The sequence below is a fragment of the Cyanobacterium sp. HL-69 genome (assembly GCA_002813895.1).
Classification (GTDB): Bacteria; Cyanobacteriota; Cyanobacteriia; order Cyanobacteriales; family Cyanobacteriaceae; genus Cyanobacterium.
Window position 1 is genome coordinate 3,112,763 of the sequence record CP024912.1, and the last position, 42,485, is coordinate 3,155,247.

At 37.1% G+C, this 42,485-nt stretch carries 30 protein-coding genes, 1 tRNA gene and 1 pseudogene (1 of these 32 cut by a window edge); 17 read left to right on the plus strand and 15 right to left on the minus strand.

Going from position 1 to position 42,485, the window contains the following annotated elements; all coding sequences use genetic code 11:
- A protein-coding gene (locus tag AA637_RS14550; RefSeq protein WP_446683353.1) for a hypothetical protein crosses the window boundary here: on the plus strand, positions 1 to 109 show its end. It extends 410 nt beyond the left edge of the window; only the last 109 of its 519 coding nucleotides appear in the window; its start codon lies off the left edge, out of view; its stop codon occupies positions 107 to 109.
- 44 nt (positions 110 to 153) lie between these two features.
- Positions 154 to 705: a hypothetical protein gene (locus AA637_RS14555; RefSeq protein WP_446683354.1), complete on the plus strand. Its 552-nt coding sequence runs from the start codon at positions 154 to 156 to the stop codon at positions 703 to 705.
- 14 nt (positions 706 to 719) lie between these two features.
- Here the strand turns inward: AA637_RS14555 and AA637_RS14560 are convergent, their stop codons facing one another.
- The 4 genes from AA637_RS14560 to acnB form a co-directional block, all read right to left on the minus strand.
- Entirely contained in the window at positions 720 to 971 is a 252-nt protein-coding gene (locus AA637_RS14560; RefSeq protein ID WP_446683355.1) for a hypothetical protein, read from the minus strand.
- A 194-nt stretch (positions 972 to 1,165) separates the two neighbouring features.
- Positions 1,166 to 1,492 carry an element excision factor XisI family protein gene (locus AA637_RS14565; protein ID WP_446683356.1) on the minus strand — a complete coding sequence of 109 codons (327 nt, stop codon included), beginning with the start codon at positions 1,490 to 1,492 and terminating at the stop codon, positions 1,166 to 1,168.
- Positions 1,477 to 1,896: a XisH family protein gene (locus AA637_RS14570; RefSeq protein WP_446683357.1), complete on the minus strand. Its 420-nt coding sequence runs from the start codon at positions 1,894 to 1,896 to the stop codon at positions 1,477 to 1,479. Before AA637_RS14570 ends, AA637_RS14565 begins: the two co-directional genes overlap by 16 nt.
- Positions 1,897 to 1,947: 51 nt before the next feature.
- Positions 1,948 to 4,551, minus strand: coding sequence for a bifunctional aconitate hydratase 2/2-methylisocitrate dehydratase (acnB, locus tag AA637_RS14575; protein ID WP_446683358.1), 2,604 nt, complete (start codon positions 4,549 to 4,551; stop codon positions 1,948 to 1,950).
- Positions 4,552 to 4,735: 184 nt separating this feature from the next.
- Here acnB and AA637_RS14580 point away from each other — a divergent pair, with 184 nt between their 5' ends.
- Positions 4,736 to 6,505 (plus strand): DUF262 domain-containing protein, encoded by a 1,770-nt coding sequence (locus AA637_RS14580; RefSeq protein ID WP_446683359.1) that lies wholly within the window; start codon positions 4,736 to 4,738, stop codon positions 6,503 to 6,505.
- A gap of 499 nt (positions 6,506 to 7,004) precedes the next feature.
- Here AA637_RS14580 and AA637_RS14585 read toward each other — a convergent pair whose 3' ends face one another.
- Both AA637_RS14585 and sixA read right to left on the minus strand, forming a co-directional pair.
- Positions 7,005 to 8,147 (minus strand): citrate synthase, encoded by a 1,143-nt coding sequence (locus AA637_RS14585; protein WP_446683360.1) that lies wholly within the window; start codon positions 8,145 to 8,147, stop codon positions 7,005 to 7,007.
- 133 nt (positions 8,148 to 8,280) lie between these two features.
- Complete coding sequence (gene sixA / locus AA637_RS14590; RefSeq protein ID WP_446683361.1) at positions 8,281 to 8,787, minus strand: phosphohistidine phosphatase SixA; 507 nt, start codon at positions 8,785 to 8,787, stop codon at positions 8,281 to 8,283.
- Positions 8,788 to 8,993: 206 nt separating this feature from the next.
- Between sixA and secA the strand changes: the two genes are divergently transcribed.
- Together secA and wecB are read left to right on the plus strand one after the other, a co-directional pair.
- Entirely contained in the window at positions 8,994 to 11,813 is a 2,820-nt protein-coding gene (secA, locus tag AA637_RS14595) for a preprotein translocase subunit SecA (protein WP_446683362.1), read from the plus strand.
- A gap of 118 nt (positions 11,814 to 11,931) precedes the next feature.
- Positions 11,932 to 13,041 carry a non-hydrolyzing UDP-N-acetylglucosamine 2-epimerase gene (gene wecB / locus AA637_RS14600; protein WP_446683363.1) on the plus strand — a complete coding sequence of 370 codons (1,110 nt, stop codon included), beginning with the start codon at positions 11,932 to 11,934 and terminating at the stop codon, positions 13,039 to 13,041.
- Between the two features lie 37 nt (positions 13,042 to 13,078).
- On the opposite strand, the gene AA637_RS14605 is transcribed toward wecB, so the two are convergent.
- Complete coding sequence (locus tag AA637_RS14605) at positions 13,079 to 14,353, minus strand: serpin family protein (RefSeq protein ID WP_446683364.1); 1,275 nt, start codon at positions 14,351 to 14,353, stop codon at positions 13,079 to 13,081.
- A gap of 167 nt (positions 14,354 to 14,520) precedes the next feature.
- On the opposite strand from AA637_RS14605, the gene AA637_RS14610 reads away from it, so the two are divergent.
- A tRNA-Ser gene (locus tag AA637_RS14610) sits at positions 14,521 to 14,607 on the plus strand.
- 92 nt (positions 14,608 to 14,699) lie between these two features.
- Entirely contained in the window at positions 14,700 to 14,936 is a 237-nt protein-coding gene (locus tag AA637_RS14615) for a NifU family protein (protein WP_069791904.1), read from the plus strand.
- 101 nt (positions 14,937 to 15,037) lie between these two features.
- On the opposite strand, the gene AA637_RS14620 is transcribed toward AA637_RS14615, so the two are convergent.
- Positions 15,038 to 16,258, minus strand: coding sequence for an NAD(P)/FAD-dependent oxidoreductase (locus AA637_RS14620; protein WP_446683365.1), 1,221 nt, complete (start codon positions 16,256 to 16,258; stop codon positions 15,038 to 15,040).
- A gap of 228 nt (positions 16,259 to 16,486) precedes the next feature.
- Between AA637_RS14620 and AA637_RS14625 the strand changes: the two are divergent.
- The 5 genes and pseudogenes from AA637_RS14625 (at position 16,487) to AA637_RS14645 (ending at position 25,670) form a co-directional block, all read left to right on the plus strand.
- Positions 16,487 to 18,683, plus strand: a pseudogene (locus tag AA637_RS14625) (amino acid permease).
- A gap of 127 nt (positions 18,684 to 18,810) precedes the next feature.
- Positions 18,811 to 19,935: a VWA domain-containing protein gene (locus AA637_RS14630; protein WP_446683366.1), complete on the plus strand. Its 1,125-nt coding sequence runs from the start codon at positions 18,811 to 18,813 to the stop codon at positions 19,933 to 19,935.
- 101 nt (positions 19,936 to 20,036) lie between these two features.
- Positions 20,037 to 23,180, plus strand: coding sequence for a tubulin-like doman-containing protein (locus tag AA637_RS14635; RefSeq protein WP_446683367.1), 3,144 nt, complete (start codon positions 20,037 to 20,039; stop codon positions 23,178 to 23,180).
- 226 nt (positions 23,181 to 23,406) lie between these two features.
- On the plus strand, positions 23,407 to 24,915 hold the full coding sequence (locus AA637_RS14640; protein ID WP_446683368.1) for a hypothetical protein: 1,509 nt from the start codon (positions 23,407 to 23,409) through the stop codon (positions 24,913 to 24,915).
- 8 nt (positions 24,916 to 24,923) lie between these two features.
- Positions 24,924 to 25,670, plus strand: a complete 747-nt coding sequence (locus AA637_RS14645; protein ID WP_446683369.1) for a hypothetical protein — start codon at positions 24,924 to 24,926, stop codon at positions 25,668 to 25,670.
- Positions 25,671 to 25,679: 9 nt separating this feature from the next.
- Here AA637_RS14645 and hrcA read toward each other — a convergent pair whose 3' ends face one another.
- The 3 genes from hrcA to AA637_RS14660 all read right to left on the minus strand — a co-directional run bounded on the left by hrcA (position 25,680) and on the right by AA637_RS14660 (position 32,137).
- Positions 25,680 to 26,777 carry a heat-inducible transcriptional repressor HrcA gene (gene hrcA / locus AA637_RS14650; RefSeq protein WP_446683370.1) on the minus strand — a complete coding sequence of 366 codons (1,098 nt, stop codon included), beginning with the start codon at positions 26,775 to 26,777 and terminating at the stop codon, positions 25,680 to 25,682.
- Between the two features lie 113 nt (positions 26,778 to 26,890).
- Positions 26,891 to 31,138, minus strand: coding sequence for a CHAT domain-containing protein (locus tag AA637_RS14655; protein WP_446683371.1), 4,248 nt, complete (start codon positions 31,136 to 31,138; stop codon positions 26,891 to 26,893).
- A 234-nt stretch (positions 31,139 to 31,372) separates the two neighbouring features.
- Positions 31,373 to 32,137 (minus strand): metallophosphoesterase, encoded by a 765-nt coding sequence (locus AA637_RS14660; RefSeq protein WP_446683372.1) that lies wholly within the window; start codon positions 32,135 to 32,137, stop codon positions 31,373 to 31,375.
- A 67-nt stretch (positions 32,138 to 32,204) separates the two neighbouring features.
- On the opposite strand from AA637_RS14660, the gene AA637_RS14665 reads away from it, so the two are divergent.
- The 3 genes from AA637_RS14665 (at position 32,205) to pgsA (ending at position 35,585) form a co-directional block, all read left to right on the plus strand.
- The gene (locus tag AA637_RS14665) at positions 32,205 to 33,782 is read left to right on the plus strand and encodes a cation:proton antiporter (protein WP_446683373.1); all 1,578 of its coding nucleotides are present in this window, start codon (positions 32,205 to 32,207) and stop codon (positions 33,780 to 33,782) included.
- 557 nt (positions 33,783 to 34,339) lie between these two features.
- Positions 34,340 to 35,059 (plus strand): sugar transferase, encoded by a 720-nt coding sequence (locus AA637_RS14670; protein WP_446683374.1) that lies wholly within the window; start codon positions 34,340 to 34,342, stop codon positions 35,057 to 35,059.
- A 7-nt stretch (positions 35,060 to 35,066) separates the two neighbouring features.
- The gene (pgsA, locus tag AA637_RS14675; protein WP_446683375.1) at positions 35,067 to 35,585 is read left to right on the plus strand and encodes a CDP-diacylglycerol--glycerol-3-phosphate 3-phosphatidyltransferase; all 519 of its coding nucleotides are present in this window, start codon (positions 35,067 to 35,069) and stop codon (positions 35,583 to 35,585) included.
- Here the strand turns inward: pgsA and arsB are convergent.
- Both arsB and AA637_RS14685 read right to left on the minus strand, forming a co-directional pair.
- Positions 35,582 to 36,742 carry an ACR3 family arsenite efflux transporter gene (gene arsB / locus AA637_RS14680; protein WP_446683376.1) on the minus strand — a complete coding sequence of 387 codons (1,161 nt, stop codon included), beginning with the start codon at positions 36,740 to 36,742 and terminating at the stop codon, positions 35,582 to 35,584. The genes pgsA and arsB overlap by 4 nt on opposite strands.
- A 197-nt stretch (positions 36,743 to 36,939) precedes the next feature.
- Positions 36,940 to 37,263 (minus strand): ArsR/SmtB family transcription factor, encoded by a 324-nt coding sequence (locus AA637_RS14685; protein ID WP_069791915.1) that lies wholly within the window; start codon positions 37,261 to 37,263, stop codon positions 36,940 to 36,942.
- 743 nt (positions 37,264 to 38,006) lie between these two features.
- On the opposite strand from AA637_RS14685, the gene ggpS reads away from it, so the two are divergent.
- Positions 38,007 to 39,488, plus strand: coding sequence for a glucosylglycerol-phosphate synthase (gene ggpS, locus AA637_RS14690; RefSeq protein ID WP_446683377.1), 1,482 nt, complete (start codon positions 38,007 to 38,009; stop codon positions 39,486 to 39,488).
- Between the two features lie 191 nt (positions 39,489 to 39,679).
- Here ggpS and AA637_RS14695 read toward each other — a convergent pair whose 3' ends face one another.
- On the minus strand, positions 39,680 to 39,850 hold the full coding sequence (locus AA637_RS14695) for a hypothetical protein (RefSeq protein WP_446683378.1): 171 nt from the start codon (positions 39,848 to 39,850) through the stop codon (positions 39,680 to 39,682).
- A 166-nt stretch (positions 39,851 to 40,016) separates the two neighbouring features.
- Here AA637_RS14695 and nadA point away from each other — a divergent pair, with 166 nt between their 5' ends.
- A complete protein-coding gene (nadA, locus tag AA637_RS14700; RefSeq protein ID WP_446683379.1) occupies positions 40,017 to 40,982 on the plus strand; it encodes a quinolinate synthase NadA in 966 nt (321 codons plus the stop codon).
- Positions 40,983 to 40,996: 14 nt separating this feature from the next.
- Here nadA and AA637_RS14705 read toward each other — a convergent pair whose 3' ends face one another.
- Positions 40,997 to 42,112, minus strand: a complete 1,116-nt coding sequence (locus AA637_RS14705) for an NAD(P)/FAD-dependent oxidoreductase (RefSeq protein WP_446684616.1) — start codon at positions 42,110 to 42,112, stop codon at positions 40,997 to 40,999.
- Positions 42,113 to 42,485 lie beyond the last annotated feature (373 nt).

Consider the following 42,485-nt stretch of genomic DNA (forward strand, 5'->3'; position numbering starts at 1 on the left):
CACTATCGAAATAACTCAAGAAGTCATTGAAATTTGTAAAGAGTTTTTTGCTTTAGTAATAGAAGTATGTCGTTTAATCTTTAGAGAAACACCAGAAATAAACGTATAATCTATTTTTTTCTTCACTCATCTTAAATATAGGGTTTTATCACGATGTCAGAAGCTCAAATGCCAAATAAAAAAGAATTACTAAAGGCATTAAAAAAATTAGAAAAAAACCCAAAGGATAGCATTACTATACTGGGTGAAATAGGAATAACCGTTCTCGGTGCTGGTGTAGTTGGTTTCGCTGTGGCTTCCATGGGAGTTGCATCTTCTATACCCATCATTACAGCTGTTACGGGGATTGTATTAGTACAAGCGACTCCTATTGGTTGGGTTGCAACGGCTGCAGTAGCGGGGGGAACTGTTGCTTATGGGTTAACACAAGCTGTTAAACATGGTTCTAAAATGGAGGCAAAGAAAGCACAATTAAGAATAGATATAGAAAAACGTCTGGAAGATATTGAACAAAAAGAAAAAATATCCAAGGAAAAACCAAACACAAAAGACTTGAGTAGTTTTTATAACGTATTATATAGAGCTTTAGAGAATGATCTTATCAACAAAAAAGATGCCTTTGATTTATTGCAGGCTATTGCTAATAAAAAAATGCTTTTAAGTGAGGCTTATAAATTAATCAATAATATATTAAATGATGGTTGAATTATTCATACGTTTTAAATATCATCCCTTAAAGTCTGTAACTCATCAGAAATTAAATTTTGCCACTCCTCATCACAATGGGAATGTACATGAATCGAACTCGCTAATAAATTAGCTAGAATTTCTCCCTTTTGAGTATCACTCAAATCTGATAATTGTAATTGATTAATTAAAGAAATCATATTTTGACATTCTTTTTTTAATTCCATAATCAGAATATTTAAAGTAGAGTTTTTAACGTTAATTTTTCTATCAGTTACTTGCATTATTTTTTCCCTAACCTTTTTAATGCTTATTCAATTCCTTTTTCAAATGCTTTTACCAATGTTTCATTAATCCTTGATCAAAATAATCTTTATCTAATTATAGGTTGATTTTTTCTTTGTGTTCATCGATTCTAGCGTTTAAAGATGAAATTGCTTTTTTAAAATGACTTTTTTCGATAAACTCAGGCGAAAGATCATACAGGCGTACTTAAAATGTCTTTATTTTTTTCTATTTGTGTGACTATATCTTTATCATCAATTCCCTCTTGAACGAGAATATTTGTTAATCCTTCCTCAAAATTATCATCTTCTATCACAATTTTATCGTCTATTAAACGAGCGTGAAATAGAATTTGATCTCGCCAAGATTCTTTTTGCCAACCTGTCATAATAATCAAAAAATGTCCTGTATCTCGATCGCACACAGAACTAATTGTCAAATTTTGTAATCGAGGTTGAATAGTAGATTGTTGTCTTAAAACTTCAGTTAAAATATCAGCGTATTTTATTGATTTATCCATTGTAAAATATCCTCATTTTGTGAATCAAAAATAATTAAATTTATTTTATTTCGTTTAATAGCTAATTTGAAAATCGGTTTTTGAAAGTGTTTTAAGTATACAGATTGGCTAATTGCTAGAAAAAGTATTCTTTCAGGTTCTTGTTCTTCTAAAGCCCATTGATAAAACTGAATTTGTCCGATAGTTTTTTCTAACTCACTAATCACTGAACGAGAATCAAAATCTTTAACTTCAACAGCAATCTTTTGATTATTTTTTTCTGCTGTAAAAAATTTTTCTGCACCTAAATCAGCTTTAAGTAAGGTATTTTCTAGTATTAAAATTAAAGGATCATCCGTAATGCTCCAACCATCTTTTTCTAAAGCATGACACAAGGATAAATGTAAACTATCTCTTTTTGACATTATTTTTTATCAAAATAAATCCTAAAAGGTGGGCAATGCCCACCCTACAAATTATACAGGCATACCTAAAATGTCCTCAATTTTCGGCATATCTTCTAAAGCAATAACGCGCCCTTCGTCTTCAAAACCATCAATTTCATTGAAGTTCAAATAGCGGTATAAATCATCCTTGAATGGATCAATTTTCTCAGAAACGATCGCACTGTACTCCTCCACAGTGGGAATCTTGCCGAGTAAAGCACATACCGCCGCCAACTCCGCACTACCGAGATAAACCCGAGCGCCCTTACCCATACGATTATTAAAATTACGAGTAGAAGTAGAAAACACCGTCGCATTATCTTCCACACGGGCTTGATTACCCATACATAGAGAACAACCCGGCATTTCCGTACGAGCACCAGCTGCCGCAAACACACCGTAAACCCCCTCATTGCGCAACTGTTGTTCATCCATACGGGTAGGAGGACATATCCATAAACGCCCTTTCACAGTACCTGCACCCTCAAGGATTTTCGCCGCTGCTCGGTAATGTCCTATATTGGTCATACAAGAACCGATAAACACCTCATCCACCTTATCCCCTGCGCACTCACTCATGAGCTTAACATTATCAGGGTCATTGGGGGCGGCTACAATAGGCTCTTTAATTTCATCAAGATTAACAACGATAGTATCAGCATATTCCGCATCAGGATCTCCCGACATCAAAGAAGGATTTGCCAACCATTCCTCCATCTTGGCAATACGGCGTAACATAGTACGTGGATCTTGATAACCACGGGCAATCATATTTTTTAATAAACTAACATTAGAGCGCAGATATTCTGCCACAGTCTCCTCACTTAGTTTAATTGTACTACCAGAACAAGAACGCTCGGCGGTGGCATCGGTTAACTCGAAAGCCTGTTCTACTTTCAAATCGGGTAAACCTTCCATCTCCATGATACGACCATTGAAGACATTGATTTTATCCCCTTTACCAGCGGTTAACTTACCTTCTTGCATAGCTACCCAAGGAATGGCATTAACGATGTCCCTTAAAGTAACACCTGGTTGTAATTCTCCCGTAAACTTGACCAATACCGACTCAGGCATATCCAAAGGCATAGCACCCAAAGCCGCCGCAAAAGCGACTAAACCAGAACCTGCGGGGAAAGAAATGCCCAAGGGGAAACGGGTGTGAGAATCGCCCCCAGTACCCACGGTATCGGGTAATAACATACGGTTTAACCAAGAGTGAATGATGCCATCCCCCGGTTTGAGAGCTACACCGCCACGGGTAGCGAAAAAGTCTGGTAAATCTTTATGAGTTTTGATGTCCACGGGTTTAGGGTAGGCGGCGGTATGGCAGAAGGTTTGTAAAGTCAAGTCTGCGTTGAAGCCTAAACAAGCCAATTCTTTTAATTCATCCCGTGTCATGGGGCCTGTGGTATCCTGAGAACCTACGGTAGTCATAATGGGTTCACAAGAGGTACCGGGGCGGATGCCTTCTACGCCACAGGCTTTGCCAACCATTTTCTGCGCGAGGGTGAACCCTTTACCACTATCTTCGGGGGGGGTAGGACGTACAAACAGGGTACTAGGTTCTAATCCTAATGCCTGACGGGTTTTATCGGTCAAAGCCCTACCAATGAGTAAGGGAATACGTCCCCCTGCTCTCACTTCGTCTAAAATGGTTTCGGGCTTCATGGTGAAGGTGGTGAGGGTTTCACCGTTTTCATTGGTGATTTTTCCTTCGTAGGGGTAAATGGTGATGACATCCCCTGTGTTGAATTGGTTAACGTCACATTCGATGGGCAATGCCCCAGAGTCTTCGGCGGTGTTGAAGAAAATAGGGGCGATTTTACCTCCAAGGATATAACCCCCTGCTTTTTTGTTGGGTACGAAGGGTATTTCGTCCCCTAGGTGCCACAATACGGAGTTGATGGCGGATTTACGGGATGAACCTGTACCGACTACGTCACCGACATAGGCTACGGGATGTCCTTTTTCTTTGAGTTTGGCAATGGTTTCTAATCCCTCTGGCATCCTTGATTCGAGCATAGCCAAGGCATGAAGGGGAATATCTGGGCGAGTGGTGGCATGGGGGGCAGGGGATAAGTCATCGGTGTTGGTTTCACCCGGCACTTTAAAGACTGTTACGGTAATGGTTTCGGGTACTTTGGGTTTACTGATAAACCATGATGCTTCTGCCCATGCGTCAATTACTTGTTTAGCGTAGGGGTTGGTTTCTGACAGTTCTAATACGTCGTTGAAGGCATCGAATACCAACAGGGTTTTACTAAGGGCGATCGCAGCTTCGGAGGCGATGTCACTGTCAGGGGATTTAAGTAAACTAACAAGGGATTGCACGTTATAACCGCCCATCATAGTACCTAATAGGCTTACGGCTCCTTGTTTGGAGATGATTGGGGAGGTTAATTCACCCTTGGCGATCGCCGTTAAAAATCCAGCTTTGACATAGGATGCTTCGTCAACTCCGGGGGGGATGCGATCGCGCAGTAACATCATTAATTCTTCTTTCAATTCCTCGGGAGGATTTTGCAACATTTCGCATAGGTGCGATGTTTGTTCGGCGGTGAGGGGTAAGGGAGGAATGCCTTGTTTTGCTCTTTCTTCTGCGTGTTGATGATATTCTTCTAACCAAGTCATAGTATTTATGCTTATTTTTTTCTATAATTTACTATTTTAAGCATATCAAGGTCATGGACTCTGATTTTGTATTTAATGTATCGAGTTGATTGAAGCTATTGGTTTGAATTTTGGAAAAACTAGATGGACTAAAGCATTTACAATGGAAAAGTTATAAAAACTTGTTAAGATATTAATCTATAATATGGCAACGATTGAGTCACAAGATTTAAGTATTAGTAAACTATTTAATGACTTTTATATTGTACCTAGCTATCAAAGAGAATATGTATGGACTAAATCAGAAGTAGAAGATTTTTTTAAAGATATTTATGATGAATTTAACACAAATGAAAATAGTAAAAATTCTGAATATTTTATTGGTAGTATTATTGTCTGTTCGACATCTAACGGTTTATATGAGGTTATTGATGGGCAACAAAGAATTACAACATCTTATCTATTACTTTGTGCAATTAAATTTTATTTAAAAACATTTAATCAAGATATAGATAAATTAAATAGTCAAATTTCTGCTACTGACATTGATGAAGATGGAAACAATATTTTCCGCTATAGGGTTACGTTACAATATGAGGATAGTAGAGGAATTCTAGAGAAAATTGCACAACAGCGGGATTTTAGTGAAATTATAGAAACATCTTCTACACAAAATATTAAAAATGCTTATCTAAAGTTAATTTCATTACTAAAAGAAGAGTTTGATAGCTTAGAAACAAAAGATAGAACTGCACACCTTAGAAAATTTTATGCTTACTTTACGGGAAAAGTATTACTGGTACGAGTCAAAACTGCAACACTTGCAGACGCTTTACGAGTATTTGCAACCATTAATTATAGAGGTGTTAATTTAGACTCTATAGATTTAATTAAAAATTTAATGTTTATGGAGGCAAAAAAACAAGAGTATGAAATAATAAAAAAAGAGTGGAAAAGAATGAATGACATTCTTTTTAAAGCGAAAGAAAATCCTATTAGATTTATTCGTTATTATTTAATAGCATACTATATAGAGTCAAATACCATCAAAGAAAAAGAATTATATGACTGGTTTTTAAATTCCAAAAATAAAGCAATTTATCAAAACGGTGCTGTTAGTTTTGTTAAAAATTTATTGTCAACTAGCGAATTTTATCTGAATTTACTGAATTGCAAAAATATAGATAATACCTACAACAAGTATATTGATAATCTCCGATGTTTAAGTGATAAAGCTAGAACACCATTTATGGTTCTATTATCTGCTCGACATTTGACAGTAGATCTTTTTATGGAGCTTTCTCGACATATAGAAAATTTATTTTTCATTTATTTGATTACTAAAGAATCTACAAGAAATTTTGAGAATATCTTTTGTAGTTGGTGTATAAAACTAAGAAAAGTTAAAACAGAATCAGATTTTTATAGCTTTTTAAATGAAAATATTATTAGTCATAAAAATAAATTTAAACAAAGGTTTGAATCATCTTTTTTAAATCTATCATCGGATATTCCGAAAACCCAACTGAAATACATATTAGCTAAGTTGACTAAGTATATTGACGAAGTAGCTTATGGAGAAAATATGAATAATTCACTTGATACATATATTAATCGTAATGTAGAAATAGAACATATACTACCCCAAAAACCTTCTGAAAGTTTTCTCAATGTATTTTCACAGGAATATGATATAGAAAGTTATATCAATAAATTAGGTAATATTACTTTATTAGAAAAACCTTTAAATAGTTCTATTTCTAATAAATCTTTTTATGAAAAAAAAGAAGCCTATATGCAATCAAAGTTTTTACTAACAAAAACTATAGCAACTAAACCTAAGATAGGTAAAAATACGGCTATAGATAGAGCAGTTGCTAATTTATCAACTTTTGAAGAATGGAATGCTGAATCTATCGACAAAAGACAATTAATGTTAACGGATATAGCGAAAACTATCTGGGATATTTCTTAAAACACCTTTAGTATAGTCTTCTACGAGAACGGTTGACAATACAATAAATCCTTTAAAATGTTCTATTTTCTCGTTTGTAGTGATGGCTTTAGCCGTCATTAATAAGCTTCAAAGAGCTATTGAATTTTTGTCAGAATTAACAGCGCAATAGGTGTTTTAAGGTGCGATCGCCCTTAGCCTTTTCCCCAGAGGAATCTTATTAGAAAAACTTGACACTTTGAAAATGATTATGTTAAATTATTATCAATTAAACATTAACGTTTAACCGTTCAGGAAGAAAGGAGGTGATGCCCATGGTTGATAGTAGTAAAACTTTGGGTTCCCTAGCTGGACAAAGTGAACTGAGTTCTGGAGCTATTCTTTAAATCATAATTCTGATTTGGTCATTGGTACGTTCTGAGAGTTATTTAAAAGTTTCATCCAGCAGTTACACCTAAACCTTTTAGGGAATCCTTAAAAAAAAGCCCTTGGAATGTCCAAGGGTTTTTTTATGTTTCAATTAACGATTTTCTATGGGAATATAAATCCCATCTTTCTCACCCACATAAATCTGAGTAGGTCTAAAAATACGGTTAACCGCTAATTGCTCTCTCCAGTGAGCCAACCAACCTGCCACACGGGATATGGCAAACATAGGAGTAAATAAATCAGGCTTAATGCCTAACTTGCGATACACCAAACCAGAATAAAAGTCCACATTGGCATAAATTCCTTTATGACCTAATTTTTCAGCGACAACTTTTTCTACCTCCAAAGCAATATCATAATATTCATCATGACCCGTAAGCTCAAAAAGTCTCTCTGCTAACTGTTGTAGAATTCTAGCACGGGGATCTTTCACCTTATACACCCGATGACCAAAACCCATAATTTTTTTCTTATTCTCAACACAATCCTCAATATAAGGACGGACATTTTCCATAGAGCCAATTTCCTCCAACATTGTCAAAACTTCCTCATTCGCCCCCCCATGAAGAGGCCCTGCCAAAGTACCCACCGCCGATGCCACCACCGCATAAGGATCCGTTAAAGTAGAAGATGTTACCATAGCCGAAAAAGTAGAAGCATTCATGGTATGCTCTGCATGAAGCATTAAGCAAACATCAAAAATACGTGCTTCCAAAGGTTCAGGCTCTTTTTCCGTGAGCATATACAAGAAATTAGCAGAATAATTCAGATCATCATTAGGCTTAACAGAATCATTGCCCTCACGCATCTGGGAAAAAGCAGCCACCATGGTAGGAATTTTAGCAATAATTCTCACCACCGCATCCCTAATGTACTCCTCCTTATCCAAAGCACGACGAGAATAAAACAAACCTAAAGCCGCTGCTGAAGTTTGCAAAGCATCCATGGGATGACCACTTTCAGGAAAACACTTCATCATATCCCGAATATGATACTTAATTCGTCTATGGTTATTTATATCAACCTGAAAACTGTCCAACTCTTCCTTACTAGGTAATCGGCCCCAAATTAATAAAAATGCAGTTTCCAAAAAGGTACTTTTTGTGGCTAATTCCTCAATATTTATACCTCTATATTTTAATATACCTTCCTTCCCATCCACATAACTAATGCTAGATTTGGCGACGGGGACTCCTTCTAAACCTGGTTTGTACTCACAAGCTGGTTGTGCCATTTTTATACCTTACACAAATAAATATATTGAATGAAAATAGATGATTTTAAGTTTCTCATAAGTCATCAGAGATACTAAACAGGTGTTAAAGTATCAGGGACTCTTGTTAAATTCCATTGTTAACCCTCATCTGTCAACTGTCAATTGGTGTTAACAACCACTTAGGAGAGGTAAGTAAAAATAGTTCACTATTACCAATGGGATTACCCATATCCAAAATGTTAATGCCAATTATTCCTGCTTTTTTTAAGGTTATCTTTCCGTTATTACCACCCCATATTAATATTTCTGCCCAGTTAGCCAAATCAGGTTGATGACCGACCAAAATTAAATTATCTTCTTCAGTATAATCCGAGTTTTGTAACCAGTGAATCCATGATTGAATATCACCATTAGGAAGCAAAGCGGTATTTTCTTCCATGGTAGGAGCAAGGTTATAATCTAAAAGGATTTGAGCGCTTTGTTTTGCCCGAACATAGGGACTGAAAAGAATGAGATTACACAGGGTTTCTATGGCTTTAAATTTTTGAGCCACCTGATTAGTTTTAGCTATTCCTTTGGGAGTTAATGCCCTTTGGGGGTTATCTTCTCCTCCCACTCTTTCTTGGGCGATGCCGTGACGAATTAAATAGATTTTCATAAAGATTAGGGCTAGTAACAATAGGCAATGAGACTTTAATTGATTTTGTTTTGCTCATTGTAGCCCTTCATTTTCCTATTTTTTATCATTATTCAAGCACTTTTTTATCACAGTCTATATAGTAATTAACCTACATAGGTTATTTTCCTCAAAATGATATGATTAAGAAATATATAAATGAGTGGAAAGAATTATAAAAATAGAGTATGTTTAAAAAAATATTTGGCGATCCCAACACAAGGAAATTAAAGAAGTTACAACCTCTGATTGCCGAGATTAACTTATTAGAGGAAGATTTTAAAAATTTATCAGACGATGAAATGAGGGCAAAAACAGCTTCTTTTAAGGAGATGTTTGCTAAAACCAAAACCAAAGAAGAAAGAGACGATTTGCTAGACGAAATTTTGGTGGAGGCTTTTGCCCTAGTAAGGGAAGCTGGAATAAGAGTTTTAGGTATGCGCCATTATGATGTCCAACTTTTGGGGGGCATTGTATTACATACGGGGCAAATTGCAGAGATGAAAACAGGGGAAGGTAAAACCCTTGTGGCGACTCTACCTGCATATCTTAACGGTTTGACGGGGAAAGGGGTTCATGTGGTGACGGTAAACGATTATTTGGCTCGTCGTGATGCAGAGTGGATGGGGCAAATTCATCGCTTTTTGGGTTTAGAGGTGGGTTTGATTCAAGGGGGTATGACTTCGGTAGAGCGTCGTAAGAACTATTTGGCAGATATTACCTATGCCACTAATAGTGAGTTAGGTTTCGATTATTTGCGGGACAATATGGCGACTTCCATTGAGGAAGTGGTACAACGATCGCCCCATTACTGTATCATTGACGAAGTTGACTCTATCTTGGTGGATGAAGCCCGTACACCGCTAATTATTTCGGGACAAGTCGATCGCCCCATAGAAAAATATCAAATGGCGGCTCAAATCGCCCAAATGCTCACCAAACAAGAGGAAGAAGGTGATGGTGGACATTATGAAGTGGATGAAAAAGCCCGTAATGTTTTATTAACCGATGAAGGTTTTGCTAAGGCGGAAGAGCTTTTAGGGGTCACAGACTTGTATGATCAGGAAAACCCCTGGGCTCACTATGTTTTCAATGCCATTAAAGCCAAGGAATTATTCACCCGTGATGTTAACTACATGATTCGTAATGATGAGGTGGTAATCGTGGATGAATTTACGGGGCGGGTATTGGCTGGAAGACGATGGAGCGATGGTTTGCACCAAGCCATGGAAGCCAAGGAAGGGGTTGAAATTCAACGGGAAACCCAAACTCTTGCCAGTATTACTTACCAAAATTTCTTCCTTCTATACGAAAAGTTATCAGGGATGACGGGTACCGCCAAAACCGAGGAAACAGAATTTGAGAAAGTTTACAACTTACAAGTAACCATCGCCCCTACCAATAGACCAAATGACCGTAACGATTTACCCGATGTAGTATATAAAACCGAGGAGGCTAAATGGAAAGCGGTGGCGGAAGAATGCGCCGAAATGCACGAAACGGGGCGCCCTGTATTGGTTGGTACTACCAGCGTAGAAAAATCTGAATTATTATCGGCCCTGTTGGCAGAGAAAAAGATTCCCCATAACCTCCTCAATGCCCGTCCTGAAAACGTGGAAAGGGAGTCGGAAATTGTGGCTCAGGCAGGGAGAAAAGGCGCTGTAACCATTGCCACCAACATGGCAGGCCGTGGTACGGACATCATCCTTGGCGGTAACTCTGACTATATGGCAAGGCTGAAAATTCGGGAATATTTTATGCCCCAGGTGGTGCGTCCAGAGGATGATCAATTAAAATTTAGTGTTGCTGGTATTGATACGGGCAAAAAAGCTAAAGGACAAGGGTTTAATAGTAATGGCAGTGGTAAAAAACCCAAAACGTGGAAAGCCACTTCCGATATTTTTCCCTGTGAATTATCCCCTGAAACGGAAGCTCATTTAAAAGAAGCGGTGAAGTTAGCCGTTGATAATTACGGTTTCCAAAGTTTATCAGAGTTAGATGCCGATGAAAAAATTGCGATCGCAGCGGAAAAAGCCCCCATCGAAGATCCCGTCTTGATCAAACTTCGGGAAGCCTACAAACGCATCCATGGGGAATATGAAGCCCTCACTTCCAAAGAACATGATTTGGTAATTGAAGCAGGGGGTTTACACGTAATTGGTACAGAAAGACACGAATCTCGCCGTATCGACAACCAATTGAGAGGTAGAGCCGGAAGACAAGGGGATCCTGGTTCTACTCGCTTCTTTTTGAGCCTAGAAGATAATCTATTGCGGATTTTTGGGGGCGATCGCGTGGCTGGACTCATGAACGCCTTTAGGGTAGAAGAAGATATGCCCATCGAGTCTGGAATGTTAACCCGCTCCCTCGAAGGCGCTCAGAAAAAAGTAGAAACCTTCTACTACGATGCCCGTAAAAGCGTCTTTGAATATGACGAAGTCATGAACAACCAGAGACGAGCCATTTATGCTGAACGTCGTCGAGTATTGCAAGGAGAAGATTTGAAAGATCAGGTCATCCAGTATGCCGAAAAAACCATGGATGAAATCGTAGATGCCTACGTTAATCCAGAGTTACCCCCCGATGAATGGAACCTGGAGGCGCTCGTGGATAAAGCCAAAGAATTTATTTATCTGCTCCAAGATGTCACCGTCAAAGACTTAGAAGACATGACTGCCAACGAAATGAAAACCTTTTTAAGGGAAGAAGTCCACAAAGCCTATGACTTAAAAGAACATCAAATCGAACAACTCCAACCAGGCCTCATGCGTCAAGCCGAGCGCTTCTTTATCCTCCAACAAATCGACACCCTCTGGCGTGAACATTTACAAAACATGGACGGATTACGCGAAGCCGTTGGTTTAAGGGGTTATGGACAAAAAGATCCCCTCATTGAATACAAACAAGAGGGTTACGAAATGTTCTTGGAAATGATGATTGATATTCGTCGTAACGTCGTTTATTCTCTTTTCCAATTCCAACCCCAAGCCCAACCCCAAGCTGTATAATCTCAGTTTCCCCTAGCAAGGGGGTTAAACCCCTTGTTTTGTATTACTTATGGTAAGGACTTTATATATTATGTCCTTATCGTATTATTCTATTTAAAAGATAAAAAGACGATTTAAAATGTCCGCCCAAAAAACGATCTGCATTACCCTCGGTACAAGGCCAGAAGCCATCAAACTAGCTCCCGTTATTCAAACCTTTCAACAAGCCTCTGACTTTGACACCAAAGTAATTTTAACAGGGCAACATCGGGAAATGGTTGCTCAGGTAATGGACATTTTTGGCTTGAGTGCCGATGAAGACTTGGATATAATGCAACCCAATCAAACCCTCAGCGACATCACCTATCGCAGTTTGCAGGGGTTAGAAAAGATCTTTAAAAAAATACAACCTCAATTAGTCATCGCCCAAGGGGACACTACCACCGCTTTTGCAGCTGCCCTCGCTTCATTTTATCAACAAATACCCGTAGGTCATGTGGAGGCCGGATTACGCACCAATAATATTTATAATCCCTTCCCTGAAGAAGCCAACCGTCGTCTAATTTCCCAAATTACTCAACTCCATTTTGCCCCCACTACCCTAGCAGTGGAAAATCTTGAAAATTCAGGGGTAACAGGGGAAATTCACCATACAGGTAACACGGTTATTGATGCTTTGTTATCCGTGGCTGACAAAAATCCTCCCTGTGATGTGGAGGGGTTAAATTGGGATAAATATCGGGTTTTGTTAACTACAGTCCATCGCCGAGAAAATTGGGGCGAACCTTTGCAGGACATTATTAAGGGAATGCAGTTAATTTTAGATCAATTTCCTGATGTTGCCATACTCCTTCCCTTGCACCGCAATCCAACTGTGAGAAATCCTCTCAAAGAGGCTTTTGATAACCATGAAAGGGTATTTTTAACCGAACCCTTGGACTATCAAGAATTAGTAGGAGCAATTAAGCGTTGTTTTTTCCTTTTAACTGATTCTGGCGGTTTACAAGAAGAAGCTCCCAGTTTAGGAAAACCTGTCTTAGTTTTACGGGAAACGACGGAAAGACCAGAAGCTGTCACCGCAGGAACAGCTAAACTGATCGGCACAAATTCAGATACAATTTTTAAATCAGCCCAAGCATTATTAACTAATAAAAACAGTTATGAAGAAATGGCGGGGGCAATTAATCCTTTTGGGGATGGTAAAGCGGGCGATCGCATCTTAAAAATTACCAGAAATTATTTAAGTTAAAAAGGAGCTATTTGCTCCTATTAATTAATAACAAAAACTACAAACTATTAACCGTTCCCATAAACAAAATAGTGTCAGTTGTTTCATCCTGAATTGCATAAAAGAAAGGACGATTTACTGACATTTCAAAAGGAGGATCTACGGGAAGAGAAGTAACTCGAACACCAATAGAAGTAACTGCTGCTGCCTCCGTACCCTCCTCATTTACATCAATAAAAGTCTTATGTTTTACCTGATCAATGGAGACAGGTTCATCAGTTAAATTGGTAAAATCAGCCTCATTAGTAAAAGCCTTAGAAAGACCTAACTTTTGAAGTACATCATTCAATGAAATATCATATTCCACGGTAAATCTTGGCAAACGAATAGTCCCTTCCCGACGGTTTAAACTAGCAGTCCACTCCTGCCATGTATCCGCATTTAATTCTCCCATCACAGCATTTAAACTAGATTCTTCTTGGGGTAAAACCACATACATCGCCAAATCCTCCGATTCACCATAAGGTAAACGAATAATTTGTAAATCATCATTTTCTACATAAGCAAAATTCCCCTCTCGACTCATGAGAGGATGCTGAATAACCTCCCCATTAGATTGGGTAAAATCCATCTCTTGGGTTAATTCAGGATCAAATGCTTGTTGCCATTCTCCGTTAAAATAAATGGCATTAATAAGAAATAAAACATCTTCAGGGGAGATAGATTCAATAATACTGGTAATCTTCTCTTCCGTAGCGTCACTAACCCAATTGTTGATAGTATCTACCGCATCAGGGCTATCAAAATCTAGGGCTGAAACTTCACTCTCATAATATTCCCTATTTTGGCTCAAAAAGTCTGGCTTAACAGGAAAACCCTCTCGAATCCAAAGAGAATTATTAATAGAAAGGGTGCTTTCTTTTTGATTTTGCAATAGTGTTTGTAAAATTTTATATTGCTGATTAATTTCAGGGAGGCTAATTTCTTGCAACTCTAAAACCTGTTTAATTTCTTCCCTAGTATCACCATCTGCACCATTATTTAACAAATTTAAAGCAATGGAAATACTGGGAGCAGAAATAAAAACATTTTCTGTCTCATCTTCTTCTCGAATGGCAGAAAACAACTTGAAAGCAAAATTACGATTAGCATTGACAATTTTTTCATCTAACTGCTTAGTTTCAGATTCGGTTATACTGGAATCATCTCTTTCTGCATAGACAGCGTTATTAGTGGTAAAAATTTTATCTAAATTAGGATTAATTGCCACAAAACTAGCGGTTAATAGTAAAAAAGTTGCTAGTAATATTTTGCCTTGATTATTGTTTAGCATAGTCTTTTTTTTGTTAATTATTATTCATAATAATAGTTAATACCCTAACATCAAAATAGTTTTGATAAAACCATAAAATCGTACAATATTCACTATTACTAAGACTCATTAAGTATAAATTTAGTTCCCAACAATTTAACTTTTTGTTATAATTATTGGTTGGATATGGAGAGGTGGCAGAGCGGTTGAATGCGGCAGTCTCGAAAATTGTTAAGGGGTAATACCCTTCGGGGGTTCGAATCCCCCCCTCTCCGTTTATCAGTCCGACATTTTAGTTTTAGTCGGGTGCGAGTAAATTAGTTATGATGAGTATATATTGGATCGAATTTTATTAAAGGAGATATTTATGGCTTTAGCTTTGACCAATGACAATGTAGAACAGGTTTTGGATGATTTACGCCCTTATTTAATGGCGGATGGTGGTAATGTCGAATTAGTCGAAATTGATGGTCCTACGGTAAAACTAAGATTACAAGGGGCTTGTGGCTCTTGTCCTAGTTCTGCTATGACTTTAAGAATGGGCATCGAGCGTCGTTTAAGGGAATATATCCCCGAAATTGCAGAAGTAGAACAGGTTATATAGCATTTCTAATACCCTCATCCCCAAAAAGGCGAGGGTATTTTTTTTGATGGCAAATTAATTTTTAGGAGTTGTGGTTAAAAGCCAATGGGTGTCTTAACTTGCTATTTGAGCAAGAAACGCCAACTATCGGCTTCAAAAGGTTTACCTTTTAACATTCTATTCCAATAAATCCAAGGTAAGGCATATTTTTTGACCATCCACATACTAGCTCTTTCTTTGGTAGGATCGAGGGGAAAACTAGGGGTAGGCTCTTTGGTGTAGTCAAATTCTGCCATGATGGTTTTACCGTACCCAGTAATGAGGGGGCAACAGGCATAACCTGCATATTTATCAGCGGGATTTTGTTTTGCCATTAATGATAGAAGGTTATTGACCACGACAGGGGCTTCTTTACGAATGGCGGCGGCGGTTTTGGAGGTGGGAATGGAGGAAGCGTCTCCGAGGGCAAATATGTTGGGATATTTATGGTGTTGACAGGTGTATTGATCTACATCGACCCATCCACCGTCATTGGCGATCGCACTGGAAGCTATAAAATCAGGAGCTTTCATAGCAGGAGATACATGGATCATATCATATTTAATAGTGACATTTTCGCCCCCATTAACAGCAAAAACAGCCTCTTTGGTATCGGGTTTTAATTCGATGAGATTATGACCATATTTAACATCAATATTCTTGCGTTCGACAATTTCTTCTAAGGGTTTACAGTAGGCGGGGATACCAAACATTTTTCCTGTGGCATTGGCATAAATAATTTTTGTTTTATTCCTAACCCCATTTTTGGCAAAGGTTTCTTCTGCCATGTACATAATTTTTTGAGGTGCCCCCGGACATTTAATTGCTCCGGCAGGAAAGGTAAAAATCGCCGTACCACCTTTAAAATTATTAATGGTTTCCCAAGTGTAATTAACTACTTCTTTGACATAGTTGGAGGTGACATCATTTTTGCCCACAGTATCCCTAAAACGAGCAATACTATCCCATTTTATTTGCACTCCTGGGCATACTACCAAATAATCATAGCTAAAAACCTGACCAGTTTTGGTGGTTACTTGATTGTTTTCAGGGTCAACATTTTCAGCAAAATCTTTTATCCAAGTTACTCCACGGGGAATTAACTTATCCTCATGTTTGACGGTGTCTTCAAATTCATATTCTCCACCGCCTACCAATGTCCATGCGGGTTGATAGTAATGATTTTCCGATGGTTCAAGGACAGCAATATTAAGACTATTATTTTTCCTCATCAGTTGAGATGCAACGGTAATTCCTGCGGCACCTCCGCCAATGATTAATATTTGAAAAGACTTGTTACTCATAAAAAATAAAAAAGTTGCCGAAGCAACAGGCTAGTTAATCATATTTACTTTCTTTTAGTGTAAAAGATCCCCCCAAATAGGTGGTTATTTCTTCATATTTCTTTGAGATTTAATGATCAAAACATGGATAAAACCATGAATGATTAATGGTTTTTATTGTCAAAAAAATGCTCAAAGACAATAGACTAGGATAGGAAAACACTGGATTAGTCACTATAAAAATTTTTTATGAATGTTAACGAGCAAAAAAACTCTGGTTTAAGTGCCTTTGGTGGTGTTTATACCCCTTCTATCTTGACCATTTTGGGGGTAATTATGTATCTCCGCTTTGGTTGGGTGGTGGGCAATGTGGGCTTGTTGGGTACGTTTTTAATTGTCATCCTTTCAAGTCTGATTACCTTTTTAACGGCTTTTTCGGTATGTGCGATCGCCACTGACCGAGTAGTGAGGGCAGGGGGTGCATACTATATGATTAGTCGCTCTTTGGGCATTGAAACAGGGGGGGCGGTAGGTATTCCTTTATATCTGGCTCAGGCGTTATCTGTCGCCCTCTATACCCTTGGTTTTGCTGAAAGTGTGGTGCAAATTTTTCCTGCTTGGTCAGATTATCAACTGTATATCGCTTTGGCTATCACCATTGGCGTGGGTATCTTAGCCCTCACCAGTGCTGAAATTGCTATCAAGGCTCAATATTTTATTATGGTGGCGATCGCCCTTTCCTTGCTATCCTTCTTTTTTGGGCAACCCGTAGAAGAAACTCAACTGGAATGGTGGAGAAGCACAGATCAATCTTTTTGGCAAGTATTTGCGGTGTTTTTTCCTGCCGTGACGGGCATCATGGCGGGGGTTAATATGTCAGGGGATTTATAAAGATCCTACCAAAGCCTTACCCATTGGCACTTTAGCCGCTGTGGGTACTGGTTTTCTTATTTATATGATTATTCCCATTTTCCTAGGCTTGAGGGCTAATGCTCAAACTTTAATTGATGAACCCTTTATCATGGCAAGGATGTCTTTTTGGGGAGGGGCGATCGCCCTTGGAGTATGGGGAACGACACTCAGTAGTGCCATTGGTAGCATTTTGGGCGCACCGAGGGTGTTACAAGCTCTCGTCAGAGATAATATTTTTCCTAAATCCCTCAGTTTTTTGGGGCAAGGGGCAGGAAAAAATGATGAACCAAGATTAGGTACAGCGGTAACTTTAGGCATTGCCGTAGCGGCGGTATGCTTGGGTGATTTAAACTTGATTGCCCCTATCCTCACCATGTTTTTTCTTACCACCTATTTAGTCTTGAATGCCTCCGCAGGTATTGAAAGTTTTCTTGATTCCCCCTCCTTTCGCCCCACCTTCAAAATCCATTGGAGTTTGTCGGTGATGGGTGCTTTGGGTTGTTTAGGGGTGATGTTTCTCATAAATGCGATCGCCACTATTTTCGCCGCCATCATCGTTTTAGGCATTTACCTATATCTGCAACGACAAGAATTAGAAGTAACATGGGGAGACAGCCGTAGGGGAATGTGGATGGCACTTGTACGCACAGGGATTTATCAAGTAGAAGAAGAAATTGCCGATCCCAAAAATTGGCGCCCCCATATCCTTACCTTCTTCCATTCCCCCCAAAAAAATTGGTCATTAGTCAAACTAGCCGATAGTTTTAACCATAAAGGCTTCTTAACCGTTGCCAGTGTGATTCCCCAAAGGAGAGACTATCAAAGTAAGCAAAACTTGGAAAATACAGTCAAAGAGTATTTAACCAAAAATCAAGTACAAGGATTAGTCAAAATTATTCGCTCTGATGACACCTTTGGGGTAATTCCTCAATTAGTAGAAAGCTACGGTATCGGTGCTTTAATTCCTAATACAATCATCCTTGGCAGTAGCACCGCTTGGTTAAAAGAAGATTGGGAAACCCATCAACAATATAGTCAGATGGTAACTCAAATCCATGAGCTAAAAAGAAATATTCTTATCTTGAAACAAAACCCCCAACAGCAATTGAAACAATATCGTCGCATTGATGTGTGGTGGGGAGGAATTCAAGCTAATGGTAGTCTGATGATTTTACTTGCCTACCTACTCAAAAATGACTGGGATTGGTCACGGGCAAACATTTACCTCAAATTAGTCGTCCGTAATCCTAATGCCTTAAAATCAACCAAAAATAACATTAAAGCACTTATTGAAAAACTAAATATAGAATTAATCCCCGAAATTATTGTTAGTGATGAAAGCTCCTTTGAGACTATTTTAAAAGAAAACTCTCAAGGTGCTGATTTAATATTTTTAGGATTAGCCTCTCCCGCTGAAAATTTTGCTCAATATTATCATAGTTGGTTGAAAAGAACGGAAAATCTACCTACCATTGCCTTTGTCATGGCGGCTAATGATTTTCCCTTTGAGGAGGTTTTACAAAAAGAAGGATGATTAAGCTCACCTTAATTTTTGATTCTCCATCTAAACTAGAAATTTTAAATTAATTAATGCTGACAACTGATTAGACTTTTGAATATCGAGGTATGTTAAAAATAAATTGATTGTTACCGAAAAATAAATGATAGATAATTGCTCTCAAGTGACCATTGGCGAAACACTCACAGATTGGCAAATCAGAGGTTTAGAATTAGTGTCATGGTTTCGGGGTAGAGATGTAGTTTTTGCCATTGACTTAACCGAAAGCGTTAGCCTTGATGATGAGGGAAGACTGCGCCTGAGACAGATTATTGATGATAGCCTAAATGCGGGAGACACCGTTTATATCGTGCCTTTTTCCTCAGAGGTTAATTCCAACGATGATAGTAACCCTTTCACCCCGTCGGCAGCCATTCAGGTTCGTAATCGTCAAGAAAGCATCGAAGAGATTTTGAACAGAATTCCCCTTCAAGCTGACTTAAATGAAAGCAATACCGACATACAAAAAGCTGAACATTTTATTTATCCAAGCCTCGCTCAAATCAATCAAAATCGACTATGTGAAAAAGAAGCCATCAAACATCAATCAGTAGTATGGTTAACCGACGCACCATTAAAAACTTCCCCCGGTATTACCTCTGATGTGTGGGTAGAAACCCCTTTTAACAGCCCTTATCGTGATGCCACCACCCCTGAAAGCATCAACCGTCAAAGTTGGTTAGATAATCTTCCCCTTAGCAGTAACAGTCGTAATATAGGGAATTATCAATTAACCGTGGTGGATATTCAGCCTGTCGCACAAGAATTTTGTACCCCCGCCCCAGGTGGAAAACAAACCTGTTTAGTAAATCCTTATCTTTTTAATCAGTTATGGCTACCTTTTAGTATTCTTTTACTTTTTCTTGTGGGGTTTATGGGCGCTGGGCTTTACGGCGTTAAAACTTATTTAGACTTAAAAAAAGTTTGGAGATTAGAAATTACATTGGATAATGACGAATACAATAGCCAAGTTATTTATCTTAAAAATAACCAAACTCGATCCATTGGTGAAGATATACAATGTGCGGGGGGAGAAGTTAGAGGATATTTGAAAAGAAAAGGAACAAAATTAATTATCCAATCCCAACCTCATAGCCTTCCTCTTGAATACCGCCATAAAGAAATCACTGAAAAAATAGTGGTACCCATCAAACAAAATCGGTCAATATCTTTAAATCTTCCTGATGAAAGACAAGATTTAAGTATTAATATCAAAATAAGTAATTAGAATCAAATTAGTTTAATCATTAAAAAAATTAGAGTTTTACCGAAATTGCTAGTTTTATTGTTACTGAATTATTAATTATTCGCTATATCTTTTTTGTTGTTATGCCAGAAATTCAAAAAATTAAACGTACCATTTGTATTGGCTTAGGTGGTACAGGAAAAGAAATTTTAATGCAAATTAGACGCTTAATCGTCGATCGCCACGAAAAACTAGAACATTTACCCATTGTTAGCTTTCTTCACATTGACACCAACAAAGACGAACACAAAACCACAGGATTAAAAAGTGGTGACAGCCATAGAGGGGAAAACCTTTTATTTAAACCCTCGGAAGTAATTACCGCTTCTATGAATCGGCAACACATCAATGATTTAACTCAAAGCCTAGACAGAAGTAGAAATAATCAAGAATCATCCCCCTACGATCATATTGGTGAATGGTTTGACCCTAAATTACTAAAGAGTTTACAACCCATTGAAAGTGGAGCCAGTGCCATTCGCCCTGTTGGCAGACTAGGATTTTTCCACAACCATAATGATATTCGACAAAAGATCGAAAATGCTGATAACCGCACCAACGGACATTCAGAAACTTTGATGAAAAAAAATATTGCCGTAGAACAGGGGTTAAATATTATTGTTGTGGGTTCTCTGTGTGGTGGTACAGGAAGCGGTACATTCATTGATATGGCTTATACCCTGAGAAGAATGTATCATAACCAAGCGGGAACAGATTTTATTGGTTATTTTGTCATCGCCCCCGAACTATATGGCAATAACAACATCTGTCAAGCCAACACCTATGCGGCCCTAAAGGAATTGGATTACTACAGTTCCGAAAAAAATAGGTTTCAATGTGATTACGATGTTCAAGGTCTTTTTTCTGTCAATGAATCCCGTTCACCTTTTGATTTTTGCTATCTTGTGGGCAATCGAACTTTTAATAGTCACAAAATATCTAGCAAAGAAAATTTATCATATCTTATTGCCCATCGTATTTTTGCTGAGTTTGCCGAAGAAAATGCCATCAGTAACCGATTTAAGGGCATTAGAAATAATAATCAAATTCCCATGCAACTGTGCGATCGTCATTCTCGCCCCAATGTACAAAGATATATTACCTTTGGTCTAGCTAAAATATATTTTCCCCGTGACTTAATCATTGCTAATTGTTTAAATAAATTAAGACAAAATGTAATTTCTTTTTGGCTACGAGGGGAAGAAAGAGTAATTTATGCCGAAGATTTACTCAAAACATTTTTACTAAAATGGAGAACTAGAAACGAAGACGACTATCAAATTTTCTCTACCAAATTAGAAGAAATTAGTCTCGAAAATAGACAAACCTTCAAACAAAAAGTTAAAAGATGGCAAAATAGCCTCATGAATGATGTCGAATCATATCGCACTCAAGAGGAAAGACAACAATTTACCAGCAAACTATGGCAAGAAGTAAAAGGACAATTTAAAGACATTCAAACGGGAGAAGCTGAAAATATTAGAGGGAAATGGTTAACCATCATCAAAGAAAATAGTGTTGTACTCTCTCGGCAATTTAAATCAGACATTAACTCCCATTTAGAAGAATTATTAGACCCCTTTAATACTAACTTTTCCATCGAAAATGCCCGTTCTTGGCTAGAAGCCATGGTAACAAAACTGAATGAGTGCCTCAGAGAATTACAAGAAGAAAAACAAAACTCTCCATCCATTGTTACCTTAGAAATAATGGAAAAAGAAACCAAAAATACCATAGAAAATTTAAAATCTATTGAAACAGAAAAAACAGGATGTTTAGGACTAGGATTTCTTTCAAATAAAGCAAAAATGGAGAAGTTTAAAGATGAATCTCGCCAAGATATTCTCCGTCTCTATAATCTAATTGTTCGTAACTGTGATCTTGCATTACTTGACGAAAGCATAAATATTGTCACCAATCTTCTCAGACAAGTACAAGACTTAAGAGCAAAGATAAATAGTTTTTATAATCTATTAGATGATTTGAACAGTTTATATGTGAGAAAAGAACAACAATTAAGTCAAATTAACTCTCAAGAAATTAACGGAGAAGCCATTTTTAGTATCGAAGATAATCATTACTACTATCAATTTTTATTACCCGAATTAGAAAAATATAACCTTCTGATAGAAACCACTAAATTTATTACCCAAAATACTATTATTTCTCAATCCATATCCCACTTCTTTACTAGCGAAAGAATCATCAATAAAGAAGAATTAAATCAAGCTATAACCTCCACCGTAGAAGTCACATTTAGCTCTAAAACCATTGATTTAACCAAGTCCGTAGTCAGTAGATTTATGGACAAATATCCCTTCACCAATGCAGAAACCCGACTTCAACAAATACGCCAAGAAGCAGAATGGTTACTGCCTCTTAATATTAGTGATCCTTACCTAGTCGGTTTTCCCACAGCACCTCTAGTTCAAGAAACCATAGCTTTTAGACAAACAGACGAAATAGAAAACCAAAATTTCAAGAATATACTATTAGACAAAATAGGAGTAAGTTCCGATAAACTATTATCAATTCAATCAAAAAATGAAATTATTTTCCTTCAAGAAATAGGAGGATTTCCCCTCAGAATTATTAACGGTATCGAAGATTTAAGAACACAATATGAAACTCAAAAAAAATCTTTTTACTTACACAATGATTATACTAAAAACTTCTTAGATATAATTCCCCCCCCAGAAAAAGAAATGAGGCAGCTCCAAAATGTCTTTTATACTTGTTTAGCATTTGGTTTAATTACTAAAACTGTTTCTGTTCAGAAATATAATGGTATGTTTACAGAAAACCGAGACGAAACAGCCATTGTGATCCAAAAATATGATGATATTTTTAACCATCATCAAGACATATCATTAAGCCCTATCTGGGCTGAAGCCTTAGAAGAAATTTGGAATAATCCTTCCTTATATCAAAGTCTAAAACAGAAAAAACAATACTTAATAGAAGACATGACAAATGATCCTTCTGTGTGGCAAATTTATGAAAATAATTTTAAAGATTTTGTAGCAATAGTTAATAAATTAACAGACTATAATGATAACTTTAATCAAAAAGATTTACTAATGGGAGATGACTCTTCTCCTACTTCTAACGGAATTTTGGCCAAAATTTATCAAGAATTTAAAGCATTCTTTGAACAGATCAATTATCAATCCAACACAGCATCAACTAATGACGATGATGAAGTGATTGACGCTGAAATTACCTAATCATTAAATGTTAAATGTTATTTATAAATTAGATGATGAGATTAATTATTACACTCTTTAATTAAATCAAAAATAAATGTTACAAACTTTACCAACATATCTATGGCTTTTTATAGCAATGTTAATTGTTTTTCCAGCAATACTAACACTATTTCTACGCATTCAATTATATAATCATTTAGTTAGACTTAAAAAAAATACTGATGACTTATATACAATAGTCAGAATGGAAAAAGAAACTACTTTTAATAAAGAATTAAGGGAAAAGTTTGAGCAACTAAATAATAAACTTGAAAACGTCAATACAATAGCTCTAATTGATGGTTTATTTTATGAACAAACTTTTAATTATTTTGGAAAAAAAGTACGTTGTGATCAAGCAGAATACATAACAAAAGTTTTACCTAATTTACTCTTGGGTTTTGGTTTACTAGGTACTTTTATTGGTATTACCCTTAATTTAGGTAGTATTTATGATGTTATTGGTGGCAATTCGGGTCAAGATATAAGCAATCTTCTTGATCAATTACAAGTACCGTTAGAAAGTATGAGCATTGCTTTTATTAGTAGTTTATCTGCTCTATCATGCAGTTCTTTGTTAATAGTAATTAATATATTTTGGAATGTAAATCTGGAAAAAAGAGCGTTAATAAATAACTTAGAAAATTATCTTGATAACCATTACCAATTGACTCAAAAAGGAGAAACTAGACTAGATAAAGCTGTTAATAGAATGGTTAAACAACAACAAGATTTTTTGCTTAGATTTCATGAAAATGTAGGACAAGTTTTAGAAAGAACATTTAAACAGGCAACAGATCAAATGATTGAGCAAAATCAAAGAAGTCATGAATTAAGCGTAGATGTTTATCAAAACTTACTAAGTTCATCGAGCGCCCTTAATACTGGAGCAAATGTCTTTAAACAATCCACAGATAAAATGAGTAATTTATTTCAAAAATTTACCGATGGTATTGATTCTTTAGAATTGAGTGCTACTAAAATTAAAGATAGTGCTATTAAAATTGAAAATAGTAAATTTGCTGATAATTTGGGAGATTTAACTAATAATTTACTTAATGTACAAGAGAAATTTGGTCAATCAACCATAAGTATAGCGAGTAATATTCAAGAATTTGTATTACAAAATAAACAGGCTCAAAATCTAGCTGGAAATATATATCAAGATTTAGCTTTATTTGTTGAACAACTAGAAAAAACTCTGAAAGTTTTTGGCAACTTAACCGAGGGAATCAAAGATCAAAATTTAAGTATAATGTTAAGGGAAATAAGTGAAAGTATAGAATATAGTAGAGAACAATTTAAAGAATTAAATCAGTTATTAGAACAGAAAATAACTCTGATTAATGCTAATGTGGAAAAACTTCCCCAATCTTTAGCAGGAGTAAATAGTTTAAATGATAATTTAACCAAGTTTTTACAACTGGATGAGAAAATTCATCAAGAAATTATTACCTTAGAATCTTACCTTGATTCTTGGCAGTTAAAAAATCAAGAATTTTTAGCTAACTATCAAGCAACAAATACAGAAATGATAGGTAGTAAACAAGTTAACTTTGATGAGGGGGAAAATGTTCAACAAATTAATGCCAAGTTAGCCGTATTTATGAATCTCTTAAGAGAGATAAGAGAAGAGTGTAAAATATTGAATACTATGGAGGAAAAAAATATTTCTTTTCGATTAGTCGCCCCAAAAGTTAAACTAAAACCCTAATAGAAATTATGCCCAGAAGAAAATACCATGATGATGCCGACGAATTAAATATTACCAATGCGTTTACAGATTTAATGTCAAATGCTTTTATGATACTGAGTTTTTTTCTTATTCTATCTAGTTTGCAAATATGGCAGGGAAATAAAGATAATTTAGAACTGCAACAAAAAACAGAGAATATGTCACAATTGCTAGAAGAATTAGACAGAGTAACTAACGAAAATCAACAATTAGCCAGTATAAACGAAGATTTAAAAACAGAAAATCAAAATCTTTATAATGCTTCTCCTATTATTATTGATGAGCAGTCAGGTAATTTTCAATTTCCATCGGGTAGTGCGGAATTAACCTCTGAATTGAGGAGTTATATTACCAATATTGTTACCCCACAAATTAATCAAATTATCAACACCAAAGACATAGATTTTATTCAAGTAATTGGTCACACTGATGGGCAGGTATTAGGGGCTAGGGCGACGGGAAATTTAGACCAGAATCTGGAAAGGGTAGCTCAAAATGAGATGAGTGTTCAAAAGTTGGTACCTGCTTCTAATGCTGATTTGGCGTTAATGAGAGCTTTAGCTGTGGTGCAGGAGTTGCAACGACAAGGGGAGTTTAAAAATGTCCAGTTTCGAGCCTATTCGGGAGCTCAATTATATTTGCCATCTGGTAGTTTTGCCCCTGTAAATCGTAGTCAAGATGATACACGCAGACGCATGGAAATTCGTTTTATTCCTCCTGGTAGAAGTAATTAAAAAGTTTGATTAATTATCCATTACGTTACTGAGATTTTGAGAAAGATAATCGGCGGTGGATTCCACAAGGGTGATCGCATCTTCGTACGCTATACGAGTAGGTCCGATGATGCCCACACTGCCTACGGGGTAAGTACCTTGATAATAATTGGAGGAGATGAGACTGCAATAGTGCATAGATTGCAAAGGATTTTCTGAGCCGATGGTAATTTTTACTTTAGAAAAAGATTTTTGTGGCTCATCTAAATTAAATACTACGGGAAAAAGTTGCTCCTGTTCCTCCTCTAACAGTTGTAAAAGGATTTGTAAATGTTCGATTTGGGCAAACTCAGGTTGACGCACCATCTTGGCGATACCCTGTACCATAATGGGGCTATGGCTAGAAATGCGGTAATTTTCGGTAATTTTCTCCAGGAGATGGTTAATAAAATGGGCATATTGCTTAAATCCTTGTTCCAATTCACTCCAATCTAAATCATCTATGTCGAAGAGCGATCGCCCTTTGAGCTTATGATTAAGAAAATTAGATAACATTTGCAACTGTTGATCAATTACCTCCCCTATGTGGCTATCATGATCTAAATTAAAATCGTGATGATCAAATAATACCGACTCTGTCTGATAATTGTCGATCACCATCACCAACATTATTTTTTGTTCCGCAATTCTCAATAATTGTAGATGATAGATAATATTGCTAGTAGTTTGAGGGAGAGTAACCAAAGCAATACAACCACTTAAATCTGATAAAACCTGAGTAATTTTCTTGAAAAGAATCTCATAATTTTTTTGTACCGAACCAACTTTACTATTTAAACTTTGTGCTAAAGACTTCTTAAGAGGTTTCTGAGAAGGTAAAAGCCTATCAACATAAATACGATAGCCAGAGTCAGAGGGAATACGCCCTGCTGACGTGTAAGGTTGATACAAAAAACCAGCCTTTTCTAATTTGCCCATCACATTACGGACAGTAGCAGAACTTACACTAAAATCATATTCTTGAATTAAGGTTTTTGAGCCAACAGGTTCGGCAGTGGCGATATAATGCTTAACGGTTGCCTGTAATATTCTTTGATGGCGTTCATTAAGGTTAACTTGAACAGTCATCTTCTAAACATTGGTTTATGGTGAACAAAACTGAGTTTGATAAAATATTTATATTTTGCTAGTATAGCGTTTCTATCTTTTTTTGATCTGCTTGGGTGCGTCCTGATGATGAATTACCAAGGACTACCAATCATGGTAAAAGGCGCCCAGTAGAAAGGATGGGAAAAATCTTCTGACTGTTGAGATACTTCTGGCAATTCCCCTAGGGAAATATTAACGGAAGGAGTAACAATGGTATCTCCATCGTCAGTTTTGCGAGTTTCACCCCGTAATAGGTTCAATTGGGCTTGGCGTAGGGCTTCTGCTTTGATGGTATCATTCCTTAACTGACCATAAAAACTGGTCATCAGAGCTAAGGTGCCAGTATCGCTTACCTGCCACACACTACCGAGGGCGGTTTTTACCCCTGCTTGGACGGCTAACCCTGCAAACCCTAGTTCCGCCATTTCATTACCAAAAGCAGTGTTACAGGCGCTTAATACTAATAGTTCTACTCCAAGGTCATTGAGTCCTAGGGTACGTAGTTCATTCAAGTTAAGGCGATCGTTGTATAGTTGAATATAGCTCAGATCGGCTTGTATCGTGTTAAATTCTCCATGGGTGCCAAAGTGAACTATGCCATAGGAGTTTTGGCTTAGATTACGGCGGATATTATCGAGGGTAAAACTATCACTGGTAAATAAATCTTGTCTGAGTTGGTCTTCTCCTTGCCATACTTGGGAGATGGTGGGTAATTCTATACCGGCTGCTGGTAGAGGGGTAATTAACTGATCTTCAAAAGTGGACGCACCCATGGCGAGTAAATTGCGATCGGCCAGAGGACTATAATCATTATCATTAAGGTTAATACTAGGAGTAAGGGAAAGACTATATTTTTCTACTAAATACTCATCAGTTTTTTGATCATATAGCACCGCCAAAGGCAAAAAGCGCATTTCATTGGGTAACATGAACACCAAATTTTCAATCTCCCGCTCAGATAGCAATTCTTCCAAAGGCTCCATCAACCATTGATAAATCTGCGTAGCATCGGCCCTGTAGCGATCGTTTTGATCAAAAATATCGGAGACATTTAGCCATAAACTATTCACCGAATTACTCACGTCCTCCCGACTCACAGGAACTGTAACCCTCAAGGGATTACCCTCAGCGGTGATAATTAAAATATCCAACTCAGTATCATCTAACTCTTGAACATCCGTCACAGGATCAATATTAGGAACATCATTCAGAACTAGGCTAAACTCATTAGTTTTCTGAGCCTCTCGCCTTGCCATATCATCATCTAAGCTGATGGGTTGATAGTTGCGAGGACTGAAACTAACATAAATAAACCCACTCTTGACTCCTGTTTTATTTTCAATGGTGGTCAATATTTCCTTAGCCTGATCAATACTCAATATTAATAAACTTTCCTCCCCGTTGATCGGAATATTTTCTCCCACCGTGGGACCATAAGATGTTTGACTATTGCTAGGATCACTCTGATTCGATTGAATTAAAGAAGACAGTAATTCACTCTGAGGATCAATAGGTTCTGGCTCTGGTATGGGTTCAGGGTCTGGTTCTGGTATGGGCTCAGGGTCTGGTTCTGGTATGGGTTCAGGGTCTGGTTCTGGTATGGGTTCAGGGTCTGGTTCTGGTATGGGTTCAGGGTCTGGTTCTGGTATGGGTTCAGGGTCTGGTTCTGGTATGGGTTCAGGGTCTGGTTCTGGTATGGGTTCAGGTTCTGGCTCTGGTATGGGGGTAGTTGTTGGGGGGGGAGTTGGAGGGGTTTGGGGATTTAGTGGTTCAACATCAAAAGAAGTCGTAATTGAACCACCAGCAGATCCGCTTATAGTAACAGGCTCAGTAAAACTTTCCGGATCATCACCACCTTCGGGAATTCTGGCAGAACCGGCTTCAATAGTTCCCCTTGTACCATTAGCAGTATCAAAAATCAAAGCACCCACATTAACATCAAAGGTGAAATCAGAGGATAATAGTTCGCTATATGTTATGGAAATATTACCACCGCTGCCACTAGCACCATTGCTTTGCAAACTAACATTACTAGGCTCAATTTCTCCCAAAGCCCTAAATTTATTTCCCGTAGTAATAGATATATTCCCGGCAGAAAGATCTGAACTAGCATCAATCGTATTAACAACAATACTACCCCCCCCATTGAGAATAATATTACCAGAACTAACTAAAGAACCTGAAACGATATTTTCTGTGGTTATGTTGCCCTTAGAAGCATTGATGCTAATGCCATCTGCATCGCTATTCAATGATGATGAAATAATGTCTTGAGTTTCAATGTTTTGAGTAAAGGAAGTAATACTAATATCCCCAGCATCTCCATCAGATGCTTCAGAGATAATATTACCCGTTAAGATATTTTCTTCTGCCTCAATAGTAATTATTCCTGAGTTACCCATGACACCATCAGTTTTACTTTCAATATCTGATGTTTCGACGTTTTTTCCAGAACTAATGGTAATGTTACCCCCATTTCCAGCGGATGAAAGGCTATTGGCGGTTATTTGGGTGGTGGTTATATTCCCCCCCGCGGTTAGTTCAATATTTCCTCCTAAAAGAAGTCCTGAAGAGTTAATTTCCTCTGCCAATATGGCATTATTAGCATTAACAAAAATATTTCCTCCTGAACTATTCAAAGGGGGATTTATTTTAATATTTTCCCCTGTTAGAGTAATTGAACCTCCAGCGGTGACTATGGATGACCCAGTATTAATATTTATATCACCAAGATCATTTCCATCAACATCAGCATTAAAAATTATGTTGAGAAAATCAGTAGTTGAAGAGGGTTGAATAGATCCGTTGAAATTGATATTACCTGATGCCTCAAGGGTTAGGGTATTATTATCATCTGTTTCATAAGATAGTATTGCTGTATCATTCCATGTGATATTTCCTTGCTGCGTTCCGCCAACCCCTGTAGAAATTTTCACATCTCCACTACCCAAAGCACTTTTAATAGATTGCACTGGCAAGATAGCGCTATCTCCTTCCGCAACAAAAGAATTATCATCATCGTTAATATTAGTTAAAATTCCACCATCAACAATTTCCAAATTAAAAGGATCAATTAACCATTCTCCACCCTGTCCATTGAAGGCTTTAATGTCGGGAACTGATGTGATACTAAAACTTTTTAAACCGCTGGTTTCAATAAAGCCTCCATCCCCTGCTATGGTGCCTCCTGTGGCGCTGAGGTTGCCATTAATCCTTGCAAAGTCTTGGGCAAAGATAATTACATTACCCCCATCCCCTTGGGTGATAGCATTCGCTGAAATGTTAGAATCTGGGCTGATGTAGGTGACAGAGGCGTTGGGGATGGTTCCTTGCCCCATCATATCTCCCCCTATTTTGATATTACCGCCTCCCGTTTGTCCATCGGCGGTGATGGTAGAGGCGATCGCCCCTACATTTTTCCCTAAAATAGTAATTTCCCCTCCCATACCCCCATAATTAGCGGTGGATATGGTGCCAGAGGCGATCGCATTTCCTTGTCCTTGGGGAATCAAACTATTATTTACCCTCACCTCCCCATCATCTACCGTTACTCCTTCAATATTGCTTCCTGTCAACAAAGAGGGCAAATTTTGGGGCGTGAATCCCACTATATTTCCTTGTTCATCCTTGGGAAAATCAACCTCTAAACTCAACAAACTACCTTCGGGAGTAATTTTTACCCTTGAAGTTCCTTCCACTGCCTGTATATTGATTTTGCCCCCAGAGGTTTCTATGGTGCCAGTGTTGATCACGTTGCCACCTACTAAACTGAGATTTTGTCCAGTGCTAAGGGTTAAATTTCCTTGATTGATAATACTGCCGATATTATCTTGACTGAACACAAAGCTATGGGGATTACCCAATAAATTTTGATAATCATTAGAGCCAATGGCACTAAAGACACCCCCATCAAAACCCATACCCGTGGCAGTAGTGGCGGTAAAATCCGCAGGTACATTCAAACTCGCCCCTTGTCCGAAAATAATCCCCCCAGGATTCATCAAAAACAGATTAGAATTACCCCCCACCACCTGCAATAAACCATTTATTTGGGAAGGATTACCCCCAGTGATGCGGGTGAGAATATTTTGAATGTCAGGGTTAGTAAAAAAGGTGGCAATTTGGTCGCTAGTTAAGCCAAATTCTTGGAAGCTATGAAATAAATTTTTGCCATCTGCTGACAGGGTTTGACCATTGATCAAGATATTATTACCATCTACCGTAATATTAGTATCTGTGGTGCGATCGATTCTTATTTCTTGACCATAAACCAAATGGGGATTGAATATCACCGCCCCCGACAAAAGAGAAACTATCAAACCCCATGTTTTAGCCACCATAATCCTAGCCTCTAAAAAATAATATTAGATTGTAATTATCAAATCACCCAGTCCAAAAAAACTAACCATCATTATTATATTAACTTCCTTGCTTTGTATTAGATAAATTGTTTCTCCCTTTTTATCTTTTTTCCAATGAGGTTCGCAAAGGGTCGCTGGACAGTAAGCAGAGCAAGGGGTTAAGATAAGGGGGGCGCTGTCTTTCGGGGCAGTGGAATTAATGGAAACAGTAACTTAACCTACTCTTTGCACATAGGTGTCATAACTACCATCTTCCCATAACCGAATGACACGAAACCCCGATAAATGAGAATCGATAGTAGGGTGAGAGGGAATAACTTGAGAAAAAGTGGAAGGACATCCAAAAAAATCAATGTTGTCACCCACAGCATTAACATGGCAGTGATGTAAAGCATAATGAATATGTCCAAATAATACTAATCGCACTTGAGGAAATGAGTGCAATAAACTTACTAAATCATTGCCATTTTCCACCCCAATTTGATCAACCCAATCGATACCCGTGGGAATTGGATGATGATGGAGCGCTATGATTGTAACCTTATCAGTCTGTTGCCCCAACTCTTGCCTTAACCATTCCAATTGTGCTTTTTCTATATAACCTCCCCCAAATTTTGCTCCCATCAACACAGAATCGAGTAACAATAGTCGCCAAAATCCCAAATCAATGGCTTGATAACCTAAACCCTTGGAAGAAGGTAACATCTGCCCCAAAAGCTTAACGTTATCATGATTACCGTGCAACCAATAAATAGGACAGCTAAACTCACCCATCGCTTTTAGTAAATATTCATAGGCAACCCTACTACCACCATCAGCCAAATCCCCTGTTAATAACAATCCATCGGGTTGTCTGGATTTTACTTGTTCTAAAACAGCTTGCAAATTGTACCAAGGATTTTGCCCCCGCAAAAATTCTTCTGGGTTGTCCAAAAGGTGAGTATCTGTAATTTGAATCAGGGTAAAGTTTTTTGTCATATGAAAGTTAAATTAATAAAATTAAGATTTGTGAGTATTATGAGATGGATAAAAGTTAACATATACTATGAGTTTAGAATTACTAACCTTTGCGGAAATATCTATCGAAAGAAACCTAGAGCAATTTCTCATTGTTTTGTCAGTTTCCCTCGCCGTTGCTACCATATCGAGGGTATTTATCTGGTTTAAACAAATTCCCTACACCTTACTCTTAGTAATAGTAGGTTTAGGTTTAGCCCTAGTTGATATTAGATTAGTTAACCTCTCTCCAGAGTTAATTTTAGAAATATTTTTGCCCCCATTATTATTTGAAGCGGCTTGGAATATCCGCTGGAAAGATTTGAAAAATAATCTCACTCCCATAATTCTTTTGGCGGTAATTGGGGTTATTATTTCGGTAGCGAGTGTCTCCTTTGCTCTTAGTTATTTTACGACTATCTCTTTGGGTACGGCATTGCTGGTAGGTGCTAGTTTATCAGCTAGTGACCCTGTTTCTGTCATTGCTCTATTTCGAGAGCTAGGCACGGGCAAAAAACTTACTACCATTATGGAAGGAGAAAGTTTATTTAATGATGGGGTGGCAGTAGTTGCTTTTGTTTTGTTGGTGGGTATTCCTTTGGGCAACGAGAGTATTTCTATCACCGAATCGGTTGTTAAATTTGGAACGTTTGTAGGGGTTGGAGTTGCAGTAGGTTTTCTTATCGGTTTTGGTATTTCTTATTTGACTCAAAGATTTGATTTACCTTTGGTTGAGCAGTCTTTAACCCTTGTTTCTGCTTATGGTGCTTATTTAATTACTGAAAATTTGGGTGGCTCTGGGGTAATTGGAGTGGTTACTGTAGGTTTAATTCTGGGTAATTTTGGCTCAAGAATTGGCATGAATCCTCGTACTCGATTGAGTGTGTCTGAGTTTTGGGAATTTTTAGCATTTTTTGTTAATTCTATAGTCTTTTTATTGATAGGAGATCAGATTGATTTTCCTGTATTGTTAAATAGCTGGAAACTTATTTTAGTCGCTATTGTTTCCCTCATAGGAAGTCGTTTTGTAGCAGTATTTTTACTATGTGCTATTAGTAACTTAATCACTAAAGAGAAGGTGAGTTGGCAAGAACAATTAATTCTCTGGTGGGGTGGGTTAAGAGGTTCTGTTTCGGTTGCTCTAGCTCTTAGTGTACCAGTGATATTGAGCGATCGCCAAGAGGTCATAGGCACAGTTTTTGGGGTAGTATTATTTACCCTTTTAGTACAAGGATTAACCACAAAGACTTTCTTACAAAAATTAAATTTAATAGGGGATCAAAATGTTAAACAAGAATACACTGAGTTGTTAGCGAGAAGGACTGCTTTAAACAAGGTATTGGCTTATATGAATGGTATCCCTCTTAGTACAATGCCTGAAATTGAACCTGATTTTTATAACTATGAAAAAAATTTAATTCAAGGACAATTAAACTCCATTCAGGAAAAAATTATCGATTTACAAAATTTTAATCCTGAGTTTAAAAATGTATCTATGCAAAAATTGAGAGATAATCTCATTTCCATAGAAGCGGATACTTACGCAGACCTGATTTTATCTGGAGAATTAAACGAAAATTTATCTCCTATGGTTCAAGAAATTATTGCCAAACAGAAGGGAGAATAATTTTTTTTTTTGTGATAACTAATAAACATTATTTTTTTATAAAAATATCTTTGAAAATGTACACTAACATCATATTAAAAAGATATTTATTAAAAGAATTGATCGTCTTTAATCTTTTTGTTGTCAATTTTTTGGTAAAGAAAATCTTTTGTAATAGGTATAACTAGAATAATCATCAAAATACAACAGCAAAGGGGTTAAACCCTTTGTTTAGTAAAAAAACCATAGATGTCTTAGGTATCATTGATATTTTACTAATGATTGAGGAGTACAATAAGATATTTATGTTATGGTAATACATGGGTAAAATAGAGTCATTTGTAATTAATAGGAGTTTGAAAATGTCATAAAACAATCTATAAAGATATGGTGAAGTTGTTATCAGTTATATAAAGAATATGTAAAGCTGTTTTATACTTCGTTAATAAATACACAGTAAAGTACAAGTGTTTTTACCAAACTTTGTAAAAAAAGCTAAAAAAGTCAGTTACAATACATACATTTTATTGAAAATCGGATATTATAACCTTAATAGTAAAAACAACCAAGATAAGCCCATGATGCTCATCAATCCCAGAAAGATAAAGAAGTCATCTTTAAAGCTCGAAGACAAACTATCTAATACAAAAAAAATACTAAATAATAATCACTACACCGAATCTAATAGGGTTCATCGCTCTATTAATAGTAAATTAAAACGTTTGATTGATATTATTGGGGCTTTAGTCGGTTTAATGATCACTGCCATCATTTTTATTCCTTTAGCTATTTGGATTTACAAAGATAATCCCGGTCCTATTTTCTACTCCCAAACTCGGTGCGGGTTTAATGGGAAAAAATTTACTATTTGGAAATTCCGTTCTATGACGGTGGATGCGGAAAGAAAACAGCATTTAGTGAAAAATCATGCTGATGGTTTTATTTTTAAAAATCCAGAGGACCCTCGCATTACAAGAGTTGGAAAGTTTTTAAGATCCACTAGTTTGGATGAATTTCCCCAGTTTTGGAATGTTTTAACGGGAGATATGAGTTTAGTTGGGACTCGTCCTCCTACTCCCAATGAAGTGTCAAAATATAATGACTATCATTTATTACGCCTTAAGGTGAAACCTGGTTTGACGGGAGAGTGGCAGGTAAAAGGACGTTCTAAATGTCTTGATTTTAATCAAGTAGTGGCAATGGATTTGGATTACCAGAAAAAATGGACAGTATGGTATGATTTATATTTGATTTTTAAAACCGTTGAGGTTGTTATTAAGCGTGAAGGTGCTTGTTAATTATTGAATGAATCTTCCCAATACTATTACTTTTAGTCGCATTGTTTTGATAATTCCTATTCTCTGGTGTTTATATCAGCCAATGGAAATTTATCAATGGTGGGCTTGGGGTTTATTTTTACTGGCTTCTCTTACTGATTGGTTGGATGGTTATTTGGCAAGGCGTTTAAATCAAGTTACGGATTTAGGTAAGTTTTTAGATCCTTTGACGGACAAGATTTTGGTAGTTGCTCCTTTATTGGTTTTGGTTGAGCGTCAGATAATCCCTAGTTGGGGAGTCTTTTTGATTTTGTTGCGAGAAATTGCGATCGCAGGTTGGCGGGTAAGTCCTCAACAAAAGACTGTATCAGGAGCTAATGTGTGGGGTAAGTTTAAGACTGTTAGCCAGATAAGTGCGATCGCCCTTTTACTTTTACCTAGATACCCTTGGGCATTAGAAATGGGAATAATTATATTTTGGGTGTCGGTAATACTAACCATCGTTTCAGGGTTAATTTACCTCATTCCCCCACAAGAAACAGCCTAATACTCCTCTTTTGCCCTAAGAGTCTCAATGCACCGAGGATCGATTAAAGTAGCCTTTTCAGGCTCTCTGGGAAACCAAGAAGCAGTCTTTTTACAAAATTCCACCAATACCAACATCACAGGCACTTCTATTAGTACCCCCACCACAGTAGCTAATGCTGCCCCCGAATTTAAGCCGAATAACATCACCGCCGTTGCGATCGCCACTTCAAAATGATTACTAGCCCCAATCAAAGAAGCAGGTGCCGAATCCTCATAGGATAAATTTATCTTCAGTGCAATTACATAGGTAATAAAGAAAATAAAATTAGTTTGAATAAACAAAGGAATCGCAATCAAAAAAATATGCAAAGGATTATTAACAATCAACTCCCCCTTAAAAGCAAACAATAAAATCAAAGTCGCCAACAAAGCAATAATAGCCACAGGAGAGAGATAATGTAAAAACTTCGACTCAAACCAAGCCCTACCCTTATACTTAAAAATCCAATATCGACTAAAAATCCCCGTAATCAAAGGTAAACCCACATATATCAACACAGAAAAAACAATAGTTTGCCAAGGTACACTCAAATTATTAGCCGATAACAACCATTGCCCCAACGGTGCATACAAAAATAACATCGCCAAAGAATTAACCGCCACCATAACCAAAGTAATTCCTTGATTGCTATAAGAAAGATAGCCCCACATCAACACCATTGCCGTGCAAGGAGCGATTCCCAGCAAAATACAACCAGCGATATAAGAATCCGCCAAAGAAACCTCAACCCCTCTAATTATCTCCGTATCCGACAAGAAATTAGAAAAAACATAACCCAGAAAAAATTGAGCAAAAATCACCATGGAAAAAGGTTTAACCAACCAATTAACCGCCAAGGTTAAAAACACAGGCTTAGGAGTTTTAACCGCCTTAACCGCCTGAGAAAAATCTATCTTAACCATGATGGGATACATCATAAAAAATAAACAGATAGCAATGGGAATCGAAACATTATAGATACTGATACTATCCAAACTTTGAGCAATATCAGGGAAAACTCTTCCCAAGCCAATGCCAACGATGATACAAATAAAAACCCAGAGAGTTAAATATTTCTCGAAGAAACTTAAACTTCCCCCTGCTTTTATGGCCTTAGGATTTATATTTACTGTCATAATAAAACAATTTTTATTGGTATATTTTAGGCAAGTAAGTAATGAAAATTATCTATCTTTATTCTCAAGATATGATTAAAGTCCCTTAAGAAATTAACCGTTAAATTTCGACAACAGAAAATTCTTTTCAAATCTTAATTTGAAATCATAACCTGCAAAACAATTATAACAGTAAAAATTGGTATATATATCGCTTCCTAATCGCAACATTTTCGAGAAGGTGTCAAAGAAACCGTGAGACGAAAATCTGCCAAATACTGCTCCAATATCACCATCTGAGATAAGTTTAAACTATAATAAACCCATCGCCCCTCCTGACGGGTACGCACCAAACCAGCTTCCTTCAAAGTTTTGAGGTGAAAAGATAACTTTGATTGACTGATATTTAAAACCTCCAACAACTCACATACGCACAACTCTTGATTTCTCAACAAATTTAATACTTCAATCCGAATAGAATCAGATAACGCATGAAATCCTTTTTTTATGTTAGTTTTTTCTTCTACTTCTGCAATGCTCATTAAAGTTATAGTATTAAGGTACAAAATTCAGCTTTGATACTTACCCTTGGGAAATTTTCACCTAACGAAGTAGGTAATCCTGTGTCACTTGTTACCCAAAAACCAAGTATTTAAAGTTCTCATCTTGTTTTTTAACGTCCACGTTACTATTAATTGTACATCTTATTGCCATTACCATCAAAAAAACAAGAGCAATGCTTGTAAAAGAAGCACTAGCGAAGTAATTATCTTCCGTAGTTTATGCATAGTGTCTCTCGTTGATTTGTGTCTGAGAAAATCAGAATATTCATGGGGCTTAACAAAGTAACGCAATCTAATTATTTACTTTTTATGATGGCTTGCTCAATAAAATTTGACTCAATATTAATCATTATGCTATGATTAAATCTAGTTTAATTGCTGAATTTATTATGTAATTAAAACTCCCTAATATGAAGGTAGCTTATAATACATTGTTCTATTTCTCAGAAAAAAGCCTAGTAGCTAAAAGTAATTTTTAATGTTATTTTCAACATAAAATATCTAATACTATTGTAATTATTTTATTTTTTAAGTATAGATTAAATTAAGTTTAACATACTAAAACATGAGTAAATCTAATGCAATTCTAATAGATAGCTGATAGTTTTATATTTTTAAAAAGTAAAAATAACTATCCCACTCAAAAATTGTAATTCGATAAATAGATCTCAATATATAATCGAAGGCAAAATACTGTAATTATTCATAAACCATAAAAAACAATGAAATCATCTCTAGTCATTCTCTATCACCGTCAACCCTATGACGAAGTAATTGAAAACGGAAAAACTTTTTATCGTGATAAAAAAAGCCCTAATGGTATCGTACCAACCCTAAGAAGTTTCTTTAATAGTGTTGATAAAGGAACTTGGATTGCTTGGCGACAGGTTGCTAAAAAAGAACAATCTACTTTCCAAGAAAGGGTACAGGTAGAGGAAGAAAGGTCTAATTACAGCGTTTTACGTATTCCCCTTTCCCCCAATCAGGTAAAGGAATTTTATCATATCACTTCAAAAGAAGCCTTCTGGCCTATTCTTCATTCCTTCCCTTATCACTTCACTTCTGAGTCTTCTGAGTGGGAAAATTTTAAAGAAATTAACCGATTATTTGCTGAGGCCGCTTGTAAGGAAGCGGCTGATGATGCTCTTATTTGGGTACACGACTATAACCTATGGTTAGCCCCTAAATATATTAGGGAAATGAAACCTAATGCGAGAATTGCTTTCTTCCACCACACTCCTTTCCCCTCGGTGGATGTATTTAATATTCTGCCTTGGCGTGAGGAAATTATTAAAAGTCTGTTGTGTTGTGATGTGGTAGGTTTCCATATTCCTCGTTATTCGGAAAACTTTGTCAATGTAACCCGTAGTTTATTACCTGTGGAAGTAGTGGAAAGACAACCTGTACAAGGACATTTTACTAAATGTGGAACTGCTTTGGCTGAGCCTGAAATGGTAACTAAGTTACGTTATAACGGGCAGGATGTAACTGTTGATGCTTTCCCTGTGGGTACTAACCCCGATTACATTACTTCTGTGTTGGCCACGGCAGAATCCCAGAAAAAATATGAGGAAATCAAAGAGGAGTTGAATGGACGTAAGTTAATTATTGCCGCTGGTAGAATTGATTATGTGAAGGGTAATCAGGAGATGTTAGAAGCTTTTGGTCGTTTATTGGAACGCCGTCCAGAGCTACATGGTAAGGTTAATTTTATTGTCAGTTGTGTGTCGGCGGCGGCGGGTATGAGGGTTTATAAAACTACTCAAAATAAAATTGAGCAGTTGGTAGGACAAATTAATGGTAAGTTTGCCCGTTTGGATTGGACTCCTATTATTCTGTTTACTAAACCTATTCCTTTTACTGATTTGTTGGCGTATTATCGAGCGGCGGATATTTGTTGGACTACTCCTTTGCGCGATGGTTTAAACTTAGTTGCAAAGGAATATATTTCTGCCCATAAGGATGAGAGTGGCGTATTAATTCTCTCTGAGTTTGTGGGGGCTGCGGTGGAATTGCCCGAGGCTCTCTTGACTAATCCTTATTCTGTAACCCGCATGGATACAGCTATTGATAAGGCTTTGGTGATGCCTGAAGATGAACAAAGAGAACGCATGGATGCGATGTATAAGACTGTTTCTACTTATGATGTTAAGTATTGGGGCGATCGCCTTTTAGATGTATTTGGTAAAATTCCTAAAAAATAAGTATTTACTGAATTAATTGACAGATATATAGCAATTATCATGGTTACGGGGTACAAAATGATCCCCCTTAATAAGAGGGACTTGAAAATCATAAATGTATCTCATAATTATAAAAAACGCTATAGAATGGGGGGATAATATTTCCCCTATTTTTTTTGCAATAAATAACCTGATTAATTCATACATCAGTCTTAGAAACGGGTAAAACTAGCAAACATATACCCCAAAACCACACCAATTACCATTGCCCAAACTTGTCCAGATTCCACAAAATTATTCCACGCATCGGTAATTTGACCAATAATATCAGGATCTTCGATTATTTGAGCGAATATATAAGCAGAAAAATCGGTAAGTGCCATAAAATTTATTGATTTGTACTAAGGTAATTCCCTTCAAATTATATATTAAACCACCAAAATCAATACCCATTTATTGATTTCATCCTGTTTTTGTGGATTTTCAAATTTTGATAGTTCACGATATGATAGTTACTAACTTTTACTAAATCCCCGACGGTTGTTGAATATGTTTACTGCTACTCCCCCCCGTAAGATTGAAAATAATATTCCCGATGATTTGTTCAGTGCGATCGCACTTTTGAAAAAAGAACTAAACGCTGTAATTCTCGCCCACTACTACCAAGAAGGAGACATCCAAGACATAGCCGACTATATCGGCGACTCCCTCGGTTTATCTCAACAGGCTGCTAACACCTCCGCCGATGTCATTCTTTTTGCAGGGGTACATTTTATGGCAGAAACTGCCAAAATTCTTAACCCCCATAAATTAGTATTATTACCCGACTTAGAGGCGGGATGTTCCCTTGCGGACAGCTGCCCTCCCGATGCCTTTGCCAAATTTAAAGCCCAACATCCAGATCATATTGTTATTTCCTACATCAATTGTACCGCAGAAATAAAAGCCCTTAGCGATATTATCTGTACTAGTTCCAATGCCGTTTCTATTGTTAATCAAATTCCCCCAGAGCAAAAAATTATTTTCGCCCCTGACAAAAACTTAGGGCGTTATGTGAGCCAACAAACAGGACGAGATTTAGTATTGTGGGATGGTAGCTGCATCGTTCATGAAACCTTTTCAGAAAAAAGAATAGTTGAACTGAAAGTACAAAACCCCGAAGCCGAAATTTTAGCCCACCCAGAGTGTGAAACCCCCGTGCTACGTCATGCTGATTATATTGGCTCAACTACCGCCCTTTTAAAATATTCTCAGAGTAGTGAATGCGACAAATTCATTATCGCCACCGAACCAGGAATCATCCACCAAATGCAAAAACAAGCCCCCAACAAGGTGTTTATTCCTGCCCCTTCTACCACTAATTGTAACTGCAATGAATGTCCTTACATGAGGCTAAATACCCTCGAAAAAGTCTATCTTGCCCTCAAAAATAAAACCCCCGAAATTATTATTCCTGAACCCACTAGAAGTAAGGCTTTACAACCCATACAAAGAATGTTGGAAATGTCTAAGTAATAAGTTTTTGTTTTTTACGTTTGCTTAGCCCTCTCCATTATTAATTCTTTTACTTCCATTGCTGTGGCAGGGGCGAGTAAAATTCCGTTGCGGTAATGGGCGGTGGCTAAAATAACATTATCGTAACCTTCTAACCATTCGATAATGGGGGCTGGGCGCCCTTCGGGGCGAGGTCGTTTCCCTGACCATTGGGAGATAATAGAGGCCGATTTGAGAGCAGGACAAAAGGCGATCGCCCTTTGATGTAAATTAGTAAGTAATTGTTTATCCTCCATTACCTGTCCATCTTCATGGGCAAATTCAAGGGTAGCCCCCACCCAAAAACGATTATCATTCAGAGGTACGATATGCACATCATCCCCCGTAATCACTGGGTTAAAATCAGGCAATTTTTGCCACCCATCATAACTCATCACCATGGCTTGTCCTAATACGGGCTTAATTTTTACCGTCTTTCCCAACTCCTCAGTTAAAGGAGTAGAACCCAAACCACCACAGACAATAACTAAGTCTGCGTCTAGGGATGCCCCCCTCACCTGTAAAGACTCACAGACCCTTTTATTATCTTCATGTGAAGAACTAATTTTAAAATTATCAACTTTTTGACCAAAAATACATTTTACCCCTTTTATCTTCGCACCTTCGACCAAAGCCTCCACGAGGGGAATGGGATTGATTTGTAAATCATCGGGGGAAGAAACTGCCCCAATTATTTCTTCTCCTTGCACCTCTGGGCAAAAAGATTGTAATTCAGAACGATTCCAAACCTTGAGACGATAACCTTGCTCTGCTCTTTTTCCCGCTAATTTATGCCATTTTTCGAGGTCATCCTCTGCCAATAATAATTTGACGATGCCATGGCGGTTATAAGGGATTTCTAGCCCCGTTAACTGTTTCAATTCGGGTAAAAGGGTTTTGTATCTCGTTAAGCTATTCTCTCTTAGTCGCCATGCCCTTCCTTTTATTTTTTGACTCATTACCCCCATCAACAAGCCTAACGCAGCCCCGGATGAACCACTAGCTGGGGCTTTTTCATCTATCAAAGTAATATTAAACTGAGGATCTTGACTTAGTTCAAAGGCGATCGCACTGCCCACAATCCCCGCACCAATAATTACAATTTTATCCAGTGACTTATTCCTAACGCTAACTTTTTGAGTATAACCCAAGATACTACCCAGCGAAGAATTCGTTTTATTTCCTTCAAAAAAAATCAAAAACAATAGGTTTAAATTTCCCCACTATTATGAGATTTTGCCCCATTTATCGGCTAAAACGGCTCAAAATCGTTACCTTTCTTTACAAAAATCAGTAAAAATTTAGAAAAAACGGGAAAAACGATATTTTTTAAACATTTCAGCAATTAATCAGGTAATATCAGATCTAGTGTTAAAAACAGTCAAACACTTATTCGATGGTTATTTCAGCTAATTAAATATTAGAATCTGATGATCATGGTTAGGTGTTAAAAATACAAATACAAATAAAATAGGAGTATATTCT

Bases quoted from the DNA above. Each gene is read 5' to 3' on its own strand.
- arsB (WP_446683376.1), bottom strand. From the start codon at position 36,742: ATGACAGTAAATATAAATCCTAAGGCCATAAAAGCAGGGGGAAGTTTA.
- AA637_RS14655 (WP_446683371.1), bottom strand. From the start codon at position 31,138: ATGGTGGCTAAAACATGGGGTTTGATAGTTTCTCTTTTGTCGGGGGCG.
- AA637_RS14580 (WP_446683359.1), top strand. From the start codon at position 4,736: ATGGCAACGATTGAGTCACAAGATTTAAGTATTAGTAAACTATTTAAT.
- sixA (WP_446683361.1), bottom strand. From the start codon at position 8,787: ATGAAAATCTATTTAATTCGTCACGGCATCGCCCAAGAAAGAGTGGGA.
- AA637_RS14585 (WP_446683360.1), bottom strand. From the start codon at position 8,147: ATGGCACAACCAGCTTGTGAGTACAAACCAGGTTTAGAAGGAGTCCCC.
- hrcA (WP_446683370.1), bottom strand. From the start codon at position 26,777: ATGACTGTTCAAGTTAACCTTAATGAACGCCATCAAAGAATATTACAG.
- AA637_RS14640 (WP_446683368.1), top strand. From the start codon at position 23,407: ATGGAAAAAGAAACTACTTTTAATAAAGAATTAAGGGAAAAGTTTGAG.
- AA637_RS14570 (WP_446683357.1), bottom strand. From the start codon at position 1,896: ATGTCAAAAAGAGATAGTTTACATTTATCCTTGTGTCATGCTTTAGAA.
- pgsA (WP_446683375.1), top strand. From the start codon at position 35,067: ATGAATCTTCCCAATACTATTACTTTTAGTCGCATTGTTTTGATAATT.
- AA637_RS14695 (WP_446683378.1), bottom strand. From the start codon at position 39,850: ATGGCACTTACCGATTTTTCTGCTTATATATTCGCTCAAATAATCGAA.
- AA637_RS14660 (WP_446683372.1), bottom strand. From the start codon at position 32,137: ATGACAAAAAACTTTACCCTGATTCAAATTACAGATACTCACCTTTTG.
- acnB (WP_446683358.1), bottom strand. From the start codon at position 4,551: ATGACTTGGTTAGAAGAATATCATCAACACGCAGAAGAAAGAGCAAAA.
- wecB (WP_446683363.1), top strand. From the start codon at position 11,932: ATGTCCGCCCAAAAAACGATCTGCATTACCCTCGGTACAAGGCCAGAA.
- AA637_RS14605 (WP_446683364.1), bottom strand. From the start codon at position 14,353: ATGCTAAACAATAATCAAGGCAAAATATTACTAGCAACTTTTTTACTA.
- AA637_RS14565 (WP_446683356.1), bottom strand. From the start codon at position 1,492: ATGGATAAATCAATAAAATACGCTGATATTTTAACTGAAGTTTTAAGA.
- secA (WP_446683362.1), top strand. From the start codon at position 8,994: ATGTTTAAAAAAATATTTGGCGATCCCAACACAAGGAAATTAAAGAAG.
- AA637_RS14670 (WP_446683374.1), top strand. From the start codon at position 34,340: ATGATGCTCATCAATCCCAGAAAGATAAAGAAGTCATCTTTAAAGCTC.
- nadA (WP_446683379.1), top strand. From the start codon at position 40,017: ATGTTTACTGCTACTCCCCCCCGTAAGATTGAAAATAATATTCCCGAT.
- AA637_RS14635 (WP_446683367.1), top strand. From the start codon at position 20,037: ATGCCAGAAATTCAAAAAATTAAACGTACCATTTGTATTGGCTTAGGT.
- AA637_RS14555 (WP_446683354.1), top strand. From the start codon at position 154: ATGTCAGAAGCTCAAATGCCAAATAAAAAAGAATTACTAAAGGCATTA.
- AA637_RS14665 (WP_446683373.1), top strand. From the start codon at position 32,205: ATGAGTTTAGAATTACTAACCTTTGCGGAAATATCTATCGAAAGAAAC.
- AA637_RS14630 (WP_446683366.1), top strand. From the start codon at position 18,811: ATGATAGATAATTGCTCTCAAGTGACCATTGGCGAAACACTCACAGAT.
- AA637_RS14560 (WP_446683355.1), bottom strand. From the start codon at position 971: ATGCAAGTAACTGATAGAAAAATTAACGTTAAAAACTCTACTTTAAAT.
- AA637_RS14615 (WP_069791904.1), top strand. From the start codon at position 14,700: ATGGCTTTAGCTTTGACCAATGACAATGTAGAACAGGTTTTGGATGAT.
- AA637_RS14645 (WP_446683369.1), top strand. From the start codon at position 24,924: ATGCCCAGAAGAAAATACCATGATGATGCCGACGAATTAAATATTACC.
- ggpS (WP_446683377.1), top strand. From the start codon at position 38,007: ATGAAATCATCTCTAGTCATTCTCTATCACCGTCAACCCTATGACGAA.
- AA637_RS14685 (WP_069791915.1), bottom strand. From the start codon at position 37,263: ATGAGCATTGCAGAAGTAGAAGAAAAAACTAACATAAAAAAAGGATTT.
- AA637_RS14620 (WP_446683365.1), bottom strand. From the start codon at position 16,258: ATGAGTAACAAGTCTTTTCAAATATTAATCATTGGCGGAGGTGCCGCA.